This window comes from Streptomyces sp. NPDC000941 (assembly GCF_053599555.1).
Genome location: NZ_JBSFMM010000039.1, coordinates 1 through 56430 on the forward strand (window position 1 = coordinate 1; position 56430 = coordinate 56430).

Below are 56430 nucleotides of genomic sequence, written 5' to 3' on the forward strand. Positions count from 1 at the left end.
CGTGGTGCAGGCGTGCCGCCGTCCCGCGTTTCCGCAGGACAATGGGGGCTACCCGGGCTACTGGGCGCTCCCGGTGGGGCGCACCACGATCTCGTTCACGTCGACCTCGGCGGGCCGGCTGACCGCGAAGGCGATGGCATCCGCGACCGCCGACGCGGGGATGGCCACCGCGCGATATGCCTTCATCGCCTCGCGGGCCTCCGGGTCGGAGATCGAATCGGCGAGTTCGGACTCGGTGACGCCCGGGGACACCACGCTGACCCGGATGTCGGTGGCCGACTCCTGGCGCAGCCCCTCGGAGAGCGCGCGTACGGCGAACTTGGTCGCGCAGTACACGGCGGCGGTGGGCGACACCTCGTACGCGCCGACCGAGGCGACGTTCACGAAGTGCCCGCCGCGCTGTTGCCGCATCACCGGCAGGGCGGCCGCGATGCCGTACAGCACACCGCGGATGTTCACATCGATCATGCGATCCCACTCGTCGACCTTCAGCGCCCCGAGCGGCGAGAGCGGCATCACCCCGGCGTTGTTGACCATCACGTCCACCCGTCCCCAGCGCTCAACGGCGGTGGCGACGAAGTCCCGCATATCGGCGGCGTCCGTGACGTCCAGCGACCGGCAGGCGGCGCTGCCGCCCTCGGCGGTGATGTCCTGGACCAGCGCCTCCAGGCGGTCGACGCGCCGCGCGCCGAGGAGGACGTGGTGGCCGTCGGCGGCCAGGCGGCGGGCGGTGGCCTCCCCGATGCCGCTGCTCGCTCCGGTGACCAGGACGACCTTGTTGGCATTCCCAGCGGTGTCCGTCATGTGTTTTCTCCGTAAATCCTCAGGTGGAACACTTCCGTCACGCCGAGTCTGAGCAGGTCAGCGGCCGTCAACCAGGACAGGCGCTGCCTGGGTGCGGCACACCCGGGCAGCCCGCTGAGCCGCCGCCTAGGCTGGACACATGGCTGACAACCACCTGGGAGACTTTCTGCGTACGCGGCGCGCGGCCCTGCGGCCCGAGGACATCGGCATGGCAAGCCACGGGGTGCGCAGGGTCGCCGGGCTGCGCCGTGAGGAGGTCGCGGTCCTGGCCGGGATGAACGTCGACTACTACACGCGGCTGGAACAGGGCCGTGAGCGCCATCCCTCGTCCCAGGTGCTCGACGCCCTCGGCCGCGCCCTGCGCCTCGATCGGGACGCCCGGGCCCATCTGCACCGAGTGGCCGGGGTGGCGCCGGGCCTACGGCCCTCCGCCACCGCCGCCACCGTGTCCCCGGCGCTGCGCCAGCTGATGGACGGCTACCCGAACACCCCGGCGTTCGTGATCAACCGCACCATGGACATCCTCGCCGCCAACGCCCTGACCGACGCCCTGTACGCCCCGTTCGCAGCGGCGGACAATCTGGTCCGCATGGCCTTCCTGGACCCCGTGGCGCGTGGCTTCTACCCGGACTGGGACTGGACGGCCCAGGCCACCGTGGCCAATCTGCGCGAGGCGACCGGCTTTGACGCGGACGATCCGCGGCTGCGCGAGCTCGTCGCCACCCTCACCGAGCACAGCGCGGAGTTCACCCGCCTCTGGAACACGCACAGCGTGCGCGGCAAGACTCGGGAGCCCAAGCGTTTCCTGCAGCCGGACGTCGGCCCGATCACCCTCACCTACCAGGCCTTCGACGTACGTGACGCCCCCGGCCAGCAGCTCATCATCTACCACGCCGAACCGGGCAGCCCCAGCGCCGAGGCCCTGGGCCTCCTCGGCTCCGTCCACGCCACCCGGCGCCACCATGGTCGTTAGGGTTGCGGAGCATGACACTGACAGCAATAGCCCTGGTCGTTATGGTCATCGCGGTGTTGGGGTCGGCCGTCGAGCGCAAGATCGACAAGCTGAACCGCAGGACCGCGCAGTTGACCCGTAAGGTCGATCTGATACTCGAGCACCTGGGTCTCGAGGAACCCCAGCCGGAGCTGGCGCCGGTGCGGGCCCACCTCGTGGAGGGGAAGAAGCTCCACGCCATCAAGGCCTACCGGGAGATCACCGGGGCGGATCTGAAGGAGGCCAAGGAGGCGGTCGAACGCGTGGAGTGACGCGCCTCCGCGACCCGTCAGCCTGTCGACCCGTCAGCCCGTCAGCTCGTCAGCCGCGCTCGCGCTCGTGGTACGTACGCCGGGTGTGTTCGGTGTGGGCGCGCATGACGTCCGTGGCGCGGCGCTCGTCCTGGGCGGAGATGGCCGCGATCAGCTCGCGGTGTTCGATCCAGGACTGCTTGCCGCGCTGGCGGGCCACCGGGGTGTAGTACCAGCGGACCCGGCGGTCCACCTGGGCGGCCAGCTCGGCCAGGACCGCGTTTCCCGCGAGCTCCATCACCTTGGCGTGGAACTCCGCGTTGGCCGCGACCGCGCCGTCCACGTCGTCGGCGAGCACCGCGCGCTCGCCCTTGACGCACAGCTCCTCCAGCGCCTCGACCCCGGACGGCCCGGCGTGCGCGGCGGCCAGACGGGCGGCCTCGGCCTCCAGGAGGGTGCGGACCGTGAGGAGTTGGTCGGCCTCCTCCTCGGTGGGCTCGTGGACGAACGCGCCCTGGGCGGGGCGCAGATCAACCCAGCCCTCCGTGTTCAGCCGCTGCAGCGCCTCGCGCACCGGCTGGCGGGAGACTCCGAGGTGGCCGGCGAGCTCGCTCTCGACCAGGTGCTGGCCGGGGCGCAGGGCGCGGGTGGTGATCAGCTCGAGCAGCGCCTCGTAGACGCGCTCGCGGAGCGGCCCCGGTCGCTCCAGCTTCGGCACCGCGCCCTGCGGTAGTCCTCTGGACAGCATCGGGCCCCCTGTCGATTGGTTATTGTCTACAGTTTACCCATACTGTCCACGCACTGACCGCCTGACATCTGGTCAGGAGGTGGCCGAATTACTTAGAGTCGCGGCCATGCCCTCCACTCCCCGCCTCGCCTTCCTCGACCGCTCCCGCACCCTCGCACCGCCGGGCTGGAGCCGCTGGCTGGTTCCGCCCGCCGCGCTGTCCGTCCATCTCGCCATCGGCCAGGCGTACGCCTGGAGCGTGTTCAAGCCTCCGCTTGAGTCCTCGCTCGACCTGTCGGGAACGGCGAGCGCGCTCCCCTTCCAGCTGGGCATCGTGATGCTGGGCCTCTCCGCGGCCTTCGGCGGCACCCTGGTCGAGCGCAACGGCCCGCGCTGGGCGATGTTCGTATCGCTGGTCTGCTTCTCCTCCGGCTTCCTCGTCGCCGCGCTGGGCGCCGCCACCCGCCAGTACTGGCTGGTGGTGCTGGGCTACGGCTTCATCGGCGGCATCGGCCTCGGCATCGGGTACATCTCGCCGGTCTCGACGCTGATGAAGTGGTTCCCCGACCGACCAGGGATGGCCACCGGCATCGCCATCATGGGCTTCGGCGGCGGCGCGCTCATCGCCTCGCCCTGGTCGACCCGGCTGCTGGACGCGTTCGGCGAGGACAGCTCCGGCATCGCATCCACCTTCCTGGTGCACGGGCTCACGTACGGGGCGTTCATGGCGCTCGGCGTACTGCTGGTGCGGGTGCCGCCGGACGGCTGGCGGCCGACCGGCTGGGAGCCGTCGAGCACACCCGGCCGCCTGGTCAGCACCGCCCATGTCTCCGCCCGCAACGCCATCCGCACCCCGCAATTCTGGTGCCTGTGGGTCGTGCTGTGCATGAACGTCACGGCCGGCATCGGCATCCTGGAGAAGGCCGCGCCGATGATCACGGACTACTTCGCGGACACCTCGGCCTCCGTCACCACCTCAGCGGCCGCGGGCTTCGTGGCGCTGCTGTCGGCCGCGAACATGACGGGTCGGCTGCTGTGGTCGTCGACCTCCGACCTGCTCGGCCGCAAGAACATGTACCGGATCTACCTGGGCGTGGGCGCGCTGATGTATCTGGCGCTCGCGCAGCTCGGGGACTCCTCCAAGCCGCTGTTCGTGGTCTGCGCGCTGGTGATCCTGTCCTTCTACGGCGGCGGGTTCGCGACCGTACCGGCGTATCTGAAGGACCTGTTCGGCACCTACCAGGTGGGCGCGATCCACGGGCGGCTGCTGACGGCCTGGTCGCTGGCCGGGGTCCTCGGCCCGTTCATCGTCAACAAGGTCGCCGACCACCAGAAGGAGGCCGGACACTCCGGCCCCGGCCTCTACTCGCTCTCCATGTCCATCATGATCGGCCTGCTCGTCATCGGCTTCGTGGCCAACGAGCTGATCCGGCCGGTCGATCCGCGCTTCCACGAGCCCGCCGCAGAGCCGGCCGAGCAAGCCGCCGCGCAACCCGCCGAGAAGCCCGCCGAGAAGGGAACGGACCGATGAGGAACCGCACGGTGCTGACCGTGGCCGTCTGGGCCTGGGTGGTCCTCCCGTTCGGCTACGGGGTCTACGAGCTCGTACGCAAGGCCACCCAGCTCTTCACCGGCTGAGCCCGAATGGGCCGGGGCGGTACGTTCCGATGCGTCACTTGGGAAGGTCCCAGACACGCATCCGGCCGTCCCGGCCAGCCGTGAGCAGGACAGGTCGGTTGCGTACCTCCGTCATGCGAACGGCGAACACCTCTCCTTCCTGCTCGGTGACCGGGGCCCCGAGAAGGCGGCGTCCCTCCAGGTCCCACAGACACACCACGCCGTTCTTCGCGCCGGTCACCGCGATGGGCCGGCCGTTCAGGACGCCGACATCCATGCACTTGATGCCTTCCTCGTCCAGGTCGACCTCATCGTCCGAGAACTCAAGGCAGTCACTCCAGGTGCCGGTGCCGGCGTCACCCAGCAGCACCGATGTGCCACCTGCCGCCACCACGCGCATCCGGCCGTCGACGGGGATCAGACCGACCCCGCCGGCCGGGACGGGAGCATCGTCGAACTGGACGACGGGCGTCATGTCGTCGACATCCCACACCATCACACAAGCGTCTCCACCACTGGAGATCACCACTGGGCGGCCCTCAAGCGTTCCGGAAGCGAGCCCGCCGATGCTGTCGCGATGCCAGCACACGTCGATGGGCTCGGCCAGATAGTTGATCGTGAACCGGCCCTCGTCCTCATCCTCGTCCTTGGTGAGGGAGTCACGCTGGGACGGATCCCACAGCCGCACCGGAGAACCCACACTGCTGTCGCCGGCGATGAACAAGGGCCGGCCGTGCAGTTCCATGGTCGAGGTCCGCGCCACCCCTCCGTGTTCGTCGCGTGCGTAGGTCAGCACCGCACCCGTTCGCAGATCCCATTGGGCGAAGGGCTGCCGGTACCCGCCGCCGCCGACCGCGATCCGTCCGTCGAGGACCACGGCACCGATCGAGAGCAGGCAGTCCAGCTGCATATCGTCTTCGTTCGGCCCGCACGGGTTGTCCAGCGGGTGGGCGGTCCAACGGTCATCGACGGGATCCCAGGAGAACGCGTCCTGGCCGGAGAAGTCGGCGCAGACCACCAGGGGTTGTCCGTCGATGAGTACGACGTCGAAGTCCTGGATCGGCTTGTCGGAGATGATCCGGCTGGAGGTGAGGAGAGTGAGAGGCTGCACGCTCAGAACCTATCGATGACCCACACGGCTGTGTGACCCTTCCCTAACAACCTCGGCAGGCATACTGTATTCAATATCCTGTCGACATGCTCGCGTTGCCGACGATGTGTGAGCCGTCATGCCGTCATAAGGAGCCCGTCGTGGCCCGTAACCGCAACCGACAGCCCAGGCGCTACCCCCGCCTCAGCCACCCGCTCGTACGGGACCCCGCGAGCGGCGAACTGCGCCGCGCCACCTGGGCGGAGGCCCTCGACCGGGCCGCCGCCGGGTTCACCGCCGCCACCGGGGCGTACGGGCCCGACGCGTTCGGGATGTTCTCCTGCGCCCGCGCCACCAACGAAATGAACTACGTGGCCCAGAAGTTCGCGCGCGTGGTCATGGGCACCAACAACGTGGACTCGTGCAACCGCACCTGCCACGCGCCCAGCGTCGCGGGCCTGTCGGCGGTCTTCGGCTCCGGGGGCGGCACCTCCTCGTACGCCGAGGTCGAGGACACCGATCTGATCGTGATGTGGGGCTCCAACGCCCGCTTCGCGCACCCCATCTTCTTCCAGCACGTACTCAAGGGCATCCACAACGGCGCCCGGATGTACGCCGTCGATCCGCGCCGCACCTCCACCGCCGAATGGGCGGAGAGCTGGCTCGGGCTCAACGTCGGCACCGACATTCCGCTCGCCCACGCCGTCGGCCGCGAGATCATCCATTCCGGGCTCGCCAACCACGCCTTCATCGACCGCGCCACCAGCGGCTTCACGGAGTACGTGGCCGAGGTCGAGCCCTGGACCCTGTCCGTCGCCGAGAAGGTCACCGGGGTGCCGGCAGCCGCGATCCGCGACCTCGCGCGACGCTACGCCACCGCCGAACGCGCCCAGCTGTGCTGGACACTGGGCATCACCGAACACCACAACGGCACGGACAACGTCCGGGCGCTGATCAATCTGTCCCTGCTGACCGGCCACGTCGGCCGCCACGGCTCCGGGCTGCAGCCGCTGCGCGGGCAGAACAACGTGCAGGGCGGTGGCGACATGGGCGCCATCCCCAACCGGCTGCCCGGCTTCCAGGACATCCTGGACCCGGCGAGCCGGGGGAAGTTCGAGGCGGCGTGGGACGTGGTCATCCAGCCGCGCTACGGGCTCAATCTCACCGAGATGTTCGAGGCGATGGAGGAGGGCCGGCTGCGCGCGGTCTACTGCGTCGGCGAGAACCCGGCCCAGTCCGAGGCCGACAGCGAGCAGGCCATCCGGCGGCTCCGGGCCCTGGACCACCTGGTGGTCCAGGACATCTTCCTGACCAAGACCGCCGAACTGGCCGATGTCGTGCTGCCCGCCACCGCCGCCTGGTGCGAGACGGACGGCACGACCACCAACAGCGAGCGGCGGGTGCAGCGGGTGCGCAAGGCGGTCGAACCGCCGGGCGAGGCGCGCGAGGACATCGACATCATCTGCGAACTGGCCCGGCGGCTCGGCCGCGACTGGAAGTTCACGGATGCCGAGGAGGTGTGGAACGAGCTGCGCTCCGTCTCCCCCGACCACTTCGGGATGACGTACGAACGGCTCGAGGAACACCACGGCATCCAGTGGCCCTGCCCCAGCACCGAGCGGCTGGAGCCCAGCTATCTGCACGGGCGGCTGTGGGCGGCGGACCCGGCGCGGCGCGGTCCGCGTGCCCCCTTCGGACCGGTCAAGCACGACCCGCCGGTCGATCTGACCGACGAGCGCTACCCCATCCGGCTCACCACGGGGCGGCGCCTCGACTCGTACAACACCGGGGTGCAGAGCGGCAGTTTCGCCTCCCCGCTGCGGCGCGGCGAGTACATCGAGCTGTGCCCGGAGGACGCGGACCGCTACGGGGTGGTGGCCGAGGAGGAGGTGCGCGTGGCGTCGCGGCGCGGCGCGGTGGTGGCGCCGGTGTGGATCGACCCGGGGCTGCGGCCGGGGCTGGCGTTCATGACCATGCACTTCCCCGACGAGGTCGACACCAACGCGCTGACCATCGAGGCGAATTGCCCGATCGCCGGGACGGCCGAGTTCAAGGCGTCGGCCATCCGGATCGAAAAGCTTCCCGTGCCCGCCGATGTCGCCGATGTGAGGAGCTGAGCGTGGATCTGCACTTCGGTGACAGCAAGCCGACGGACGAGGAGCGGGCCGCCGTCGACGCGCTGCTCGGCCCGCCCGAGTCCGCCTGGGAGGGCGCCGACGACCGTACGGACACCGATCTGCGCTGGGCGCGCGGCGGGCGGGCGGCGCGCGAGCGGCGGGACCTGCTGCTGCCGGGGCTGCACGCGATCAACGACCGCGTGGGCTGGATCAGCGAGGGCGCGCTGAACTATCTGTGCCGCCGGCTGACCGTGCCGCCCGCCGAGGGCTATGGCGTGGCGACCTTCTACGCGATGTTCTCGGTCCGCCCCCGCCCGGCCACCGTCGTCCACGTCTGTACGGACCTGGCCTGCGCGGCCCGCGGGTCGGCGGAGGTGTGCGCGGGGCTGGAGCGCGACCTGGGGGCGGCGGGGTCGGCCCGGGCGGACGGTGTGGTCTGGCAGCCGAGCCCGTGTCTCGGCCTGTGCGAGCGCGCCCCGGCGGCGCTGGCCATCCGCGCGGGCGTACCCGCTGACTCCTCTGGGGCCACAGCAGCACCAACGACCGCCTCCGGGCCCGCCGCCACCGCCGTCATCGCCCCCGCCACCCCCGCCACCGTCGCCGAGGCCGCCCGCGCGGTGGCGGACGCACCGGCCGAGCCGCCCGCCGTGGCCGCCGTACCGCAGGCCGGGACCGGGGCCGGGGCCGGGACCGGGAGCGAGGCCCAGGGGCTGCGGCTGCTGCGCAGGGTCGGGGTCGTGGACCCGGCGAGTGTGGACGACTACCGCGCCCACGGCGGCTACGCCGCCCTGCGCCGGGCCTTCGCGCTCGGGCCCGCCGGGGTGATCCGCGAGGTGAGCGACGCGGGTCTGGTGGGGCGGGGCGGGGCCGCGTTCCCGACCGGGCGTAAGTGGGACGCCACCGCCCGGCAGCCCGACCACCCGCACTATCTGGTGTGCAACGCGGATGAAAGCGAGCCGGGGACGTTCAAGGACCGGGTGCTGATGGAGGGCGACCCGTACGCGCTCATCGAGGCCATGACCATCGCCGGCTACGCGATCGGCGCCCACCACGGCTATCTCTACCTCCGCGGTGAGTACCCGCGCGCCCTCGCCCGCCTCGAGCACGCCATCGGCCAGGCGCGCGCCCGCGGCCTCCTCGGCCCGGACGTGCTGGGCCAGGGCTTCGCGTTCGACATCGAGATCCGGCGCGGCGCGGGGGCGTACATCTGCGGCGAGGAGACCGCGATCTTCAATTCGATCGAGGGGCGGCGCGGCGAGCCGCGCAGCAAGCCGCCGTTCCCCGTCGAGAAGGGCCTGTTCGGCAAGCCGACCGCGGTCAACAACGTCGAGACGCTGGTCAACGTCCTGCCGATCCTGACCGAGGGCGCCGCGGCTTATGCGCGCGTCGGCACCGAAACCTCCACCGGCACCAAACTTTTCTGCGTCTCCGGCGCCGTGGACCGCCCAGGGGTCTACGAGCTGCCGTTCGGCGCCACGCTCCGCGAGCTGCTGGACCTCGCCGGGCCGCCGCCCGCCCTGCGCACGGTGCTGCTCGGCGGCGCGGCGGGCGGCTTCGTACGCCCCGATGAGCTGGACGTTCGGCTCACCTTCGAGGGCACCCGGGCCGCGGGCACCACGCTGGGCTCGGGGGTGGTGCTGGTCCTGGACGAGAGCGTGGAACTGCCGCGCATCCTGCTGCGCATCGCGGAGTTCTTCCGCGACGAGTCCTGCGGGCAGTGCGTGCCCTGCCGGGTGGGCACGGTGCGGCAGGAGGAGGCGCTGCACCGGATCAAGGACCGTACGGGGGCGGCCGCGGCCGGCGATATCGCGCTGCTGCGCGAGGTCGGGCAGGCGATGCGGGACGCCTCGATCTGCGGTCTGGGCCAGACCGCCTGGAACGCCGTCGAATCCGCCATCGACCGGCTCGGCGTCTTTGAGCCCCCTCGACCGTCCGCCGGGAAGGAAGCCTCCGTATGACCGCCGTCCCGCTTCAGCCGCCGCGCCGCCTGGTCGACTTCACACTCGACGGGGAGCCGGTGCGCGCCCCCGAGGGGTCCACGCTCCTGGACGCGTGCCGCGCCTCGGGCAAGGACGTCCCGACCCTGTGCCAGGGCGACACGCTCACCCCCAAGAACGCCTGCCGGGTGTGTGTGGTGGAGGTCGAGGGCGCGCGGACCCTCGCCCCGGCCTGCTCACGCCGTGTGGAGCCGGGCATGGAGGTGCGTACGGACACCGACCGGGCCCGGCACGGCCGCAAGGTGGTCCTGGAGCTGCTGGCGTCCTCCACAGACCTGTCGACGACGCCGCGCGCCGCCGAGTGGATCGAGGAGTACGGGGCCGAGCCGGGCCGCTTCGGGCCGGACGCCGCCCGGATGGACGAGCAGCCGAAGGTCGACAACGACCTCTATGTCCGCGACTACGACAAGTGCATCCTCTGCTACAAGTGCGTGGACGCGTGTGGTGAGCAGTGGCAGAACACCTTCGCCATCGCGGTCGCGGGCCGCGGTTTCGACGCCCGTATCTCCGCCGAGCACGACGCCCCGCTGACCGACTCGGCCTGTGTCTACTGCGGCAACTGCATCGAGGTGTGCCCGACCGGCGCGCTCAGCTTCAAATCGGAGTTCGACATGCGGGCGGCCGGGACCTGGGACGAGTCGGCGCAGACCGAGACCACGACCGTATGCGCCTACTGCGGCGTCGGCTGCAACCTCACACTCCATGTGCAGGACAATGAGATCGTGAAGGTCACCTCGCCACACGACAATCCGGTGACCCACGGCAATCTCTGCATCAAGGGTCGCTTCGGCTACCAGCACGTACAGAACCTGGACTGACGGGACTGATCGAAATGGGACGGGTCACCGAGCGCCGCCGCGTCATCCGCATCCGGGACGGCGCGGTGAGCACGCGCCCGGACACTCTCGTCGCCGAGGAGCCCCTGGAGATCCGGCTGAACGGAAAGCCGCTGGCGATCACCATGCGCACACCGGGCGACGACTTCGCGCTCGCCGCCGGTTTCCTGGTGAGCGAGGGGGTCCTGGGGCGGGCGGACGAGCTGGCGAACATCGTCTACTGCGCGGGGGCGACGGCGGACGGCTCCAATACGTACAACGTGGTGGACGTGAAGCTGGCGCCCGGCGTGCCCGTTCCGGACATCACCCTGGAGCGCAACGTCTACACGACCTCGTCGTGCGGGCTGTGTGGCAAGGCCAGCCTGGACGCGGTGCGCACCACGGCGCGCTGGCCGGTGGGCGACGACGGATGCGCCCCGGTACGGATCGAGCCGGAGACGCTGGCCTCCCTCCCCGACCGGCTCCGCGCCGCGCAGCGCGTCTTCGACCGGACCGGCGGGCTGCACGCGGCGGCGCTCTTCACCCCGGAGGGGGAGCTGCTGGACGTACGCGAGGACGTGGGCCGGCACAACGCGGTGGACAAGCTGGTCGGGCGGGCGCTGCAGCAGGGGCTGCTGCCGCTGTCCGGGGCCGTGCTGCTGGTCTCCGGCCGGGCCTCGTTCGAGCTCGCGCAGAAGGCGGTCATGGCGGGGATTCCGGTCCTCGCGGCCGTCTCGGCGCCCTCGTCGCTGGCCGTGGACCTGGCCGCCGAGACCGGGCTGACGCTGGTCGGCTTTCTGCGCGGCGCCTCCATGAACGTGTACGCGGGCGAGCACCGGCTTGCCCTGCGGACAGCGGCCGGCAGGACCTGACACCGGTCTGCCCGCTGCACGGGATGACGGACCGGCCGGTGAGGAGCGCCCCCTGCGCCGGCCGGCCCTTCTCCCGACGCCCAGCCCTCTGACTCCTGGCCCTCCGGTGGCCGAACCGGCCTTTTATTGACTGATCGTTCTTATTGAGTCTAGAGTCTGCACCGTGGCCAGGACCAAGGAATTCGACCCCGACGCGGCACTCCAGTCGGCGCTTGAGCTGTTCTGGCAGCGCGGCTACGAGGCGACCTCGATGGCCGACCTCGTCGAACATCTCGGCATCGGCCGCGCCAGCATCTACGCGACCTTCGGTAACAAGCACGAGCTGTATCTGAAGGCCCTGGACCGGTACGCCGAGACTCGCGACCCGCGCCTGGTGAGCGACCTGTCCCAGCCGGGCCCCGCACTGCCCGCGGTACGGGCGCTGGTGCGCGGCTTCGCCGCCGAGGCCGCCTCCCCTGAGCTGCGCCGCCGCGGCTGCTTCATCACCAACAGCGCGGCGGAACTGGCCCCGCACGACCCCGTGGTGGCCCGGCGGGTCGAGATCAGCTGGGAGCACATCGAGACCCCGCTGTACGCCGCGCTGGTCCGCGCCCAGGCCCAGGGCGAACTGCCCGAGGACCGCGATCCGCGGGCGCTGGCCCGCATGCTGTTCGTACTGATGCAGGGGCTGCGGGTGGTCGGCAAGGCCTCTCAGGACCCGGCCAAGGTCCGGGACGCGGCCGAGCAGGCGCTGGCCATGCTGGACTGAGCCACACCTCGTACGCACACCGGAGCCGTTCGGGCGGCTCCTGTACATGCCCTTATAACGAACCGTTCGGTCAAGAAATCTGGTCAGGAAATCGGGGGACCATGACCGCCGAAACCAGCAACGAGCCAAACGCCACGGCCGGCACTGTCCGGCGGGCCCAACAGGCCCGGCAGGCCAGGCAGGCCGGCCCGCGCGGCGCCTTCGTCCTGCTCGGCAGCGTCCAGGCCACGCTGATCTTCACGCTCGCCGCGATCTCCGTACCGCTTCCCCGCATCGGGCGGGAATTCGGCCTCCAGCGCTCGGACCTGATCCTGCTGAGCGCAGCCTATGGGCTCACCTTCGCCGGGCTGCTGCTCTTCGGCGGGCGGCTGGCCGACCGGTACGGCGGGCGGCGGGCGCTCACCGCCGGGCTCGCGCTCCTCGCCGCCGCCTCGGCCGCCGCCCCGCTCGCCCCCGGCTTCGAGGCCCTGCTCGCGGCGCGGTTCGCACAGGGCGCGGGGGCGGCGCTGAGCGCGCCCGCCGCCATGGCCGTGCTGCGCGCCGTCTTCCCCTCCCCCGCCGCGTACGGCAGGGCGATGGCGACCTGGGGCGGTCTTTCGGTGCTCGGCGCGACCGCGGGCAATCTGCTCTCCGGCGTCATCTCGACCCTGCTGTCCTGGCGCTGGAACTTCGCCGTACCGCTCCTGGTGGCCGGCGCGGCCCTCGCCCTCGCGCCGCGGCTGCTTCCGGACACCACGCCGAGCGGGGGAAGAGCGCTCGACCTCCCGGGTGCCTTCCTCGCCACCTGCGGCATCACCCTGGCCAGTTACGGGCTCGTGGTCACCGACGCCCACCCCTGGTCGTCGGCCGACGTACTGGTGCCGCTGCCTGCGGGGGCCGTGCTGCTCGCCGCGTTCTGGGGCGTCGAGCGCCGCGCCCGCGATCCGCTGCTGCCACCCCGCTTTCTGCTCGACCGGCGGCGGGCGCTCGCGCTCTCGGCGATCGCGCTGACCGCCTGCGGGACCGCGATGACCTTTGTGGTCCTCTCGCTCCACCTCCAGCAGGAGCGCGACTGGCCGGCGCTGCGCACCTCGGCCGCCTTCGTGCCGTTCGCCGTCGCGCTGCTCGTCTCGGGGCGGGCGGCGGGGCCGCTCATCCGGCGCTACGGGGCCCGGGCCGTGACCGCCGCCGGGCTCGGCGTGGGCGGCGCGGGGCTCGTGCTGCTCGCGCTCGGCGGGCTCGACGCGGGCATGCCGTACGCGTACGGGCTGCTGCCGGGCCTTGTGCTGCTGCCGCTCGGTACGGCGGCCTCCTTCGCGGGCGCCGCGGTGCTGGCCACCGACGGTGTGCCGTCGGGGCAGGCCGGGCTCGCGGGCGGCGTGATGAACACGGCGATGGAGTTCGGCCCGACCGTCCTGTTCGCCGTCCTGCTCACGCTCGGCGGCGACGCCTCGTCCCTGGCCGCGGCGGGGGCCGCGCTGGCTGCGTTCGCCGCCCTCACCGCGCTGAGCGGGCGCAGCGGACCACGGCCGTCCTGAGCCACCTGCCGCCTCCTCGACCGCCCATCACCTATCACCCGTCACCACCCACCCATCTCTCAAGGAGACACCCATGAACCGCTTCCCCGGCAAGACCGCTCTCGTCACCGGCGCGGGCTCCGGACTCGGCCGCGCGATCGCGCTCGCCTTCGCCGCCGAAGGCGTGTCCGTGGTCGCCGCGGGGCGCACCGCGGCCACGCTGGACGAGACCGTCGGGCTGATCGAGGCCGCCGGCGGGAAGGCCGCCGCGGCCGTGGCCGATGTCACCGACTCCGGGCAGCTCCACGCGCTCGTCCAGGAGACCGTCACCCGGTTCGGCGGGCTGGACATCGCGGTGAACAACGCCGGGATCCTGCGCGGCGTGGGGCCCGTAGGCGAGGTGAGCGAGGAGGACTGGGACGCGGTGCAGCGGACCAATGTCACCGGCGTCTGGCTGGCCATGAAGCACGAGATCGCGCACATGAAGGACCACGGCGGTGGCGCCATCGTCAACATCGCCTCCAACCTGGGCGCACACCTCCGGATCCCCAACCTCGCCGCGTACCTCACCTCGAAGGCGGCGGTGTCCGCGCTCACCCGCGCCGCCGCCCTCGACCACATCCACCAGGGCATCCGCATCAACGCGGTCAGCCCGGGGGCCGCCGCCACCTCGATGTCGCTGCGGCCCGGCGAGACGGAGGCCGGGCGGGCCGAGCGGATGAAGCGGGACACCCCGCTGGGCCGGCTCGCGGAGACCGAGGAGGTCGCGGCCGCGGTGCTCTACCTCGCCTCGCCCGCGGCCGGCGCGGTGGTCGGCACGGACCTGGTCATCGACAGCGGGTCTTCGGCCTGACGGTCCGTCGGGGTAGGGCTGGCCATACCCGAGGAGTAGGGCTGGCGTGACCTCGGGACTAGGGCTGGTGTGATGGTCCCGGCACCACCGCCTCCGGGAGGGTGGTGAGCATGAAGGAAACCGCCATGACACCCTCCGTCCCGACGTCCGCGCACAAACTCCGATGGGGCCAACTCCGCTCGAGGAAGCTCAGGTTGAGGGGCATGGCCGCGGCCGCGGCGCTCGCCGTGGTCGCGGCCGGCGGCGTCGCGGCGGTGCCGGCCGCGGCGTCCCCCTATGCACCGACCGCCGCCTCGCCCGGCCAGGACGAGTTGCGTGACGAAGTGGCCAGGACCCTCCGGGAGGCCGGGTACATCGGCATGTCCGTGGAGGTGCGCGACGGCAGCCGACGGATCCTGGCCCGCGCCGGCGAGGCCGAGCTGCACACCGGCCGCCCGGTTCCGTACGGTGCGAACTTCCGGGCCGCCAGCGTCACCAAGACCTTCGTGGCCACGGTCGTGCTGCAACTGGCCGCAGAGGGGCGTCTGTCGCTGGACGACAGCGTCGACAGCTGGCTGCCGGGCCTGGTGTCGGGCCATGGCAACGACGGCAGCCGCATCACCATCCGGAATCTGCTCCAGCACACCAGCGGCATCTACAACTACGGCCTGGAGGAAGACCTGGGGGACACGGCAGAGGACTTCGAGCGGACGAAGCTCTACCACGTCGATCCGGAGCAGAGCATCGCCGGAGCGATGCGGCACAGCCCCGACTTCCCGCCCGCCGACCCGGACGACCCGGCGCCGAAGTGGAACTACTCGAACCCCAACTACATGCTCGCCGGCCTGATCATCAAGAAGGCCACCGGGCGGCCCTGGGCCGATGAGGTGCGCGACCGCATCATCCGGCCGCTGGGGCTGAAGGACACCTACGAGCCCGGCGACGACCCGTATCTGAAGCAGCCGTACGCCCATAACTACCACCGCTTCCCCGGCTCCGACCGGTGGACCGACACCACGGTTCGGAATATCTCGTGGGCCGATGCCGCCGGGTCGCTGGTGACCAGCCAGCGGGACCTGGACCGGTTCTTCACGGCCCTGCTGGGCGGTCACCTCCTGCCCGCCGCGCAGCTCGCCGAGATGCGTCGCACGGTCCCCGTGGGCCCCGACTTCGAGATGGCGTTCCCCGGGCTGCGGTACGGGCTCGGGCTGATGCGGCAGCCGCTGAGCTGCGGCGGCTACCGCTGGGGCCATGGCGGCGACCTCGAAGGCGGCACGGTGCGGACGGCGTTCAGCGCGGACGGGCGGCGCTCGGTGGTGATCAGCGCCAGCGGGACCACCTCGGACGACGAGCGGTTGCTCAGGGCCGAGAGGGCCGTACAGGCGCTTCTGGACCGGGTGATGTGCGGTGAGGTGGTGCGCCGGTGAGCGCGGTGCGGCGGCGCGTGGCCGCGTCCCTGGCCGCCCTGGCGGCCGTCGCCGCTCTGGTGGCGGCAGCCCCCGCGCCGGGGAAGGGCAGCTCCCCGGGGTGGGGCAGCGCGGAGGTGTTACGGCGCGACACGGCGGCGGTCCACCAGGCGGGGGCGATCGGGGTGGCGGCCGTACTGGACACCCCGTCCGGCACCGCCACGGCCGGGGCGGGAGAGGCAGATCTGCGTACCGGCGCCCCCATGCGCTCCGACGCCCACTACCGCGCGGGCAGCACGGTGAAGACCTTGGTGGCCACCGTCGCGCTGCAGCTGGTCGGCGAGGGGCGGCTGGCGCTGGACGACACGGTGGACAGATGGCTGCCCGGCGTCGTCAGCGGCCACGGCAACGACGGCCGCCGCATCACGGTCCGGCAGCTGCTCCAGCACACCAGCGGGCTGCGCGGCTATACGAGCATCCCCGAAGTGTTCCCCGCGGGCTACTCCGCCCGGGGCTACTACGAGAACCGCTTCCGCCACTACACCGCCGGGGAGCTGGTGGCCGCCGCGGTGGGCCATCCCCCGAATTCCGAGCCCGGGGCGGCCTACCGCTACTCCAACACCAACTATGTCGTCATAGGAATGATCATCGAGAGGGTGACCGGACACCCCTGGCGCTCGGAGGTCCGCGACCGGGTCATCCGCCCGCTGGGGCTGACCGGGACGTCCCTGCCGGGCGACCAGCCGTATCTGCCCGCGCCGTACGCACACGGGTACCACACCTACGCGGAGGACGGGCGCCGCGTCGACACCACGGTCTTCAACTCCACGGCGGCCGACGCGTCCGGCGATCTGGTCACCACCCCGATGGACGTCAACCGCTTCTTCGGCGCGCTCCTCACCGGGCGGCTGCTGCGCCCCGCCGAACTCGCCGAGATGCGGCGGACCGTCCCGATACCCGACGAGCCGGGGCGCCGCGCCGGTCTCGGCCTGGAGACGACCCCGCTGAGCTGCGGCGGCTTCTACTGGCACCACGGCGGCAACGCCCTCGGCTACTCCAGCGAGAACGGCGTCACCACCGACGGGCGCCGCGCGGTGACCGTGTCGACCAACAGCTTCGACGAGTCCGATACGGGGCGGCAGGAACAGGCCGACCGGGCGGTGAAGGCGCTGATAGATCACGCGCTGTGCGGGCGCGACGGGTAAACTCTGACATCCATGAGAAGCCTGCTGGGCAATGTCCGGCGGCGGTGTGACGAGGGGACATGGCATGCGCATCGGTGAACTGGCCCGGCGCACTGGGGTGAACGAGCGGCTGCTGCGCTACTACGAGCAGCAGAGCCTGCTCCAGCCGGAGCGCCTGCCCAGCGGCTACCGCGTCTACGGCGAGGCCGATGTGGCCGTGGTGCACCGCATTCGCTCGCTGCTCGCCGCCGGGCTGTCGACCGCGACGATCTCGCAGATCCTGCCGTGTCTGCGGGACGACGGCGAGGACCTGGTGCCCACCTGCACCGAGCTGATCGCACAGCTGCAGGACGAACGGGCGCGGATGACGTCGGCCATCGAGGAGCTGGAGACCTCGCGTTCGCTGCTGGACATGGTGATCACGGCCGGTCTGGCAACGGCGGGCTAAGACTTATCCCGTATGTGTGTACGGGGGCGGCCGGTGTGCGGTCGTGTCGTTCCGGCGTGGGCCTTGGGCCGCTGAGGTGCGGGTCGGGTCTCATCCGGGGTTGCCACGGTGCAGGGTCCGGCGTTTCGCCGAGCAGAGGCCGTCCGTTGCCGGGGAAGGGTATTCCCATGGGGATCGGCTGCCGCGCGGGTCCGGCCCGAGGGCGCGGACTTCGGTGCGGTTGACTCGGTCAGGGCTTCTTGCAGCCCTTGGGCGAAGAGGATCTGGGCGGTGCGGGCGCGGGTGTGGTCCAGGCGGGCGGTGGTCGGGTCGTCGGGGTCGGTGAGGGTGGTGAAGGTGGCCAGGGCGGCGGAGACCAGGTCGCGGTCGCCCTTCAGCCCGCAGCCGCCTTCGGCCGGGTCGCAGTGATGGGTGCGCTGGCGCAGGGACTTGGGTACGCGTCGGCCGCACAGGCAGTGCTGGGACAGGGCGGTGGCGAAGGTCGAGGCGCGCAGGAGTCGTCCGCCGGTGGCGGTGCACTCGGCGGCGAGTCGGGTGATCAGCCGTCCTGGGGTGGTGACGGAGCAGGCGCGGCCCCACAGGCGGAACCAGGTACGAATGTCGCAGTCCTCGACAGTCAGGTTCGGGCCGTGAGCGGCGACCACAGCAGCGGCGATCTTCCTCGCGCGGTGGTGGGACGCCTCGGCCGCGCTCGCAGCCGCAGCACTGTGGCGGGCCCGCAGACTGCGGTAGCCGGTGCTCACCGTGTCGCGACGGTAGGCCTGTCGGGGTCTTCCGGTCGTGGTGGTGCGCCGGGGTCCGGCGGGGACGGTGACGGCCTTCGGGGGCAGACCTGCTGCCTGTCGGCGTTCGTCGCGGGCCTTCTGACGCCGGGAGCGCTGGTACTGCTGGGAGTTGGAGGCGCGCCGCGAACGGTCAAGAGCGCGCTGGCGCCCCCGGGCCTTCTTGCGCCCTGCGGCCAGGGCGTCTTGCTCCTGCTCGGTCAGGGTGATCCGGGAGGAGCACACGCCGCCGTCATCGGGGTTGAGCGTGGCGGGCAGGGAGACGACGGCGAGGTTGGAGACGTTGCCGTCCACCCCTCCGATGCGCTGTAAGGCGGCGGCCTGCCGGCGCCGGGTACGGGTGGCGGGGGAGGCGTAACCGGGGGCCAGGATCATCAGATGGGCCTCGTAAGCCCAGCCGCCTGGGGCGGCCGGATCCCGCCGCCGCACGAGGTCGATCTTGTGCCACCGGCTCGGGTCGTTCAGGTAGTACAGCAGATAGGGCCAGCGTCCCGCACCCTGCGCAAGCCGCACCGGCAAGAGGATCTCCCCACCTCCGGTGGGCCCTCCGGCGAAGACGACGGTCAGCGGCCCGGTGTGGTCGAACCAGGTCGCCGCCCTGTTGCGACCGCGTCCCCGGGCATCGGTCGTCCCCGTGGGGACGCGCCCGGTGGGCCGGGCGGGGACAGGCATGCGGCGCGGCTGGGCCAGCACCCGCATGCCCGGCATAAGCCCCGCGGCCTGAGCGGGGGTGGCGGCCGATGTGGGTAGCGCGGGGTGCCGGAAGGTGTCCAGGTGGCCGGCGAGGGTGCCGTGCAGGCGGAAGGTCTCCCACTTGCGGTCGGTGGTGTGCGAGCGGGCCCGGCCCGGGATGCGGGTGTACTCCCACCAGGTCCCGGCCTTGGGACGCCCGGCCCGCCGCCCTGACGCGTCCGGGTGCAGGTGCCGGGCCACGCCGGCCCATACCTCGTCGGCCTGGTGCATCACCAACGCCTTCGATACATGATCGCTCAACCAGCCTGAGCGCTCCAGATGCCGATACGCGCGCCGCTCCAGCCCGGTGCGGGACAGGCCCAGCTCGGCCCGCCACGCCTTCACGTCCCGCTCGCGCCGCACCTCACCGGCCCAGTAGGCATCCACCACATCCCGCGCATCACGCTGCAGCGCGCGTTTGACCTGCCACATCGCCGAAAACAACTGCTCCACCCTGCGGCGGACATCCACATCGCCGACCACCAGCGGCAGCCGGATCACCGACACCGGCGCATCCTTCGCCCGCCGCCACACCTCACCCCGGTTCGGCCCCCGAAACCGCCGCCCCTCCCCAGGAGCAGGAGCAGGAGCAGCCGGTGATCGACCCGCCACGCTCTCTCCCCTCCTCTCCCGGACCAGCGTCAGGCATAACGTCATGAAGTCTGTTCGGGTTACGGTCAATTGTATGGAACCCTGCCTTGCTGCCTGCCGTTCAGCCCAGTTGAAGGCGTGGGCGGGGCTGTCCGGGCCGCAGTTGCACACTCTGATCACCCGTTTGTGACGCCGCCCGGACAGCGTGGGCGGCCGGCCCTGGTCACTGGCCTTCGGCGACCGGGTGCTGCTGGTCGTCCTGGGCTACCGCACCAACCTCACCATGGAGCAACTGGCCGCGCTGTTCGCCACCACGGACTCCACCGTGCACCGGGTGCCGACCTCGCGCCGCACCTCGCCGCCCTGCTCGGCCCGCCGCCCACCGACCGGCAGGAGCTGTGGCTGGTGGACGGCACCCTTATTCGGGTGCACGACCAGCAGAAGACGAAGAAGTCGAAGAACTACCGGCGCAGCGTGAACGTGCAGATCGTCTGCCGGGCCCACGACCGCCGTATCGTCGCGGTCGGTGACGCCTGGCCGGGCAACCGCAACGATGTGGTGGTCTTCCGGGAGACCCTCGGCAAGCCCCTGCCCGATCATCCCCACCTGTCAGGCGACGGGGGTTATCAAGGGATCGGGCGGATCCGTTCGCCCCGGCGCGGGCCTGACCGGAAGATCATCAAGGACCGGGCCTACCGGCGGTTCCGCAAGCGCCGCGCCGTCGCCGAGCACACCATCGCACGCCTCAAGGACCACCGGATCCTCCGCCAGTGCCGCCGCAAGGAAGAAGGAATCAACCAGGCCGTCGCCAGCATCGCCGCTCTGCACAACCTGAAACTGGAGATCAACGGCTGACCACAAACCGGCACCTGCCCACAGACAAACAGGCCTGACCTGGCATTACGGGATACCTCTTAGGCGGCCCAACCCGCTTGGCTCGCACACGATCTGACGCAGGGTCCTTGTCCGGCGCGGGGGCGAGACGGGACACTGCTCCGGCAGCACTCGATCAGACGTGGGATGTCTTGATGTCGTGATGTCCAGATGCCGCTGAAAGGGCAGGTCGGTGACGATGGCGTCAGATCTTCGCGCTACACATGAGCGGTCCAGACCATGGCGGCGCCGCGTGTCGGCTCTCCTCGCCGCCGCGGCGCTGGCCCTGATCCCGATTCCGGTACGGGCCGCGGAAGCGGAGTCGTCCGCCTCCGCGCCCCGTGCCGACTTCGAGCAGCAGGTCCTCTTCAAGTCTTCCCAGGACAGCGGATACTCGTGCTTCCGGATCCCGGCCATTGTGAAGTCCAAGGACGGCACGCTGCTGGCCTTCGCCGAGGGGCGGAAGGACAACTGCGGCGACGCCGGCGATATCGACCTGGTCCTCAAACGCTCCACGGACGGCGGCCGCACCTGGGGACCGCTCCAGGTGATCAACGAGGGCGCGGGCGACACCCACGGCAACCCGGCGCCCATCGTGGACCAGCGCACCGGCCGCATCGTGCTCGCCAGTACGTACAACACCGGGCGTGACGACGCGGGGAGCTGTGAGGTGCCCTGTGACCGGACCCCGCACCTCCAGTACAGTGACGACGACGGCGCGACCTGGTCCGCCCCGCGCGATCTGAGCGATTCGCTGCTGCCCGCCTCGTGGAACTCCTGGTACGCCACCGGGCCCGTGCACGGCATCCAGCTGCAGCATGGCCGGCACCGGGGGCGGCTGCTCTTCACCGTCAACACCGAGAGCCACGACGGCACCCGGATCACGGCCAACCACGCGGCGCTGGCCTACAGCGACGACGGCGGCGGCACCTGGCGCATCGGCGCGGTGGACAGCTGGCCGGTCGCGGCGGACGGCACCTTCCGCCAGAAGCCCTCCGAGATGACGCTGGTGGAGCGCGAGGACGGCTCGGTCTACGTCAACGGGCGCGAACAGGACGGCACGGACCTCGGCCACCGCGACTTCGCCGTCAGCAAGGACGGCGGCGAGAGCTTCACCAAGCCGTTCCGCACCATCCCCGATCTGTACACACCGCAGGTGCAGGGCTCGATCCTCCGGCTGCGGAGCGAGGACCGGGACGACTACAGCCGACTGCTGTTCGCCGCGCCCGCCGACCCCGACCGGCGCCGCACCATGATGATCCGCTCCTCCTGGAACGAGGGTCGCAGCTGGGACGGCGTCGACCGCGGCAAGGTCGTGACCACCGACTGGTCCGGCTACTCGGACATGGTCGCCATCTCGCATGACGAAGTGGGTCTTATGTACGAGGGCGGCGCCGTCGACGCCCGTGACGAGATCCGCTTCGCCCGCTTCACCGAGGACTGGCTCGGCCCGCGCCGCGGCCCCGATCCGACCACCTCCGACCGGGCGCCCGACGCCCGCCCGGCCACTGTGCTCGGCGGCCCGGCCCGGGCCGAGGGGCGGTTCGGACGGGGGCTGTCGTTCGACGGTACGGACGACGCGGTGCACATCCCCTTCCGGCCCTCGCTGCCGCTGGGCACCCGCGACTTCACGGTGAGTCTGTGGTTCCGCTACACCGCCACCTCGGGCCAGCAGCCGTTCCTGTGGATGGGCGGCATCGGCAACAAACAGCCGCAGGTGTGGCTGCGCGGTGAGCCGTCCAGCGGCCGGGTACGGGCGCTGATCACCACGGTCAACGGCCCCGCCACCTTCACCAGCGCCTCGGTGAGCACCGACTCCGCATACAACGACGGGCAGTGGCACCATGCCGCGCTGACCCGCGCCGGGGGCCGGCTGACCCTGACCGTGGACGGGGGCACGGCGTTCTCCACCGCCGATGTGCCCGGGCCGGTCACCCGCACCTCGCCGTTCGGCATCCATGTCGGCGAGGCCGTCGACAGCCGCTCGCATCTGACGGGCGATCTGGACGAGCTACGGGTGTGGGCGCGTGCGCTGTCGGACACCGAGCTGCGGCAGGTCCGTGAATTCAACGCCACGCCGGCCGACGGGCACGGCAAGGATCCCGCCGCGCTCGTACGGCTTCCTTTGGACCGCGTCCGCCCCGCCGACGACTAGTCCCTGAGGCTCAGGCGCCGACCGGCGCCTGAGCCTCTTGCGGCTGGGCCTCCTGCAGCTTCGCCGTCGCGGAGGTCGGCTCCGGGGCCATCGGCTCCGGAGCCGACCTGGCGAAGCGCCGGGCCAGCACCGCGCAGACCATCAGCTGCATCTGGTGGAAGAGCATCAGCGGCAGCACCGCCAGGCTCGCCTGCGCCCCGAACAGCACGCTCGCCATGGGCAGCCCGGACGCCAGGCTCTTCTTCGACCCGGCGAAGACGATCGCGATCCGGTCCTCGCGGTCGAAGCCCAGCCGCCGGGAGCCGTGCCAGGTGAGCGTGAGCATCACCGCGAGCAGCACCGCCTCGACCGCCAGCAGCGCGCCCAGCCGCCCCAGCGTGACCTGGTGCCAGATGCCGCGGACCATGCCCTCGCTGAACGCGGCGTAGACGACCAGGAGGATCGAGCCGCGGTCGGCGTAGCCGAGGACCTTGCGGTGGCGGGCGACGAAGCCGCCGACCCAGGGGCGCAGCAGCTGCCCGGCGAGGAACGGCGCCAGCAGCTGCAGGGCGATCTTCAGCATCGAGTCCGCCGAGAATCCGCCGCCCCCGTTGCCCAGCAGCAGCGCGGCCAGCAGCGGGGTGATGACGATGCCGATCAGGCTGGAGAAGGAGCCCGCGCAGATGGCGGCCGGGACATTGCCCCGGGCGATCGAGGTGAAGGCGATCGAGGACTGGATGGTGGAGGGCACCAGGCACAGAAAGAGCAGCCCGGTGTAGAGCGGATGCGTCAGCACATACGGCACCAGGCCGCGGGCGGCCGTGCCCAGCACCGGGAAGATGACGAAGGTGCAGGCCAGCACGGTCAGATGGAGCCGCCAGTGGCGCATTCCGTCCAGCGCCTCGCGGGTGGAGAGGCGCGCGCCGTACAGGAAGAAGAGAAAGGCGATCGCGACGGTGGTCGTCCCGTCGGTGACGGTCGCGGCGCCGCCGTCGGCGGGCAGCAGCGCGGCGAGACCGACGGTGCCGATCAGGGCGAGGATGAACCAATCCAGAGGGAGCCAGGACGGGAGGGTGGTCGTACGGCGGTGCATGCGGCTCTCTTTCTGGACGGATGGCCTCCCCAGCATGCTCTTGATCACGGCTATCGGGAATCCCACTGACTGCTCTGACTGTCATCGCGAACCGCGATGGCCCCCGCCTACACTTGCGGTGTGTACGACCCGTCCCAGCTGCGCACGTTCCTCATGGTCGCCCAGACGCTGAGCTTCACCCAGGCCGGCCACCGCCTCGGGCTGCGCCAGTCCACCGTCAGCCAGCATGTGCGCAAGCTCGAGGACGAGGTCGGCCGGCCGCTGTTCACCCGCGACACCCACGGGGTGGAGCTGACCGAGGACGGCGAGGCGATGCTGGGCTTCGCCCGGACGATCCTGGAGGCGAACGAGCGGGCGGCGAGCTGGTTCCAGGGCACCCGGCTGCGCGGGCGGCTGCGCTTCGGCGCGTCGGAGGACTTCGTACTGTCCCGGCTCCCGGAGATCCTGGAGGGGTTCCGCCGCGACCACCCCGAGGTGGACCTGGAGCTGACCGTGGAGCTGTCGGGCACGCTGCATGAGCGGCTGGCGGCGGGAAAGCTGGATCTGGTGCTGGCCAAGCGGTCCGAGGAGCGGCCGGGGGGCCGCCTGGTATGGCGGGACAAGCTGGTGTGGATCGGCTCCGAGCGGCTGCGTCTTGACCCCGACCGCCCCCTGCCGCTGATCGTCTTCCCGCCGCCGGGCCTCACCCGGGCCCGCGCCCTGGAGGTGCTGGAGCGGCACGGCAGGCCCTGGCGGATCGTATGCACGAGCGGCAGCCTCAACGGGCTGGTCGCCGCGGCGCGCGCGGGCCTGGGCGTCATGGCGCATACCCGCGGCCTGATCCCGCCCGGCCTGACGCGCATCCCGGACCGGGCCGGGCTGCCCGAGCTCGGCCCGGTGGAGTTCGTACTGCTGCACGGGAGGCGGCAGCGGGACTCCGCGGCCCGGGCCGCGGCCGACCGGCTGGCCGCCGCGATCCTGGCCGGGCCCGTGCCCTGACCAGCGCACCAACCCGTGCGTGAGGCATTGACCCGGCGCCCCGATCTGTGCCCTGATGGGAGAGATTCGGTGGAGAAAGCCGTCACACATGAGCCGCACAACGGGCTCATAGCCCCAGATCAGATACGGTCACGGCGCTGTGCGGAGCGCTTCAAGGAGCTAGTCATTGCGCGAGTTCACCGTCCCCCCGTTGACGAGCCCGCCGCAGACCGGAGGCCTGGCGGATCCCGTGTTCGACCATGCGGACGCGGATCCGGACCGGGTGGCGCTGAGCCGCAAAACAGCGGACGGCGAGTGGCTCGATGTGTCCTCGGGCGAGTTCCGTGACCAGGTGATGGGGCTCGCCAAGGGGCTGCTGGCCCAGGGCGTGCGCTTCGGCGACCGCGTCGCCATCATGTCGCGTACCCGCTATGAGTGGACGCTGTTCGACTTCGCGCTGTGGTCCATCGGGGCGCAGAGCGTGCCGATGTATCCCACCTCCTCCGCCGAGCAGGTCTTCTGGATGCTGCATGACGCGGATGTCTCCGCCTGTGTCGTGGAGCACGAGGACCACGCCATGACGATCGGCTCGGTGATCGGGCGGCTGCCGATGCTGACCCGGCTGTGGCAGCTGGACGCGGGCGCGGTGGACGAGCTGACCGCGGCCGGGGCATCGTTGGACGACGACGTGGTGCACCGCCACCGCAAAGCGCTGCAGCCCGAGAACCCCGCGACCATCGTCTACACCTCGGGCACCACCGGCCGCCCCAAGGGCTGTGTCATCACCCACGCCAATCTGATGGCCGAGTGCGAGACCGTGGTCGCCCTGTACGAGGAGGTCTTCCACTCCAAGCGGGGCGACGAGGCCGCGACGCTGCTGTTTCTGCCGCTCGCGCATGTCTTCGGCCGGATGGTGGAGGTCGCCGCGATCCGCGGCCGGGTGAAACTGGCCCACCAGCCGAACCTGACCGCGGCCGCGCTGCTGCCCGATCTGCAGTCGTTCCGGCCGACGTTCTTCCTGGCCGTGCCGTACATCTTCGAGAAGGTCTTCGCGGCGGCCCGCAGAAAGGCCGAGGCGGAGGGCCGGCTGGGCCCGTTCGACAAGGCCGTGGACGTCGCGGTGCGGTACGCGGAGGCGCAGGAGGCCAAGGCCTTTGGCATCGGGCCCGGGCCCGGCGCCTCGCTGCGCATGCAGCACCAGTTCTTCGACAAGGTCGTCTACAGCAAGGTGCGGGCGGCGATGGGCGGCCGGGTCCGGCACGCCTTCTCGGGCGGTTCGGCCATGGAGCGCCGGCTCGGGCTGTTCTTCGCGGGCGCGGGCGTCACGATCTTCGAGGGGTACGGGCTCACCGAGACCACCGCGGCGGCCGTCGCCAACCCGCCCGACCGGACCCGCTTCGGCACGGTGGGCGTTCCGCTGCCGGGCACCGCCGTGTACATCGAGGACGACGGCGAGGTCCTGCTGTCGGGCGATCAGGTCTTCGAGGGCTATCTCAGCGATCCCAAGGCGACCGACGCGGTGCTGCGGGACGGCTGGCTGGCCACCGGCGACCTGGGCACCCTGGACGACGACGGCTATCTGACGATCACCGGGCGGAAGAAGGAGATCCTGGTGACCTCCAGCGGCAAGAGCGTGTCGCCGGTGGTCCTGGAGGAGCGGATCAGGGCGCATCCGCTGGTCGCCCAGTGCATTGTGGTCGGCAACGACCGGCCGTATGTGGCGGCGCTGATCACGCTGGACGCCGACGCCGTCGCGCACTGGCTGGCGATGCGCCGCCGGCCGGAACTGCCCGCGCAGGAGCTGGTCCGCGAGCCGGAGCTGGAGCTGGAGATCCGGCGGGCGGTGGTCGCGGCCAACACGCTGGTCTCCCAAGCCGAGTCGATTCGTACGTTCCGAATACTTGCAGCTCAGTTCTCGGAGGAGCATGGTCTCCTGACGCCTTCGCTGAAATTGAAGCGGAAGGCGATCGAGCAGGCGTATGCCGTCGAAATCGAGGCGCTCTACCAATCCTGAGCCGCAAAGGGGGCACGGAAATGATCGACATCATTCTCCCCGAACTTCCCGAGCGCGAGCTGGCACTGGTATCCGAGGAAATCTGCGGGCCTTCGGGCCATGTCCCACGGCGGCCCGCCGCGGCCGCCGCCCTGGCCGGGCGGGTCACGCTGGGCGGGCCGCTGTCCGTGCCGGTGACGACGGAACTCGTGGGCCGGGTTCCGGAGCTCAAGGCATTTGTGGAATCGGAGGCCAACAAGGCCGATGAGGCACACAGTGCGGCGTACCACTTGGTGCATCTTTCGGTCAGCTGCGCACAAGAAGCAGCCAGTCCTCAACTGCAAACGGTCAATCTCGATCTGACCCTCTCGGCCGAACCGGCCGGAAATCGCCGCGCCGCCTTCCAGCCGGTGGCCTGGTCCATGCTCCCGCTGCAGCTCAGCGGGGAGGCCCGGGCCACCGGTCCGGCCCACCTCGGCCCGCGGCTGGGGTTCGTCGGGCAGGACCGAGCCGCGCGGGGCGCACGGGTCTGTCTGGAGGCACGGCGCGAGCTCAGGTCCGACCCGGGCTGGGAGATCCGCCGCACCCCCACGGCCGGCATCGGCGGCACCTACCGGCTGGCCATGGTGGTGCGGGCGCCGCGCGCCACGGTCAGCCATGCCGCCGTCGAGGTGGGCGCGACGGTGCGCGAAGGGCATATGCGGCGGCGATTCCGGGCGGAGCTCCCCGAACCGCTGCTGCTCGCCGCGGGGTGAGGACCGCGCGTTCCGGTCCACGGCGGCCAAAGCGGTCGCCGTGAGCCGGACCGCCGACGGCCCGGGGGTGTGGTGCGGGGGCGTGCCGGGAAGCAACGTACGGAGCGGCCCGAACGGGAATACGACACTCCCCTTAACCGTTCTCTCTGACGTTGTACGTACCCGCATTCGACGTAAGGATCGACCGCTCGTGAGCAAGGTCCCCTTCATATCCCTCAGCAACGGCGTCCAGATGCCCCAGCTCGGCTTCGGCGTCTGGCAGGTCCCGGACGACGAGGCGGCTGTCGCGGTCCGTACGGCGCTCGACGCCGGCTACCGCAGCATCGACACCGCCGCGATCTACGGCAACGAGGAGGGCACGGGAAGGGCCATCGCCGCGTCGGGCATCCCGCGCGACGAGCTGTTCGTGACCACCAAGCTCTGGAACGCCGAGCAGGGCTATGACTCCGCCCTGCGCGCCTTCGACACCTCGCTGTCCAAGCTCGGCCTCGATTACGTGGACCTGTATCTGATCCACTGGCCGGTGCCGGGGGTCGACAAGTACGTGGACACGTGGAAGGCGTTCGAGAAGATCGCCGCCGAGGGCCGCGCCAAGGCCATCGGCCTCTCGAACTTCCACCCCGCCCATATCCAGCGACTGCTCTCGGAGACCGAGATCGCCCCGGTCATCGACCAGGTCGAGCTGCACCCGCAGTTCCAGCAGTCGGAGCTGCGCGCCTTCAACGCCCGGCACAACATCGTGACCGAGGCCTGGTCCCCGCTCGGCCAGGGCAAGGGCCTGCTGGAGGACGACCGGCTGGGGGCCATCGCCGAGAAGCACGGCAAGTCCCCCGCCCAGGTGGTGCTGCGCTGGCACCTGGACCTGGGCAATGTGGTGATCCCCAAGTCGGTCACGCCGTCCCGCATCGCGGAGAACATCGACGTGTTCGACTTCGAGCTGGACGCCCAGGACCTCGCGACGATCAACGCGATGGACGCCGGCAACCGCCTCGGCCCGGACCCGGACACCTTCAACCTGGTGTGATGCCGAGCCCTGCCCGGCCCTTCGAGTGCCCCCGCCCTGCCCGCAGAGCGGGGGCACTCGCGTAACCGCTGGATCGCGCAACCGCTGGATCGGCGGCGGCTGTTCGGGTGGCGTCCTCGCGCCCCGGCCGTCAACAACTGGGCGCCGGGCCGCCTCCGGCGACGGGCTTGGGAGCGGGCCCACGGGCGGTCGTGCCGGGTGTTGCCGCCGGCCGCAACCGGGGAGAGCGGGCAGGTGGGCGGCGTGTGTCGGGGCGGCTTACGTTGGCGCAAGCCCCCACGACACGAGGAGACACCCGATGCTCCGCAGACACACACCTGCCCTCACCGCTGGTTGTGCCATCGCCATCGCCGCTCTCTCCCTGACCGCCATACCCGCCCTGGCGACATCCGCCGCGGCGGCGCCCGGCCCCACCGCCGGGGCCCCCGCCGAGCTCCCCGCCGAGATGCTGGACGCGATGCGGCGCGACCTCGGCCTCACGGCCGACGAGGCGAGGGCCCGGATCAGCAACGAGTACCGGGCCGGTACGGCCACCCCCGCCCTCCGCAGGAGTCTGGGGACCGCGTTCGGCGGAGCGTGGGTGACCGGCAAGACCGCCGAGCTCACCGTCGCCACGACCGACCAGGGCCGGCACGGCATGATCACCGCCGCCGGCGCCAAGCCCGTGACGGTCAACCACAGCCTCGACGACCTCACCGCCGCGAAGGGCACCCTGGACCGCGCCGCCGAGCACGGCGCGCCGTCGGCCGCGGCCGCCGCCGTCTGGTACGTGGATGTGAAGAGCAACAGCGTGGTGGTGCAGTCGGCCGACCCCGACCAGGCCTCGGCCTTCGTCACCGCCAGCGGCGTGGACCGCGGCATGGTCCGGATCGTGGAGTCCGCCGAGCAGCCGAAGCCGCTGGACGATGTACGCGGCGGCGAGGCGTACTACATCAACGGCACCGCGCGCTGCTCGATCGGGTTCTCGGTGGCGAAGGGCTCCCAGGGCGGCTTTGTCACCGCGGGCCACTGCGGCGAGGCGGGCGCCACCACCACCGGCGTCAACAAGGCCGCCCAGGGCACCTTCCAGGCGTCGCGCTTCCCCGGCAACGACTACGCCTGGGTGGCGGTCAACAGCACCTGGACGCCCAAGCCCGTGGTGCTCGGCCCCGGCGGCTCCGTCGTCACGGTCGCCGGCTCCCAGGAGGCGCCGGTGGGCTCCTCGGTCTGCCGCTCCGGCTCGACGACCGGCTGGCACTGCGGCACGGTCGAACAGCTCGACACCAGTGTGCGGTACTCCGAGGGCATGGTCAGCGGGCTGTCCCGGACGACCGTATGCGCCGAGCCCGGCGACTCCGGCGGCTCGTACATCTCCGGCAGCCAGGCCCAGGGCGTCACCTCGGGCGGCTCCGGCGACTGCACGGCCGGCGGCACCACGTACTTCCAGCCGGTGAACCCGATCCTCGAGGCGTACGGCCTCACCCTCACCACCGGCTGAGGGACCTGACGCGCCGTGGGCAGGCCCCGGCCACCGGGGCCTGCCCACGGCCGGCTCACCGGGCCCTTGTCACCGAGCCCACGTCACCGGGCCCTTGTCACCGAGCCCACGTCACCGGGTCCTTGTCACCGAGCCCACGTCACCGGGTCCTTGTCACCGGGACCTGATCACCGCGGCTTGACCGCCGCGTGGACGGTCTGCGCGCTCAGCCAGAACACATCCGGCCGGCGCAGCACGCCCGCCTCGTCGTCCGGGTCGAGCAGCCGGCCGATCGTGGCGCGGTCCGTTGCGTCGAGGCGGTCGGTCAGATGGTCGGACAAACGGGTCAGGTCGGCGTGCAGCAGACGGCGGGCCGGGGCGTCGAGCGGTGCGGGCAGGTCGGTCAGGAAGCTGCGGCTGCGGGCCCCGGTCAGCCCGGCCGCCGCGAGCATGGCCGGCCAGTCCTCGGTCGTCTCCTTGGCGTCGGGCAGCCCGGTCCGCATCTCGGCGAACCCCTCCTCCTGCAGCGCGTCGAGCCGGGTCAGCAGGCCGGGGCGGCCGATGCCGATGTCGCGGGGCAGCGCGCGCAGCGACAGCCCGCCCTCGGCCACGGCCAGCACCCCGCCGGGGCGCAGCGCGGCGGCGAGCCGGTCGAGGGCGCCCTGCTGGTCCCCCAGGTGGTGCACCGCCTTGCTGGACCAGATCAGCTCCGCCTCCCCCACCTCAGCCAGCCCCTCGGGCAGTTCGGCCAGGTGGGTCCGTACGCGGTCGGCGACCCCGAGCCGCGCGGCGCGGTCGCGGGCCCGCGCCAGCAGCTCCGGGCTGCCGTCCACGGCCACCACCTCGGCCTCGGGGAAGGCGCGGGCGAACACGCACGCGGCGCCGCCGGGCCCGCTGCCGATGTCGAGCGCGCGCTGTACGTGTCCCCCTTCGAGCCCGAGGAGCCCGCGCAGCCACTCGGCGGTCTGCTCGACGGCGGGGGTGTGAACATCCGCGCTCAGTTCGAGGAGTTCCCCGAAGGCGGCCCAGTCCGGGTGCGCGTCATCGGCATGGGCGGGGCCGCCGTGGGTGTGGGAATGGGTAGGTGAATGGGTGTGGTCGGTGTGGGTGTGCTGGTGTCCGCTCATGCCGCAGAGCCTGCTCCCGCCCCGCCGGATCGACAAACATTGTTGCCGATTCGGCAAGGCGGGCCGCCACCTGCCCCGGGGCGGAATCAGCCCCCCGTGACTCCGGTGGGGGTGAAGGTGATGGGCAGCGACTCCAGATAGCGGTACCAGACGGAGTCCATCCACCTCAGCTCCTCGGGGGCCACCGCGAGCTCCAGGTCCGGAACGCGGTCCAGCAACACCTCGATCGTCGTCTCCGCGATGATCCTGGCCATCTCGGGGCCGCCCACCGGGCATCCGTAGTCGCCGGCGCTGAAGGCGACATGGGAGTGGTTCCCGGCGTGGCCGACGTGGCCGTCGGGCCACAGCAGCGGGTCGGCGTTGGCGGCGGCCAGGCCGAGGACGACGAGGTCGCCGGTGCGGATGCGCTGACCGCCGAGGACCGTGTCACGGGTGGCGTACCGCCCGATCAGGTTCTGGAGCGGGGCGTCCACCCACAGCACCTCGTTCATGGCCTCGCCGATGCTGCGGCGGTTGCCCGTGAGGGTCGTGGCGAAGCGCTCGTCGGTGAGCAGCAGCCGGAGGGTGTTGCCGATCCAGTACGAGGTGAGCGGCAGCGCCGCGCCCATCAGCATCATCACGTCCGCGATGTGCTGCTCCTCGGTGAGGTTCGGGGTGCTCTGGATGAACCGCGAGGTGAGGTCGGGGCCCGGCGCCTCGCGCTTGGCCTTGACCAGCCCCGCCACATACGCGGCGGCCCGCTGCTGAGCGGCCATGGCGTCCTCGCCGGAGACGAACGAGGAGGTCAGCCCCTCCGCCAGGACCGCCAGTCCGTCCTCGTCCTCGGCCAGGCCGAACACCTCGCCCATGACGAGGGTGGGCACCGAGTAGATGTAGTCGTACACCAGATCCGCCCGGCCGGTCACGGCGAACTTGTCGATCAGCTGATCGGCGAAGCGCTCGCAGTGCCCGCGCAGCACGAACGGGTCGAGGGCGGACAGGACCTCGCTGACGGCCGATGCGCGCCGCAGATGCTCCTCCCCCTCCGTGAAGGGCATCATCGGGGTGTACCGCACCCATGGCATGAGGGACCAGTCCGGCGGCACGCTGTCCCAGCCGTTCCAGCGGCGCGGGTCGCGGCCGTAGGTCTCGACGTCGTTCAGCACTTGGCGGGTCTCGCGGTAGCCGACGACGAACCAGACGGGGACGTCGCCTTCGAGCAGGACGCGGGTGACCTGCCCCTCGCGTCGTATCCGCCGGTACGTCTCGGCCGGCTCCCGCCGGAAGTCCGGCCCGTACAGCCGTGCGGCGTGGGCGGGGCAGCCCGGGGGCGGGGTATCCGGTGCGCTGCGCGGGGGTTGAGGGGCCTGAGTGTCCTGCGGGGCCTGCGGGTCCTGGGGGTTCGTCACTGCGTCGTCTTCCTCGGAGCGGCGTATCTGGGGGGCTGCCGGGAGGCTAACGAAGTGATCAGAGCAGGCCAACATCCTTATCAAAAAGCGGGGTTCTAGGACACACCCTGTCCTCGGGCGATGTCCTCGATGCGGTGGGCGAGCCGGAAGTCGAGCTCGGTCACCTTGCCGCCGACACTGTGCGTGTTCACCGAGACGCCGACCTTGTTGTAGCCGAGCGTGAGGTCGGAGTGGTGCCCCAGCTCCTCCTGCGCCTCGGCGACCTCGGCCACCAGACGGGCCGCGGCCGGATGTCCGGGGAAGGAGTATCCGCGCACCAGCCGGTCGTCCCGCAGCGACCAGCCGGGAAGGTCCTCCAGACCCCGCTCGATCTCCTCGTTCGACAGCGGCTGGACTGCCATGGGGCGCCCCTTTCGTCGCGACTGCCCCCACCTTCCCACGCACCGTGCGGGCCACACGCGAGGCGCAGACGCGTGTTCGGTTACCGTCGGGGCATGACGAGTGCCGTGATTGCCCCGGGGGTGGGCGCACTGCTGCGCGAATGGCGGGACCGGCGGCGGATCAGCCAGCTCGAGCTCGCACTGCGCGCCGACTCCTCCGCCCGCCACATCAGCTTCATCGAGACCGGACGGGCCAGGCCCAGCCAGGAGATGGTGCTGCGCCTCGCGGAACACCTCGACGTACCCGTACGGGAGCGCAACGCCCTGCTGATCGCGGCCGGTTACGCTCCGCACTACCCGGAGACCTCTGTGGACGACCCGTCGATGGGCCCGCTGCGCGAGGGGCTGGAGCGGCTGCTGACGGGCTACGACCCGTACCCGGCCATCGTCGTCGACGGCATGTACCAGGTGGTGGCCGCGAACCAGGGGATGGCGATGCTGCTCGAGGGGGTCGCGGACCACCTCCTGCGGCCGCCGATGAACGCGATGCGCATCACCTTGCACCCGGACGGCCTGGCCCCGCGCATCCTCAATCTGCGCGAGTGGCGGGGCCATCTGCTGGAGCAGATGGAGCGGCATCTGGCGCTGATGCGGTCCTCGCCGCTGCGCAAGCTGTACGACGAGGTCAGCGCCTATCCGCTGGGCTCGGGGGGCCAGGAGCGGGCGGCCACGGGCGGCGACCACGCGCCGTTCGCGCTGCCGATGGTGATCGAGCACGCCGGACATGTGCTGTCCTTCGTGTCCACGATCGCGACCTTCAACACCCCCATGGACGTCACCGTCTCCGAGCTGGCGATCGAGACCCTTCTCCCGGCCGACCCGGAGACGGCGCAGACCCTGCGGCGGCTGATGCCGTAGGCGCTCAGGCCGTAGGCGCTCATGCCGTAGGCGCCGCCGGGATACGGTCCAGGAAGCCGAGGACGGAGCGGATCCGGCCGTCCTCGGCCAGGGTGATCACATCGAACCCGGCGACCGGCGCCGAGCCGTCGGCCGTCGAGACCAGCTCCCAGGTGAAGCGGGCGGTGTCGTGGTGGCCGTCGACGGTCCCGGTGTGCTGGAAGACAAAGCCGGGGAACTGCTCCTGGGCCCCGGCGACGACCGCCGCCAGCTGGTCGTGGCCGCTGACGGCGGCGAGCGGGTCGGTGTAGCTGCCGTCCTCGGTCCAGGCGGCGGCGACGGCCTTGGAGCGGGCCTCGGCGTCGGTCGCGTTCCACGCCTCGAAGTAGCGGGCGATGGCGGTCTCGTACTGGGTCTGCGCGGTCATGGCAGGGCTCTCCTCATGATGAAAAGTGCTGGTGAGGCCGGGTTCCGAGCCGGAGTGCGCCGGCCCGGAACCCGATGCCCCAACCATGCCGCCGACGGCTCGCCCGGTCGATTACCCGCCAGGTAATGGCGATGGCCTGGCGCTGAGCGGCCCAGCTCAGGACAGCTTCGACCAGGCCTTCTCGACCAGGGCCGCGACCTTCTCGGGCTGGTTGGCCATACCGCTGCCGACCGGGCGGATCTGGACGGTGAGCCCGTCGCCGGTGCGCTGGCAGTAGGTGACGTGCACGGACTCCTTCCTGGGCTCGGAACCGGCCGCGGTGGGCTCGTTGTAGAGCACGCAGGACACGTCGCCGATCGTCTTGAGCTCGTCCTGTGGCTTTTCCAGACCGAGTCGTTTCGGGTCCTGGTCGGGGACGTACGGCTTCGGGGACCGGCTGCGGACCGCGACAAGCGTGGCGGTCGTCAGGACGCCGTCGTCGGCGTACCGCTTCACCACGGCGGCGGCACCGCCGTACGCCTCGGACAGCCGCTCGCCGCTCCTGCGGTCCTCCTCGGCGATGCCGTCCGCCATCTCCTTGGCCTTGGGGACGCCTGCCGCGCGCTGGAGGTCGGCGAAGGATCTGAGCCCGTCGAGCTTCGCCGGAGCGCTGAGCTCGGCCCCGCCGCCCCCGCCGCCGAAGCCCCCGCCGCCGTCGCCGTCGTCGTCGTCCGAGAGCATGACGGGTATGCCGACCGCGGCGAGGCCGACCACGAGGCCGATCGCGCCGGTGACCAACGGGTGGCGCAGCGAGATCCGGCCCTGCCGCGGGGGCGCGGCCGGATGCGCGGCGGGGTGCTGTCCGGGCTGAGGTGGGATGCCAGCGGGCTGGGGCGGGACGCCCGCGGGCTGAGGGGGCGTCGGAGGGTGCTGCTCGGTCATGTCGGCCTCACGTCGTTACATGTCGTCACAGAAGCGTTGGCGCATCATTCTCGCCCAACAGGCCCCTGAATGGCCCGAGTAGACACTGTCTACCTCACCTGGTAGACAGTGTCTATGAACGAGCACGACACGGGGCTGCGGTCCCGTTTGATCGAGGTCGGCGTGGATCTGGTGACCAGGGAGGGGATGCAGTCCCTGTCCCTGCGGGAGATCGCCCGCCGGGCCGGGGTCTCCCACGGAGCCCCGCGCCGCTACTTCCCCACCCACCTGGCGCTGCTGTCCGCGATCGCGCGCCAGGGCTTCGCCGAGCTGGCCGCCGGGGTCGCCGAGGCGGTCGGGGACGGACGGGTGGAGCCGCGCGCCCAACTGATGGCGCTGGGGCGGGTCTACCTCGACTTCGCCCTGACCAACCGCGGCATGTTCGAGCTGATGTTCCGCCATGACCTGCTGGAGAGCGACCACCTCGGGCTGCGCGAGACCAGCCTGCCGCTCTTCGAGGTGCTGGTCGATCTGGTCGCCCGGGCACGGCCCGCGGTCGATGCCCCGCCCCAGATCGTCGCGGGCGCGCTGTGGGCCAATCTGCACGGCATCGCCCAGCTGTGGGGGTGGGGCAGCCTCCAGCTCGCGACGGGCACCGACGACGTCGAACCGCTGCTGCGCGCCGCGCTGGAGGCGCATCTCGGACCGGAGCGGCGATGAAGCCCTCGTACCAGCGGATGCTCACGCTTGTCGCAAGCGTCGGCGGGGCCGCGATCGTCGCCCTGGACGGCACCGTGCTGACCATCGCGCAGCCCGATATGCGGCGGGATCTGCACGCCTCGTTCGCCGCGGTGCAGTGGACCAGCACCGGCTATCTCATCGCGGTGGCGGGCCTGTTGGTGTTCGCCGGCCGCCTGGGTGACCGCTACGGCCATCAGCGGCTGTTCGCCCTCGGCACCCTGGGCTTCGCCGCCGCGTCGGCGGGCATCGGGCTGGCGCCCGGGGTGGGTTGGGTGATCGGTCTGCGCGTCGTCCAAGGGGTGTTCGGCGCGCTGCTGCAACCGGCCACGCTCGGGATGCTGCGGGCCGCGTACCCGCCGGACCGGATCGGTATGCCCATCGCGCTGCGCACCAGCGCCATCGGGCTGGCGGCCGCGACCGGTCCGCTGATCGGCGGGGCGCTGACGGACCAGCTGGGCTGGCGCTCCGTCTTCTTCCTCACCGTGGCGCCCGCGCTGCTGATCGGTGTCCTGGCGCTCCTCGTCCGGATCCCGGAGCCCAAGCGGACCGCCGACCTCCCGCTCGATCTGCCCGGCGCCCTCCTCCTCGCGCTGACCCTGGCATCCGTGGTGTACACGCTCGTCGCGCTGCCGGACAGGGGCTGGACTGCGGCGACCGCGCTCGGAGTCCTCGCCGCGGCAGCGGCGGGCGGTGCGTTCGCCCGGCATACGCGGCGCACCGCGCACCCCCTGCTGCCGCCGGGCCTGCTGCGCTCGGCGGCCGTCGCCCCGGCGCTCGGCGTCCTGGTGGCGGCGTCGGCCGCGGTGTTCGGGGCACTGTTCCTCGGCACGTACTTCCTCCAGGACGTGCTCGCGCTCGACCCGCTGCAGAGCGGGCTGAGGGCGCTGCCGCTGCCCGCGATGATGGTGCTGGGCGCGCCCGTCTGCGCCGTACTGCTGCGCCGGTACGGACCCCGGCGGACGGCCGTGGCGGGGACGGCGCTGCTCGCCCTCGGCGTGCTGCTGTTCTCCCGGCTCGACGAGGAGTCCACGGCCGTGGCGATCGGCGGCTGCTTCCTTGCGATCGGCGCCGGGTTCGGCGCGGTGATGGTCACCGCGACGGCCGTGATCGTGCGCCATGCGCAGGTGGACCACGCCGGGGTGGCCGGCGGGCTTCAGCAGACCGCCCTGAACGTCGGCCCGGCGCTTGGCGTCGCCGCGGCGACCATGCTGATGGCCCTCACCACGGCGGCCACCACGCTGGTGGTCCTGGCGGCCGTCGCCGCGGCCGGGGTGCCGCTGGCCGCCGCGCTTCCCGGGCCAGGCGACGGGTCAGTCGGCGGGTCGGGCGACGGGTCACGCGGCCGGGCGCGCGCCGTCCGCGGGAACCGTCTCCGCAGCGGTGCCGGCCCGGGTGGCGGCGCGGCGGGCGGCCATCAGGATGTAGACCAGCACACCGGCGAAGAGGAAGAGCGTGCCCTGGTACACGGCGGCGTATCCGGCGCCCGCGACCAGCCAGAAGGAGAAGCCGAAGCCGAGCAGCGCGAGGACCAGGTCCCGGACGAAGCGGCCGGCGCGCACCTCGTCCCGGCGCCCCGACAGCAGGAAGTGGACCTGGGCGCCGGCGGCCAGCAGATACGGGACGGTCGCCGAGAAGGTGGTGATCAGGACCAGGGACTCGAAGACCCCGCCCGAGCCTGAGGTGTAGTTCAGAACGGTGAGCAGCGAGGCGAGGACGGTGCCGACGAGCACGCCGAAGGTCGGCACACCGCGCCGCTTGGCGGCGAACGCGGCGGGGAAGAGCCCGTCGCGGGCGGCCGCGTACGGTGCCTGGGCGCTCATCAGGATCCAGCCGTTGAGCGCGCCGACGATGGACACCACGGCGGCCAGCGCGATGAGGGTGCCGCCCCAGGAGCCGCCGAACATGGCGTTCACGGCGTCGGAGAAGGGCGCCGTGGAGTTCACCAGGTCCCGGTGGGCGACGGTGCCGAAGACCGACAGGGTGCCGACGAGATAGACCACGGCGGCGCCAACAGTGCCCAGCACACTGGCCCGCCCGACGTTGCGCTCCGGGTCGCGCACCTCGCCCGCGCTCATCGACGCCGATTCGACGCCCACATAGCTGTAGAGCAGGATCGCGGCCGCCGCCGACAGGCCGCCGACCGCGCTGCCGCCGCCGGAGTGGAACGGGCCGAGGTTGTCCGGGTCGAAGAAGAAGAGCCCGGCGACGGCGACGAAGAGCAGCGGCACGAACTTGAGCACCGTGGAGACGATCTGCACCGCGCCGACCCATCGCGTGCCCGCAAGGTTCGCGAGCGCGGGCAGCCACAGCGCGAGCAGCGCCACGGCCAGGTCGACACCCTTGGACTCATGGCCGGGGGCGAGCACATGGACATAGCCGACGGCCGCCACGGCAAGCGCCGCGTTGCTGACCCAGGTCATGGTCCAGTACGACCAGGCGGACAGGAATCCCGCGAAGTCGCCGAACGCCGCGCGCGCGTAGACGTACGGCCCACCGGTGCGCGGATCGCGCTCCGCCAGCCGCCCGAAGACCAGCGCGAGCGCGACCGCGCCGACGGTCAGGACGACGAAGGCGAGCAGACTGACGGTGCCGTACGGGGCGACGGAGGCGGGCAGCAGAAAGATGCCGCCACCGATGATGTTGCCCATGACGAGCGCGGTCGCCGTGGGCAGGCCGAAGCGGCGGGCGTGGTGCGGGTCATGCATTCCGCCATGGTCGGGGAATCATGCATGGCGCACCAAATCACCGCGTTTTGTCCGGCACGGGCGGCGGGGCCGCCGGAGATGCTGCGGTGACATCGCCGAGCAGCCGTGATTCCTCACTCTCCGGGACCTTCGGGGCCGATGGGGTCTCCGGGACCTGCGGTCCGTCCGCCTCCCGCAGCCAGCGCCGCAGCACCGCGTGCACCCGCTCGGCCCCCACCAGCTGCTCCCCCGGCCGGATGGGCGGGCTGAGCTCGATGGGCCACAGCAGAAAGGGGTGGCTCTGCGCCCCGCCGAGCCCGCCGTGCGAGCCGATCTGCCCCTCGAAGGCGTGCACCTCGCCGGTGGCCGGGTCGTAGGCGGAGTTGACCATGATGTCGGGGGCGTTCGCGAAGCGCGCGGTGCGCCGTACGGCGGCCACGGCGCCGTCGCCGAAGGCCTTGAGCGGGCTGCGCCCCACGACCCGGCCGGTGTCGAGGTGGTGCTCGGCGCCGTCCGCGCCCAGCACCACCGCGCCGTGCCGCTCGGACCGTACGAGCAGGAAGCCCACACCGGGGTGGTCGGCGAGGGTGCGCAGCAGCGCGGGGTGGCGGCGGTCGATCTCCTCGCGGCTCATCCGGCCCGGCACATCGGGGAAGGAGACAAGACCCAGGTTGCCGGAGGCGAGCACCACCGGGTCGGACGGACCGTGTCCGTCGCCGTCCCGCTCGGGCCTGCGCAGCGCGGCGCGCGCCGCCTCGCGCGCCTCGGCGCCGCTCGGCGTACGCCCGGCCTGCCGGGGCACGGGCAGTGCGCAGCCGGCCCGCACCAGGTCCTCCAGGGTGAGGCCGTAGGCGTCGGCGAAGGTGGCGCCGGGGCTCTGCCCGTGGTCGGAGAGGAGCACGATGCGGTAGTCGCGCGGTGCGTGCTCGACGACCTTGGCGATCAGCGCGACGCTGCGGTCGAGGCGGCGCAGCACTTGGTGGGTGTCGCGGCTGCGCGGCCCGGAGTGGTGGGCGACCTCGTCGTACGCCACCAGGTCGGCGTAGATCGCGGTGCGCCCGGACAGGATGTCCCCCATCACCGCGGCGACCACGACATCGCGCTCCACGACGGTGGCGAAGGCGCGGATGAACGGGTACAGCCCGCCCCGCGCCACCCGCGGCGTCTCGCGGCGCAGTCCGGCGCGCGCCGACTGGGCGAGCTCGCGGAAGATCTCGGCGAGGAAGGAGCCCGCGGTGCGGGTGGCGTTCGCGGGGTCCCTGAAGTACGCGAAGTAGCCGCTGCGGGAGCGGTTGTGGCGGCCACGCCGGGCGGCCACCGAGAGCACCAGGGCCAGTTCCTCGGCGCCGCCGGTGAACAGGTTGCCGCGGCTGGCCCCGTCGACGGTGAGCAGTCCCCCGTCCCCGGTGCGGGCCGCGGCGCGGCGCTGCAGTTCGGCCGCGCTGGTCGGCCGGTTGCTGACGATGACCTGCCGGGCCTCCTTCTCGTACCAGCGGAAGGCGGGCACGTCCTCGGTGGAGCCGTGCAGGATGCCGAGCTGGCTGGCACCGGTCTGGCTGGACCAGTCGGTGCGCCAGGGGGTGAGCGTATGGGTGGTGTCCACCCAGCCGGCGACCGTCTCCATGATCGGCGGCCGGTTGCCACGGGGCCGCACCGCGTCCCGCAGCACATCGTGTCCCACACCGTCGATCTGCAGAAACACCGTCCCGGGCGGCTGCGGCGGCCCGCCCGTCCCGCCCTGTCTGCGCCGACTGCCCTGTCTGCGGTCTGCGAGCCGCGCCAGCCGCCGGCGGTAGGCGCCGTCGTCCCGTACGGCCAGGAAGGTGCTGGTCGCCGAGGACGCGGCGGACATCACGGCCGCGACCACCACGGCGGTCTCCGGCTCGGCGGCGCCGCGCCCGTCCGGGATCAGATTCAACGCGACCAGCAGCAGCGAGCCGTTGAGCACGAACACCAGCAGCCCGAGCACGAACGCGGGCACCAGCAGCAGGGCCCGCACCAGCAGTGGCCACACCAGCGCGCTGAGCAGACCGAAGGCCCCGGCGCCGCTCGCCGCGGTGATCGCGATCCGGGTGGTGCTGTCCCCGTCGGCGGACTGCAGCCGGAAGTCGGGCAGGATGCCCGCGAGGGCCAGCATGGTGAGCGTGGACACGGCCCACACCGCGAGCACCCGCAGCAGGGCCGCGCCCACGGACTTCCAACGGGGCATCTGCACGCCGTCACTCACCTCGCGTTTCCACGCCCGCTCGGCACTCGCGGACCGGCCCCCAGCCTGTCACAGCGGATCTCGGGGCCCGGCCGTGGCGTTTCTCTATAAGAATCTCGTTCATTGATATGGACACGCCATGCGCACCGGCCTACCGTGACTCTTGGTCTAGACCATGATCAATCGACTCGAAATCGACCAGAGATCGACTGGAGGTGACGATCACATGCCCGCGTTACGCACCAGAGTGGCCATCGCCGTCGCCGCGCTCATGGGAGCGCTGACCGGCGTGGCATCGGCAACACCGGCGACAGCGACCGCGACCGCGCCGACGGACGGCTGGCAGCAGAAGTCCTTCACCTACGCCATGCACAAGCCCTGGAACCTCGACCTCAGCGAGCGCTACCGCTACGACTCGGGCACCAAGACACACACCATGTGGGTGTACTCCACGGACGAGCCCCTGGAAGAGGGCAGCTCGACCGATCCGCGCACCGAGATGCGCTGGAATCAGGAGTACACCTCGGGCAAGCACATGTGGGACGCCGATGTGTACATCCCGTCCGGCACCAACGGCGCGGACTTCATGCAGATCCTGCGGGTCAAGCACCCCTCCGGCACCCCCGCGACCGACATCATGCTGCGGGTGTCGAGCGAGAACGGCGGCACCGTCAAGCGCTACACGGACCAGGTCATCAAGTCCGGTGTCTACAACAAGTGGTGGAACCTGAAGGTCGCGCACGACGCGGACGCCGGAAAGATCCAGGTCTACGCCGACGACCAGCTGGTCCTGACCGTCGCCGACCGGGGATCCGCGACCCGCCACTTCAAGAACGGTGTGTACCACCACGGCAGTGGCCGGGCCGAGGCCCGCTTCCGCAACATCCACTATTGGGTCAAGTAGAGGAGCGCGAGACATGTCCGTGAAACACCGCGCCATCGCCTCGATCTCGGCCGCCTGCGGACTGCTGCTGACGGCTCCGACCGCCGCCCACGCCGAGGTCGAGCCCGGCGGCTGGACCTCGGAATCCCCCGGATTCAAGGTGCAGGAGCGGGGCTGCGGCCAGGTCGACGATCTGACCTTCAAGCTCACCTGCTCGACGGCGAGCGGGGACCAGCGCGCCGAGCGGCGGTATGACACCTACACCGGTGGCACCCACCAGTTCGAGGGGTACTTCAAGGTCACCAGCATGGGCGGCACCCGGATCAGCCTGAAGCAGACGTTCAACGACACGGACGGCAGCGCGGGCCCGTACTTCATGCTGGCCGTCGAGCGTGGCGGGCGGCTGTACGCCGTGCACGGCGGGGACACCCTCTCGAACGCCGGGACCGTCGGCGCGACGGTGCGGGTGAACACCGTGCACCAGGTGGGCAAGGAACACCGCACCTACATCAACGGATCGCTGAAACACACCGTCGACAGCCCCGGCGGCAGCTTCTACGACAAGTTCGGCGCCTACCGCACCAGCAGTGGCAACGGCCCGGCCACGGTGGTGTGGAGCAACGTCAAGTTCTGGCGCAAGTGAGCGGCGCGCGCAGAGCCCTGGCGGCGGCGGCCCTCGTCGCCGCCGCCCTGGCCGGCTGCTCGTCGCCGCAGCCGACCGCCCGCTCCGCCGAACCGGCCCCTACCTCCGCCACCGCCACCCCCGGCACCAGGCTCACCGCCACCCTGACCTCGCCGGTGGACGCCACCCTGAGGTGGACGGGCACGGAGCCGGGGGCCGCCGGGCGGATCGTGGAGTTCGCGACCGCGCCCGAGGGGCCGTACACGATCCTGGAGTACGTCCCGCTCGGCCAGACCTCGTACCGGCACCCCGATCTGATGCCGCAGACGCCCTTCTACTACCGCGTCCGCCCCTACTACGGGCCCGCCTCGCGGCCGGTCGAGGTGCGGCTGCCCAAGGGCGACTTCACGGCGAAGGAGCAGAAGAGCGACCACGAGTGGGCGCCGCCCCGGACGCTGCGCCAAACGGCCGTGCACACCGGCTCCGTCAAAGACGCCGCCACGGCGCGGACGGCCGCCCCCACCGGGCTGAAGGCGACCGTCATGCACGCCAACGGCATCCGGTTCACCTGGACCGACCACGCCTCCGACGAGCAGGGCTATCTGCTGGAGGACCGGCCACAGGGCGGCGACCGCTTCCGGCCGGTGGCCGTCCTGGACCGGGACATCAACTCCTTCGGCCTGATCACCCTCCCGAACGAGAAGCGGGCCACATACCGGGTGCGGGCCTTCTCCTACGGCAAGGCGTCCAACGTCGTACACCTGAAGACGGGATCCGCACCGGAGCAGTGACAAACGAGCAGGTACGGGCTTACGCGGGGCGGCCGAGCTCCTTGCGGAACAGCTCCAGGACGTTTCCGCCGAGGATCTTGAGGATGTCGCCCTCGGGCAGGCCCCTGCGGACCAGCGCCTCCGTCACCAGCGGCAGCCCGCGGGGGCCTTCGAGGCCCGGCACCACCAGCTCGGCGTACTCCAGGTCCTCGCAGCACGGCGGGCTGGTGTCCGCGCTGACCTCCTTGATGAAGTCGGGCCCAAGGCCCACCCGGTCCACGCCCGCGACCTCGACGATATGCAGGATGTGATCGGCCAGCCGGTCCACCGTGCGCTCGGCCGGGTCGGTGGCCACGAACTCGCCGAGGAAGTTCACACACACCATGCCACCGGTCGCGACAAGGCCGCGGATCTGCTCGTCGGTGAGATTGCGGTGGTGGTCGAGCAGGGCGCGGGCGGAGGAGTGCGTGGCCAGCACGGGCCGGGTGGCCAGCTCCAGCACATGGGCGACGCCCGAGGCGCCCAGATGGGACACGTCGAAGAGGATCCCCAGGCGCTCCATCTCCGCCAGCGCCGCCACCCCCGCCTCGGTGAGCCGGCTGCCGGTGGCGTCCTCGCCACTGCCGTCGGCCAGGGCGGTACGGCCCCAGTGCGCGATGGACGCCATGCGCACCCCGAGCCGGTGCAGGGTCGGGATCAGCTCCACGTTCGCATCCAGCCCTGGGGCGCTCTCCAGCGCCAGGACCAGCGCGATCTTGCCCTCGTCCAGGGCGCGGTCGACGTCGTCCCCGTCCAGGCACAGCCGTACCTCGTCCGCGTTGCCCTCGGCCAGGGTGTGCGCACACTCGATCATCCGCAGCGTCTCGCGCAGCGCGCCCTCGGGGCGGAACTGGTCCTCGATGAAGACCGGCAGCACCTGAAGATCCACCCCGCCCTCGCGCAGTTGGGGCAGCCACTGGTCACGGAAGAAGGAGGCCCAGCGGTGCGGCGGGCGGGCGGTGACCGCGATCAGCAGGTCGTTATGGGCGTCGGCGACCACCGCGCGGCGGTGCAGTTCCAGATGCGGGTCCAGGGTCACGTGCAGGCTTTCCTTCAGGTCAGGTCAGGTCAGTTCAGGTCAGGTCAGTTCAGGTCAGGGCCGGGGCGAGGCAGGAAACGGGGCCATGGTGCCGTACGGGTGGGGCGCCGGGCCACGGAATATTCGAACATCCGACGGGGAGGAATCCGGTCCCGCGCGACCCCGCGCCGTCCGCCGTCTCCCAGGACGGTGAGAGGATCGGACGAAGGCGCACACGCCCCCGCCCGATGTGGGGACGTACGTCCGCCGGTCCGGACGGCACAGTCCGGGCGGCACGGTCCGGGCGGCGCCATGAGGGAGGGTCCGAGTGTCGGTGGAGATCACCTGGTGGGGGCATGCCACCACCACCGTGCGGGACTCCGGCGTGCGCGTGCTGACCGACCCGCTGTTCGTACGGCGGCTGGCGCATCTGCGCCGCCGCCGGGGGCCCGTGCCGCCGCCCGCGGCCGAGGTCGCCGAGGTCGCGCTGGTCTCCCATCTGCACGCCGACCACCTCCACCTCCCCTCGCTGATGCGGCTGCGCCCCGGCACCCGGCTGGTGGTGCCGCGCGGCGCCGGGCGGGCCGTGCCGGGGCTGCGGCGGGTGGCCCGGGCGCGGGAGCTGCGGGTCACGGAGATGCGGCCGGGCGAGGAGATCGCGGTGGGCGAGGTGCGGATCCGGGCCGTACCGGCCGCGCACGACGGCAGACGGCTGCCGTACGGGCCGAGCCGGGTGCCCGCGCTCGGCTACGTCCTGCGGGGCGAGTCCACGACGTACTTCGCGGGCGACACCGGTCTTTTCGACGGCATGGCGCGGGCGGTCGGCGACTGCGACGTGGCGCTGCTGCCGGTCGGCGGCTGGGGCCCCTACCTCGGCCACGGCCACCTCGACGCCCACCGGGCCGCCCAGGCGCTCGCCCGGCTGGGCGCGCGCAGCGCGGTGCCCGTGCACTACGGCACGTACTGGCCGATCGGCCTCGACGGGATCCGGCCGCACGAATTCCACTCCCCCGGCGACGACTTCGTCCGGCACGCCGGACGGCTGGCCCCCGACGCGGTGGTGCATGCGCTGCGGCACGGCGAATGCGTACACCTGGAGACCACCGGATGACCGGCCAAGTACTCGACGGCATCGGCGAGCTCGCGCGCGGCGTGCCGCCCGAGTCGACCCAGCAGGCGGTCGGCTATCCCTCGCTGTTCCTGCTGGTGGTGCTGGGGTCACTGGTGCCGGTGGTGCCGACGGGCGCGGTGGTCAGTTCGGCGGCGGTGGTGGCGATCCACCAGAGCGTGCCGCCCCTGTCGCTGCTGGTCGTCTTCGGTGTGGCATCCTTCGCGGCCTTCCTCGGCGACATCACCCTGTACTGGCTCGGCCGCCGCGGCCTCAGCTCGAAGAACGGCTCCCGCTGGCTCGCCCAGCTCCAGGGCCGCGCCGCCCCCGAACGCCTGGCGCAGGCCCGCACCCGCCTCGACGAGCACGGGGTCGCGGTGCTGGTGCTCTCCCGTCTCCTCCCCGCCGGGCGCATCCCGGTGATGCTGGCCTGCCTCCTCTCCCGTATGCCGATGCGCCGCTTCGCCCGCGGCGACGCCCCGGCGGTCCTGGCCTGGTCCGGTGCCTACGCCCTCATCGGCATCCTGGGCGGCTCGCTCTTCGCCAGGCCCTGGGAGGGCGTTGCCGCCGCGATCGCCCTGACCGTCCTCCTCAGCACCGCCCCCACCCTCTGGCGCCGCACCCGCGCCCGCCGCGAGGCACACGGCGAGGCGACGAGCTGACCGCTCGCGTACACCCCGGCTAGTCTCCCCCCATGGGGGAATGGCACTGGGCGTCAGTAGCACCGGACACAGCCGCAACGCACGGCTTCAAGGTCGCCTTCCACGCCCAGACCTTCGGCACCGAACAGGAAGCCCGGAACCACCTCCAGAGCTACCTCGACGCCCGCTCCGACAAGGACACCGACTGCGCGCTCGCGGCCGAACGGCTCCGGGGCCTGTCCGGCTACGCCCACCGGGTCAGTGTCCATATCCCCGGGAGGGCCTGGCACGTCCTGGGCGGCGAGGCAGAGCTGAAAAGGTTCGTCGCCGGCCTCCAGGGTGTGGTCAGGCCGGTGATCTTCCGGCGGTCCTTTCCGTCCGCGGCGGCAGCGCCCGGCCGGCCGAGGCGCCTCCGCGATCGTGCCCGTGCTCACCGACGGGGCCTTCACGAGTCCGTCGGTTCCCGGTCACAGCACAGGCACGCCCAAGCGGCCGTTCCGGGCTCCCGTAACCGTTCCGCGCCAGCCACTGGCCGACGGCCGCCGCGTTCCGCAGGCAGCCCGCCACCACCGTCGAACCGCCCGCCGCCGCGGAGATGGCGGATCCGTTGGGCGAGGGCAGCACGAGCCGGGGAGTGAACGGGGCTCGCCGGAGCGCCGCCGGGGACAGTGACCACGGCGCGGCCGCGGAGGCGGCACCCGGCTGCGCGAGGCGCCGCACAGATCGTCGACCGTATGCCCGAAGTAGTCGGCGGTCGCGGCCATGATCGCGGTGGCCGCCACGTGGCGTTCGAGCGTGCAGGCTCGGTGCGCTACGCCACCGCCAGAACCCTCGCAACGCACTATGCGGCGATATGCGTGGGCATGCATTCTGAGCGCATGTCAATGCAGGCCACGCACCATGCTGTCCCCGTACAACGCGCCGATGTCGACAAGAAGGATGTCGCGGCGACGTGCGGCGGCGGCGATGACATCCTGTTGGAAACCGTGCAGAGAGAAGAGGGCCAAGGCCGCATCGTCGATGCGATGCCCCTGTGCGGCCAGAAGGGTTCGGATATGTTCCAGGCGCTCGAGGTCCTTGAGTCCGCGGGGCTGGATGGTGGCCTTGGCCTCGCCGATCAGGGTGACGGCCGTTCTGGGGCTCTGGGGGCGCTCGCCGAGGGCCAACGCGAGCACGTCGATCTCGTGCTTGGTCCGGGCTGTCGGGTCAGAGATCTCCGCCGTGCCAACTGTACCGAAGGACAGACCCGTTTCGTCCATCGCGAAGGAGCGGACCCATTCGCGTGCGGTTTCCTCGAAGTGCGGGCCAAGGATCTTTGAGTGGTAAGTCGGCCGGGATGACTGCCACACCTGGCCTCCGCGCCGCCGTTCCACCAGGTCCACCATGGGCAACGTGATCAGCTGGTTGAACCGGATCACCGGGTCCGCCACGCTGATGACCGGGTGACGTGCCTTGAGGAGGTCCTGCTCCTTACGGATGTACCCGGTGGATTCGAGCACCTCCAGAGGGGCGACCATGGCGGATCGGGATCGCTCCAGCATCGACCCGACCTTCGCAGGGGTCGAGGCTCCCCGGGCCACCGTGGTCAGCACGTCGTAATACAGCGTGCGATGGGTGATCCGCGGGTCCTCACGGAGGAGGAACTCGGCCTCCACCCGCGTGTACAGCGCCCGGCCCGGGTTCAACAGGGTGCGCTCCACCCATGGGCCGAATTCCGCCTCGCTCTGCGGAGTCGGCCCGGCGGCCAGCGGCCGGTAACCGGGGGCACCGCCCAACACCGCATCAACCTGTAGTGCCACGCCCGGGTCCGCCACTCCCCAGTGTGTACGGGCAGTGCGGTAGTCGAAGGCCGGCACGCGCAGGTCCAGCACAGCCCGGCCGCGCAGCGGCTTGGTGCCGGACAGCAGCTCGGACATCACGCTCATGGCAGAGCCGCACAACACGATCCGCCCGCCGGGCGCCCTGCCGGACTGCGACTGATCGTAGAGCAGTTGCAGAAAGCCAGGAATCTCCGGTGAGTGTTGCATGAGATACGGGAGCTCATCGATCACGATCAGTGGTGCCCCCGCCGTTCGGTTCACCACCTCCAGCGCAGCGGTGAGTACGTCCCGCCAGTCATCCAACCGCATCGCTCCAGGTCGCACGCCGGCGTGCGCGGCGATCGCCTCAGTGAACCTGCGCAGTGCCGGCACCCGGCCCTCCTCCTGCACTGCGGTCAGATAAAGCCCGCCCACTGCCTCCGTGAGCGCCTCCAACAGGAACGACTTCCCGCTCCGCCGCCGCCCCGCGACGATGGCCAGCCGCAACTCGGGGGTGGGATCGGCGAGGAAGTCGTTCAGCAGCGTCCACTCGTGATCACGGTCCAGCAGGCGACCCGGCTTGTCGATCTTTTCCATCAGCCCACCCCTCCGCAGATTGTTCAGGTCGAACCTATCAAATAACGTTTAGGCAGACCCTAACGTCGTTCGGGAGATCTCGGCTAGCGTCCTGGAGCCGCCCCGCCCTGTGGCGCCACACCCGCGCCCGCGCCCGCCGCCGAGCGCACCGCGAGGCGACGGGCCGACCGGCGCTTGCCCCTGTGCAACCCGCTCACGGGAGACATTGATGCGCAACCGAAAAATTCGGAGGGTTACGACTTGATCGCCTCTGGGTAATTAGGTTCCGGCGCAGCCGCCAGCCCGCGATCCATCAGACTGCACCAAGAATCTCAGCGAATACTGCGAGGGAACAATGGAATTAGCCAGGGTAGCATTTTCGGTAGCCGCCGCATTATCCGTCCCAGCAGGGCTGTCCTGGTTCAAGAAACCCTGGTATTCCGTCTCCTTCACATCAGCCTACACCTCTATTGCAATAATCCCCCTCGGCCACGGCCCCAAGATTTGGCTAATTCTAGGGGCAACAGTCTTATGCAGCCTCTCAATCGCGCTCATGTGCAAGCCATGGGAGCCGCTTCCTGGACTCCCGAACCGGATAGCCATCCCATCGGTCACCGCAACCAGATATGCTGCGGGCGCACTGCTCCTCGTTGCGGGAGTAACCTACACATACGTCGGGGCGAACGCCGGCCTCGTTCGCATTCGCGAGCTAGCGGATAGCGATCGCGTATTCATCGTGACCTCCGGCGGCTTGATTGCCGTAGTCGGCTGCGGATCCACCATCGCAAGAATCGTCAAACCGCTGATCGACGAAATCGAGTCCCATGTCGCCACAGGAGCACTCGGTTCGAACATCAGAGAGTTTGTCGCATCAGCCGCCCATATTGGATGGATTGAAAGAATCCTTTTATTCGGATTCTTGGCTTCAGGGAAGCCTGAGGCCGCAGCCTTAGTTATTGCCGCCAAATCATTCACCCGGTCCCCGGGAATCAGTCAAGGCGGAAAGCTGGTCGCCGACTACTATCTGGTCGGCACATTGGCCAGTGTGACGGCAGCACTGCTGGCATCCTGTGCCACCAGACTCGCTATTGGGCTGCCGCCCATTTAGGAGTTGGTATGGACCTAAGCGAACAACCTCTCTTCAAAAAGCTGATCTCCCTGGACCTCCCAGCTAACGACTTCCTCGTTGCCGGAAGCGGCCCTATGCTGGCCCACGGAATTCGATCGAATGTCGGTGACCTCGACATTGTGGCACGGGGACCCGCCTGGAAGAAAGCCTTACGCCTCGGCACCCCCTTACCAGCCCCCCTCGGCTACGCAGAGCACATTGTTCTCGCCTCCGGCGACATTGAGGTACTCAACGGCTGGTTCGACTACGACATCAATAAATTGATCGACGAAGGGGAGACTTTTAACGGGGTCCGGTTTGCACCTTTGCCCAGGGTAATGGAATGGAAGTCGCGCCTCAACAGAGAAAAAGATCGCGACGATATTGAAGTAATCAGTCGATATTTAGGCTACCCGCATCACCCTCACCTGGGCTAAAAAATCCGAGCACAAGCCTGTTGTCCTCAGACGAGGATATTCGCTAATCAGTTCCCTGGCCCGAGGTGCCAAAGCGGTGAGACGTATTGGTCAGGATGTATCTTGATCAGGAGATCGCGCAGCTCGGTGCGGTGAGCCCCGCCGAGGCCGAGGGCTTCAGTGAGGCGGCGGAACGTCGTGTGGGTGATCCCGCGAGTGCGGGCTTCGGTTTGGAAGCGCTCGAGCCGCTGGAGTGCGGTGTCAGGATCGAAGCTGGCCTTGGATGCCTCATCGAGACGTGTGGCCTTGTCCCGCTCGTAGTCGATTTCGGAGTATCCGCAGATATCACGACTGTGTTGCTCGGCTTCCCTAAGGCCGGTCGTTGCGGCGACGGCACATGCGAGCCGGTTGCGGTGGAAGGCAGCGTCAAGGTCCGCTTCATGAACGGTGGGTCCGTCGTCGGTGAGGGGGACCGGAAGTCCGGCGTCGCGAATTTCACAGAGGCCACGTGCACCTCGGGCGGTGGCCGTGAGCATTGCGGTGGCTTCTGACGGGTGCCACTCCATGACCGCGCTGATGCGGGTGGCTTCTTCGGCGGTCAGGGTGTGGATCACGCGGCCCAGCCGCTCACGCAGGATATCCGCGGGAATCTCACCGTCGAGCCCGGGACCAGCGACCAGGAGCCGAATGGGCGCGTCGATCCGGGCACACGCGGCGAGCGAGAGCGCGTCGGCGAGGGGACTGCGCAGGGTAGGTTCATCACCTCGAGCGAGGATGTCACCGCCCACGTCCAGCAGGTCGACTGACGTCGGGGCTAGGTGGTCGATGAGTTCTTCGATCTGCCGGACCATGCCTCGAACCCCGCCGTAGGGGTTTGTCAGGGCGAAGGTGTGCGGGAGTTCCTCGGCAAGACGCGGGAGGGTCGACCCGGCCGGCGGCACCGGGGTCGCCCCAGCGGGGACGGCGTAGACGCTGGGCGTCAACGGCTGAAGGCGGGTGAAGTCGGCCGGTCCGCGCGGCCCCGGTACGGGGTCGACGAGCAGTCGGTCCCAGGCGTAAGTGAGGATCACCGCCCGGTCCTCCGTGCCGTACAGAGCAGCCTCGAGCATCGCGGCGGCGACGGCGTCACCCCCGCCTCCCCCAGCCACGATCAGGTGCGTCACCCGATCAGCGTACGTGCTGCACGGCTGCCCGCTCACCCTATAGTGGCCAGAGGTATTAGCCACTTACGAAGGAACCGCATGCCACAGATCGAAGAGGCTCAGCCGAAGTACCTGCAGATCGCGCATTACATCCGCGATCAGATCTTGCGGGGCGACTTGCGGCCGGGTGACGAGGTCCCGTCGGAACGTCAGTTGGCGGCCGACTGGAACGTTTCGCGTCCGACAGCGGCCCGCTCCCTGCAGGCACTGAGCCATCAGGGCCTGGTGGAAAAACGTCAGGGCTCCGGCACCTATGTCCGGAGCCTCGAGGTGAACCGCCGGGCGCGGGAGTTGTACGGACGGGCCAGGCAGACTGGCAAGATTTACTCCCCCGGCGAATACGCGGTCATCACCTCAGCCGGGTGGCTTGACGCGCCGGATCACGTGGCAGAGGCACTCAACCTGGCCAAGGATCGCCGCGCGGTACACCGCAGGCGGGTCACGAATGACCAAAGTGGACCGATCACCTTGTCCACCTCCTGGTTCCCACCGGAGGTGGGTCAGCGCGCGCCCAAGCTCCTGGACCCGGAACGCATCCAGGAGGGGACTTTGATGCACGTCGAGAAGGTGACGGGCCGCCAAGGCAGTTACGCGGAGGACCGAATGTGCGCTCGGGCGGCGACCGAGGAGGAGGCTGCCGATCTGCGGCTGACACCCGCCTCGCCGGTGCTGATTGTGCATCACGTCGTCTTCGACCTGCAGGACCGTCCACTGGAGTTCGCCGAAGCCACCTATCCGCCCGGCCGCTGGGCCTTCGAACAGGGATACCCGTTGGGGTGACATCGCCGCCGCTGACACTCAACCGCTTGCCTGAGCGAAGTGGCTAATGCCACCATCCAGTGAGTGGCTAATGCCACTTGGATGGTGCAGCGACGGCACGGCGTGAGGAGTGGTGCGAAGATGAACGTTGGCACTGACGGCCCGGGTACGAGTACACCAGACGAGGCGCCACTCGGTGCGATGACCCTGCGCCCTTGGCCGGAGTCGGTGCCGCGCGCCCGACGCTGGTTCCGCAAGTTCGCCACCGCCTACAACCTGGCCTCCCCGATCGACGATTGCCTTTTGATGATCACTGAGGTGGTCACCAACGCGATTGTCTTCGGGCACGCCGAAGATGAGTGGCTGGTGCGCGTCGAGTGGCACCGCGAAGGACGCGCGCTGCGTGTCGACGTACACAATCCGGGTTTCCCTGCGAATGTGCGGATGCGTGAGGCAGCAGCATACGAAGCCCACGGGCGTGGTCTGTTCCTGGTCAACGCGCTGGCCGACTCGTGGCACGCCGGGCCGAGCCGCTTCGGCGGTACCGTCGTGTCCTTCACGCTCGATCACGCGTGGCCCCCTGGGCCCGTTGTCTACCGGCCTCGATCTCCGCATGGTGAGTGAGTCCCGTTGGCGGCTTCGTTTGGCCTGCACTTCGTCGGTGCAACACTCGCTACACGTCCCCGCTTCGAAATCAAATCCCTTGAAGTCACGGCCGGCGCCGACATCGCCTTCGCCCATGCACTGCTGCGCTGCGGAACCTCCGGCCCCGACGTAGGCCCGTAAGCACCGGTCCAAACCCGTGACGGGTGACGGGCGAGCGGGCCCGGCCAGCGCGAAGTCGTCGCGCGGGTCGGCCGGGCCCGCCCGGATGGGTCCGGGGGCAGCGGCGGGTCAGCGGCAGAGGACGGACTGGAGGACTCCGGCCAGGACTCGCTCCGGTTCCCGTTCGGCGCCCTCGGCGCGCCAGGCGATGAAGCCGTCGGGGCGGACGAGGACCGCGCCCTGGGGGGTGGTGCCGTGGAGTTCGGTCCAGTCGGTGCCGGGGTCGGGGGTCAGGTCGTGGGTGGGGTCGAGGCCGAGGCGGTAGGCGGCGAGGGGGATGTCGAGGCGGTCGGCGACGCGTAGCGCGGCGCCGTGCCAGGCGGCGCCTTCGGGGCCGGTGAGCAGGACGCAGGTGCGCTCGTAGAGGTCGAGGGTGGACAGCCGGAAGCCGTCGCGGTCGACCCACAGATGGGGGGCTCGGCTGCCGGGTTCGCCGCCCGCGGTGAAGCGGTCGGGGACGGCGGGGGTGGCGGGGTCGGCGCCGAGGACGGCGTCGGAGGCGTAGCGGTAGCCCATGGCCACCGCGAGCACATCGCGCTGCGGGCCGCCGGTGGACGGTGGCGGGGTGTAGCCGGGGTGGTTGTGTTCGGCGGAGCGCGCGGCGGCGCGGGCGCTGGTGGCCACGGCGACCGGCTGGCGTTCGACGCCGTAGGTGTCCAGCAGCCCGGGGCCGGCCCAGCCGCCGAGGACGGCGGCGAGTTTCCAGGCGAGGTTGTGTGCGTCCTGGATGCCGGTGTTGGAGCCGAATGCGCCGGTGGGGGACATTTCATGGGCGGAGTCGCCGGCGAGGAAGATCCGGCCGTCGCGGTAGCGCTCGGCCACCCGTTCGGCCGCGTGCCAGGGAGCCTTGCCGGTGATTTCGACCTCCATGTCGAGGACACCCGTGGCCTTGCGGATGTGTTCGGCACACCGCTCGTCGGTGAAGTCCTCCAGGGTCTCGCCGGTTTCGGGGTGCCAGGGGGCGTGGAAGACCCACTGTTCTGCGTTGTCCACCGGGAGCAGCGCCCCGTCGGCGGCCGGGTTGGTCAGATAGCAGGCGATGAAGCGGCGGTCGCCCACGACATCGGCGAGCCGCTTGGCGCGGAAGGTGATGCTGACGTTGTGGAACAGCTCGCCGCGGCCGGTCTGGCCGATGCCCAGGCGTCTGCGTACGGAGCTGCGGGGGCCGTCGGCGGCGATGAGGTAGTCGGCGCGCACCACGGACGTACGCCCGGACTCCCGGTGCTGGACGACGGCGGTCACCCCGTCGGCGTCCTGCTCGAAGGAGATCAGTTCGGTGGAGAAGCGCAGTTCGCCGCCCAGCTCCTGGGCGGTCCGCAGCAGGACCGGTTCAAGGTCGTTCTGGCTGCACAGACACCATCCGGAGGGGCTGAGCCCGCGCATGGCGCCGCCCGGGTCGATCTCCCGGAAGAGCCAGTGGTGGTCCACTCCGGTGAGGGATTCGGCTTGCAGGATGCCATGGTTGCCGGCCAGGACGGACGCGGCTTCGTGGATCGCGGACTCCACTCCCGCGGTCCGGAACAACTCCATGGTGCGGAGGTTGTTTCCGCGCCCGCGCGGGTGCGTGGAGGTGCTCGCGTGTTTCTCCACGAGCAGGTGTCCGACGCCCAGACGGCCCAGGAAAAGTGAGGCGGACAGTCCCACCAGGGATCCGCCCACGACGAGTACTGGCACACGCTCATCGACATGGGGATTCATCTCGCTGCTATTCCCGGGGTTTTGTCCCTGGTCAGGCGTCTGGTGAGCCCCTTCGCCCGGATGGCTCACATATCTCGCGGCATCCGTGGGAGCGCTCCACGATCGACTAACGGGCGCCGCGTCGGCGAAGGACGCCCCCGGAGGAGGAGTGGAACATATGAGCACCCTGCCCAAGACTTCGCGGCCCGCGAAGTCCTCGACGACCGAGTCCCCGCCTCGGCCTTCCACGCTCACCGACGCCCGGCTGCGTGTGGTGTTGCTGGTGTCGGTCCATGTGGGCGCCGAAGAGCGTTTCTTGCATGCCTACGAGCAGTTGTCCCAGCAGGTGGCCGCGGTCCCGGGCCACATCAGCGACCAGTTGTGCCAGTCGATCGAGAACCCCTCGCAGTGGCTGATCACCAGCGAGTGGGAGAGCGCTCCGCCGTTTCTGAGCTGGGTGGAGAGCCCCGAGCACCGCGAGATGGTCAAGCCCCTCCACGGATGTGTGGAGGACACCCGGTCGCTGCGGTTCAGCGTGTTGCGGGAGACCTTCTCGGCCAGGGAGGCGGCCGGCCGCCGCGCCGCGCCCCCCGTACAGCTGGCCCCGCGGGTCGGCGACGGCCTGGTGCGGCACGCCCTGACCTTCACCGTCAAGCCCGGCAGCGAGCAGAGCGTAGCCAAGATCCTGGCCGACTACGCCGCGCCCGAGGCCCGCGTGGACGAGAACACCCGGCTGTGCCGCACCTCGCTGTTCATGAGCGGCAACCGTGTCGTACGGGCGGTCGAGGTCAAGGGCGATCTGGTGGCGGCGCTGCGCCATGTGGCCAGGCAGCCGGAGGTGCGTGCGGTCGAGGAGGCCATCAACCCGCATCTGGAGGAGGACCGCGACCTGGACGACCCGGAGGCCGCGCGGGACTTCTTCATGCGGGCGGCGCTGCCCGTGGTGCACCATCTGACGGCGGACCCCAGCCGCCCGCCGAATCTCCGGCGCCACATGCTGCTCTACCCGGTCAAGGAGGGCTGCGGCCCGGCGGTGGCCAGTCTGCTGGCCCGTCAGGACGACCTGGCGGTGACCAAGCCGAAGGCGGCGATGGCGTCCGACGGCGGCGAGGGGCAGCACACGATCGTGAGCAGCACGGTCTTCCAGCGCGACGACATCGTCGTACGCATGGTGGACATGGACGCACCGCTCGACCGTGATCTCGCGGTGGCGGCCGGGGTCAGCGGGCCGCGCGCGGCCGCGGTGCTGGGCCGGCTCCTCGACGCCCGGCTGCTCGACGCGGGGGCGGGCGGCAAGACGAAGATCGATCTGTCGAGCGAGGCCGGGCTGCGGCGCTTCCTCACCGACTGCGACATGGAACCGGTCACCGACCGCCGCGCGGCGGATTACTGACACTCCCCCTCCCGAGCCCGTACCCGCCAACCCCCACCCACTCTCCGTCGTGCGCGGCGGCCGCGCCGCCTTCTGGAGGCCACTATGACCACGCAGTCCCACCTCATCGTCGACCTGTCCGCGGTCGCCCCCAACCGCCGCCGCGGCGGCGATGTGCGCGCCATGCTCACCCCCACCACGGTGGGCGCCACGAGCGGCTTCATGGGCATGGCCGTCGTGCAGCCCGGCGAGCGCGTCACCGAGCACTACCACCCGTACTCCGAGGAGTTCGTGTACGTGGTGTGCGGTGAGCTGGAAGTGGACCTGGACGATACGGCGCATCCGCTCCGTGCCGACCAGGGGCTTCTGATCCCCATCAACATGCGCCACCGGTTCCGCAACGTGGGCGACACCGAGGCCCGGATGGTCTTCCACCTCGGCCCGCTGGCCCCGCGCCCGGAGCTGGGCCATGTGGACACCGAGACCGCCGAACCCGCCGAGGCGGCGTCGTGACCCGACGGGTGGTGGTCACCGGGCTCGGTGTCGTCGCTCCCGGGGGTCTGGGCGTCCCGGCCTTCTGGGACATGCTCACCGCGGGCCGCACGGCGACCCGCGGCATCACGCTGTTCGACGCCGCGAGGTTCCGTTCGCGGATCGCCGCCGAATGCGACTTCGACCCCGTGGCCTGCGGGCTGACGGCCGAGCAGATCGAACGCTCGGACCGCTATGTGCAGTTCGCGCTGGTGGCCGCCACCGAGGCGATGCGGGACGCGGGGATCGAGCCCGGGGGGTCCGGAGGGTCCGGTGCCGAGGACCCGTGGCGGATAGGCGTGTCGATGGGTTCGGCGGTGGCCGCCTCCACCCGGCTGGAGCAGGACTACGTCAAGGTCAGCGAGTCCGGCGCGCGCTGGGACGTGGACCATCGGCGGGCCGGCCCGTATCTGCACCACGCCTTCTCGCCGAGCGCGCTGGCCTCCGGCGTGGCGGAGCTGGCAGGCGCCCACGGGCCGGTGCAGACCGTGTCGACGGGCTGTACGTCGGGTCTTGACGCGATCGGGTACGCCTTCCAGACGATCGAGG

The 56430-nt window shown here is 70.9% G+C and carries 52 protein-coding genes and 1 pseudogene (1 of these 53 only partly in view); 37 read left to right on the forward strand and 16 right to left on the reverse strand.

The genetic code is table 11. The features are described from left to right. Window positions 1–57: 57 nt before the first annotated feature. Window positions 58–804: an SDR family oxidoreductase gene (locus ACWDSL_RS15155; protein WP_450485406.1), complete on the reverse strand. Its 747-nt coding sequence runs from the start codon at window positions 802–804 to the stop codon at window positions 58–60. A gap of 139 nt (window positions 805–943) precedes the next feature. Between ACWDSL_RS15155 and ACWDSL_RS15160 the strand changes: the two genes are divergently transcribed. Both ACWDSL_RS15160 and ACWDSL_RS15165 read left to right on the forward strand, forming a co-directional pair. After that, window positions 944–1777, forward strand: coding sequence for a helix-turn-helix transcriptional regulator (locus ACWDSL_RS15160; protein WP_450485408.1), 834 nt, complete (start codon window positions 944–946; stop codon window positions 1775–1777). Window positions 1778–1788: 11 nt separating this feature from the next. Beyond that, the gene (locus ACWDSL_RS15165; RefSeq protein ID WP_450485410.1) at window positions 1789–2067 is read left to right on the forward strand and encodes a ribosomal protein L7/L12; all 279 of its coding nucleotides are present in this window, start codon (window positions 1789–1791) and stop codon (window positions 2065–2067) included. A gap of 49 nt (window positions 2068–2116) precedes the next feature. Here ACWDSL_RS15165 and ACWDSL_RS15170 read toward each other — a convergent pair whose 3' ends face one another. After that, the gene (locus ACWDSL_RS15170) at window positions 2117–2794 is read right to left on the reverse strand and encodes a GntR family transcriptional regulator (RefSeq protein WP_385618409.1); all 678 of its coding nucleotides are present in this window, start codon (window positions 2792–2794) and stop codon (window positions 2117–2119) included. A 106-nt stretch (window positions 2795–2900) separates the two neighbouring features. Here ACWDSL_RS15170 and ACWDSL_RS15175 point away from each other — a divergent pair, with 106 nt between their 5' ends. Continuing rightward, window positions 2901–4304 carry an L-lactate MFS transporter gene (locus ACWDSL_RS15175; RefSeq protein WP_450485413.1) on the forward strand — a complete coding sequence of 468 codons (1404 nt, stop codon included), beginning with the start codon at window positions 2901–2903 and terminating at the stop codon, window positions 4302–4304. Continuing rightward, window positions 4301–4411, forward strand: a complete 111-nt coding sequence (locus ACWDSL_RS15180) for an MFS transporter small subunit (RefSeq protein ID WP_450485415.1) — start codon at window positions 4301–4303, stop codon at window positions 4409–4411. Before ACWDSL_RS15175 ends, ACWDSL_RS15180 begins: the two co-directional genes overlap by 4 nt. Before the next feature lie 34 nt (window positions 4412–4445). Here ACWDSL_RS15180 and ACWDSL_RS15185 read toward each other — a convergent pair whose 3' ends face one another. Continuing rightward, window positions 4446–5501 (reverse strand): WD40 repeat domain-containing protein, encoded by a 1056-nt coding sequence (locus ACWDSL_RS15185; protein WP_450485416.1) that lies wholly within the window; start codon window positions 5499–5501, stop codon window positions 4446–4448. Window positions 5502–5605: 104 nt separating this feature from the next. Here ACWDSL_RS15185 and ACWDSL_RS15190 point away from each other — a divergent pair, with 104 nt between their 5' ends. The 10 genes from ACWDSL_RS15190 (at window position 5606) to ACWDSL_RS15235 (ending at window position 17395) form a co-directional block, all read left to right on the forward strand. Then, on the forward strand, window positions 5606–7597 hold the full coding sequence (locus tag ACWDSL_RS15190; protein WP_450485503.1) for a molybdopterin oxidoreductase family protein: 1992 nt from the start codon (window positions 5606–5608) through the stop codon (window positions 7595–7597). Window positions 7598–7599: 2 nt separating this feature from the next. Further along, complete coding sequence (locus tag ACWDSL_RS15195) at window positions 7600–9555, forward strand: NAD(P)H-dependent oxidoreductase subunit E (protein WP_450485418.1); 1956 nt, start codon at window positions 7600–7602, stop codon at window positions 9553–9555. Then, entirely contained in the window at window positions 9552–10412 is an 861-nt protein-coding gene (locus ACWDSL_RS15200; protein ID WP_450485420.1) for a 2Fe-2S iron-sulfur cluster-binding protein, read from the forward strand. The genes ACWDSL_RS15195 and ACWDSL_RS15200 overlap by 4 nt, the downstream gene beginning before the upstream one ends. Window positions 10413–10426: 14 nt before the next feature. Beyond that, entirely contained in the window at window positions 10427–11281 is an 855-nt protein-coding gene (gene fdhD / locus ACWDSL_RS15205; protein ID WP_450485422.1) for a formate dehydrogenase accessory sulfurtransferase FdhD, read from the forward strand. A gap of 163 nt (window positions 11282–11444) precedes the next feature. Then, window positions 11445–12029 (forward strand): TetR/AcrR family transcriptional regulator, encoded by a 585-nt coding sequence (locus tag ACWDSL_RS15210; protein WP_450485424.1) that lies wholly within the window; start codon window positions 11445–11447, stop codon window positions 12027–12029. Window positions 12030–12130: 101 nt separating this feature from the next. Next, window positions 12131–13546, forward strand: a complete 1416-nt coding sequence (locus ACWDSL_RS15215; protein WP_450485426.1) for an MFS transporter — start codon at window positions 12131–12133, stop codon at window positions 13544–13546. 73 nt (window positions 13547–13619) lie between these two features. Further along, a complete protein-coding gene (locus tag ACWDSL_RS15220; RefSeq protein WP_450485428.1) occupies window positions 13620–14378 on the forward strand; it encodes an SDR family NAD(P)-dependent oxidoreductase in 759 nt (252 codons plus the stop codon). Window positions 14379–14581: 203 nt separating this feature from the next. Then, on the forward strand, window positions 14582–15784 hold the full coding sequence (locus ACWDSL_RS15225; protein ID WP_450485430.1) for a serine hydrolase domain-containing protein: 1203 nt from the start codon (window positions 14582–14584) through the stop codon (window positions 15782–15784). Then, window positions 15781–16968, forward strand: coding sequence for a serine hydrolase domain-containing protein (locus ACWDSL_RS15230; protein WP_450485432.1), 1188 nt, complete (start codon window positions 15781–15783; stop codon window positions 16966–16968). Before ACWDSL_RS15225 ends, ACWDSL_RS15230 begins: the two co-directional genes overlap by 4 nt. Window positions 16969–17032: 64 nt before the next feature. Beyond that, complete coding sequence (locus tag ACWDSL_RS15235; RefSeq protein WP_450485434.1) at window positions 17033–17395, forward strand: MerR family transcriptional regulator; 363 nt, start codon at window positions 17033–17035, stop codon at window positions 17393–17395. On the opposite strand, the gene ACWDSL_RS15240 is transcribed toward ACWDSL_RS15235, so the two are convergent. Then, window positions 17392–19416 carry a transposase gene (locus ACWDSL_RS15240; RefSeq protein WP_450485436.1) on the reverse strand — a complete coding sequence of 675 codons (2025 nt, stop codon included), beginning with the start codon at window positions 19414–19416 and terminating at the stop codon, window positions 17392–17394. The two genes, ACWDSL_RS15235 and ACWDSL_RS15240, sit on opposite strands and share 4 nt — an antisense overlap. A gap of 328 nt (window positions 19417–19744) precedes the next feature. Between ACWDSL_RS15240 and ACWDSL_RS15245 the strand changes: the two genes are divergently transcribed. From ACWDSL_RS15245 to ACWDSL_RS15255, 3 genes are all read left to right on the forward strand, one after another. Beyond that, complete coding sequence (locus ACWDSL_RS15245; RefSeq protein WP_450485505.1) at window positions 19745–19978, forward strand: hypothetical protein; 234 nt, start codon at window positions 19745–19747, stop codon at window positions 19976–19978. Then, window positions 19927–20355, forward strand: coding sequence for a transposase (locus ACWDSL_RS15250; RefSeq protein ID WP_450485438.1), 429 nt, complete (start codon window positions 19927–19929; stop codon window positions 20353–20355). Before ACWDSL_RS15245 ends, ACWDSL_RS15250 begins: the two co-directional genes overlap by 52 nt. A gap of 217 nt (window positions 20356–20572) precedes the next feature. Beyond that, a complete protein-coding gene (locus ACWDSL_RS15255; RefSeq protein ID WP_450485439.1) occupies window positions 20573–22528 on the forward strand; it encodes an exo-alpha-sialidase in 1956 nt (651 codons plus the stop codon). A 10-nt stretch (window positions 22529–22538) separates the two neighbouring features. Here the strand turns inward: ACWDSL_RS15255 and ACWDSL_RS15260 are convergent, their stop codons facing one another. Beyond that, window positions 22539–23600 (reverse strand): bile acid:sodium symporter family protein, encoded by a 1062-nt coding sequence (locus ACWDSL_RS15260; RefSeq protein WP_450485441.1) that lies wholly within the window; start codon window positions 23598–23600, stop codon window positions 22539–22541. Between the two features lie 120 nt (window positions 23601–23720). Here ACWDSL_RS15260 and ACWDSL_RS15265 point away from each other — a divergent pair, with 120 nt between their 5' ends. The 5 genes from ACWDSL_RS15265 to ACWDSL_RS15285 all read left to right on the forward strand — a co-directional run bounded on the left by ACWDSL_RS15265 (window position 23721) and on the right by ACWDSL_RS15285 (window position 29806). After that, entirely contained in the window at window positions 23721–24578 is an 858-nt protein-coding gene (locus tag ACWDSL_RS15265) for a LysR family transcriptional regulator (protein ID WP_450485443.1), read from the forward strand. Between the two features lie 166 nt (window positions 24579–24744). Continuing rightward, window positions 24745–26571: an AMP-dependent synthetase/ligase gene (locus ACWDSL_RS15270; RefSeq protein ID WP_450485445.1), complete on the forward strand. Its 1827-nt coding sequence runs from the start codon at window positions 24745–24747 to the stop codon at window positions 26569–26571. A 20-nt stretch (window positions 26572–26591) separates the two neighbouring features. After that, entirely contained in the window at window positions 26592–27305 is a 714-nt protein-coding gene (locus ACWDSL_RS15275) for a hypothetical protein (RefSeq protein WP_450485447.1), read from the forward strand. 190 nt (window positions 27306–27495) lie between these two features. After that, entirely contained in the window at window positions 27496–28329 is an 834-nt protein-coding gene (locus tag ACWDSL_RS15280; RefSeq protein WP_450485449.1) for an aldo/keto reductase, read from the forward strand. 298 nt (window positions 28330–28627) lie between these two features. After that, a complete protein-coding gene (locus tag ACWDSL_RS15285; RefSeq protein WP_450485451.1) occupies window positions 28628–29806 on the forward strand; it encodes a S1 family peptidase in 1179 nt (392 codons plus the stop codon). Window positions 29807–29973: 167 nt separating this feature from the next. Here ACWDSL_RS15285 and ACWDSL_RS15290 read toward each other — a convergent pair whose 3' ends face one another. The 3 genes from ACWDSL_RS15290 to ACWDSL_RS15300 all read right to left on the reverse strand — a co-directional run bounded on the left by ACWDSL_RS15290 (window position 29974) and on the right by ACWDSL_RS15300 (window position 32701). After that, a complete protein-coding gene (locus tag ACWDSL_RS15290; RefSeq protein WP_450485453.1) occupies window positions 29974–30912 on the reverse strand; it encodes a class I SAM-dependent methyltransferase in 939 nt (312 codons plus the stop codon). 86 nt (window positions 30913–30998) lie between these two features. After that, a complete protein-coding gene (locus ACWDSL_RS15295) occupies window positions 30999–32300 on the reverse strand; it encodes a cytochrome P450 (RefSeq protein ID WP_450485455.1) in 1302 nt (433 codons plus the stop codon). A gap of 95 nt (window positions 32301–32395) precedes the next feature. Further along, a complete protein-coding gene (locus ACWDSL_RS15300; RefSeq protein ID WP_450485457.1) occupies window positions 32396–32701 on the reverse strand; it encodes a 4a-hydroxytetrahydrobiopterin dehydratase in 306 nt (101 codons plus the stop codon). Between the two features lie 93 nt (window positions 32702–32794). Between ACWDSL_RS15300 and ACWDSL_RS15305 the strand changes: the two genes are divergently transcribed. Continuing rightward, complete coding sequence (locus ACWDSL_RS15305) at window positions 32795–33598, forward strand: helix-turn-helix domain-containing protein (protein WP_450485459.1); 804 nt, start codon at window positions 32795–32797, stop codon at window positions 33596–33598. A gap of 19 nt (window positions 33599–33617) precedes the next feature. On the opposite strand, the gene ACWDSL_RS15310 is transcribed toward ACWDSL_RS15305, so the two are convergent. Both ACWDSL_RS15310 and ACWDSL_RS15315 read right to left on the reverse strand, forming a co-directional pair. Further along, a complete protein-coding gene (locus tag ACWDSL_RS15310) occupies window positions 33618–34004 on the reverse strand; it encodes a nuclear transport factor 2 family protein (protein ID WP_450485461.1) in 387 nt (128 codons plus the stop codon). Between the two features lie 156 nt (window positions 34005–34160). Further along, window positions 34161–34925, reverse strand: coding sequence for a hypothetical protein (locus tag ACWDSL_RS15315; protein ID WP_450485463.1), 765 nt, complete (start codon window positions 34923–34925; stop codon window positions 34161–34163). A gap of 114 nt (window positions 34926–35039) precedes the next feature. On the opposite strand from ACWDSL_RS15315, the gene ACWDSL_RS15320 reads away from it, so the two are divergent. Continuing rightward, window positions 35040–35624 carry a TetR/AcrR family transcriptional regulator gene (locus tag ACWDSL_RS15320; RefSeq protein WP_450485465.1) on the forward strand — a complete coding sequence of 195 codons (585 nt, stop codon included), beginning with the start codon at window positions 35040–35042 and terminating at the stop codon, window positions 35622–35624. After that, window positions 35621–36946, forward strand: a pseudogene (locus ACWDSL_RS15325) (MFS transporter); the annotation flags it as partial. The gene ACWDSL_RS15320 and the pseudogene ACWDSL_RS15325, both read left to right, overlap by 4 nt. 33 nt (window positions 36947–36979) lie before the next feature. On the opposite strand, the gene ACWDSL_RS15330 reads toward ACWDSL_RS15325, so the two are convergent. After that, window positions 36980–38350: an amino acid permease gene (locus tag ACWDSL_RS15330; RefSeq protein ID WP_450485467.1), complete on the reverse strand. Its 1371-nt coding sequence runs from the start codon at window positions 38348–38350 to the stop codon at window positions 36980–36982. A 37-nt stretch (window positions 38351–38387) separates the two neighbouring features. After that, a complete protein-coding gene (locus ACWDSL_RS15335; protein WP_450485507.1) occupies window positions 38388–40538 on the reverse strand; it encodes a phage holin family protein in 2151 nt (716 codons plus the stop codon). A 223-nt stretch (window positions 40539–40761) separates the two neighbouring features. Between ACWDSL_RS15335 and ACWDSL_RS15340 the strand changes: the two genes are divergently transcribed. Genes ACWDSL_RS15340 through ACWDSL_RS15350 form a run of 3 tightly spaced genes read left to right on the forward strand, consistent with a single transcriptional unit; the run spans window position 40762 to window position 42831 of the window. Then, window positions 40762–41439 (forward strand): cinnamyl alcohol dehydrogenase, encoded by a 678-nt coding sequence (locus ACWDSL_RS15340; RefSeq protein ID WP_450485468.1) that lies wholly within the window; start codon window positions 40762–40764, stop codon window positions 41437–41439. Between the two features lie 13 nt (window positions 41440–41452). Beyond that, window positions 41453–42061: a hypothetical protein gene (locus ACWDSL_RS15345; RefSeq protein WP_450485470.1), complete on the forward strand. Its 609-nt coding sequence runs from the start codon at window positions 41453–41455 to the stop codon at window positions 42059–42061. Further along, window positions 42058–42831: a fibronectin type III domain-containing protein gene (locus ACWDSL_RS15350; protein ID WP_450485472.1), complete on the forward strand. Its 774-nt coding sequence runs from the start codon at window positions 42058–42060 to the stop codon at window positions 42829–42831. The genes ACWDSL_RS15345 and ACWDSL_RS15350 overlap by 4 nt, the downstream gene beginning before the upstream one ends. A 19-nt stretch (window positions 42832–42850) precedes the next feature. Here ACWDSL_RS15350 and ACWDSL_RS15355 read toward each other — a convergent pair whose 3' ends face one another. Further along, window positions 42851–43888, reverse strand: coding sequence for a dipeptidase (locus tag ACWDSL_RS15355; protein WP_450485473.1), 1038 nt, complete (start codon window positions 43886–43888; stop codon window positions 42851–42853). Window positions 43889–44195: 307 nt separating this feature from the next. Between ACWDSL_RS15355 and ACWDSL_RS15360 the strand changes: the two genes are divergently transcribed. Together ACWDSL_RS15360 and ACWDSL_RS15365 are read left to right on the forward strand one after the other, a co-directional pair. After that, window positions 44196–44978 (forward strand): MBL fold metallo-hydrolase, encoded by a 783-nt coding sequence (locus tag ACWDSL_RS15360; RefSeq protein ID WP_450485475.1) that lies wholly within the window; start codon window positions 44196–44198, stop codon window positions 44976–44978. Continuing rightward, complete coding sequence (locus ACWDSL_RS15365) at window positions 44975–45637, forward strand: DedA family protein (protein WP_450485477.1); 663 nt, start codon at window positions 44975–44977, stop codon at window positions 45635–45637. The genes ACWDSL_RS15360 and ACWDSL_RS15365 overlap by 4 nt, the downstream gene beginning before the upstream one ends. 860 nt (window positions 45638–46497) lie before the next feature. Here the strand turns inward: ACWDSL_RS15365 and ACWDSL_RS15370 are convergent. Then, window positions 46498–48012: an AAA family ATPase gene (locus tag ACWDSL_RS15370; protein ID WP_450485479.1), complete on the reverse strand. Its 1515-nt coding sequence runs from the start codon at window positions 48010–48012 to the stop codon at window positions 46498–46500. Window positions 48013–48727: 715 nt separating this feature from the next. Between ACWDSL_RS15370 and ACWDSL_RS15375 the strand changes: the two genes are divergently transcribed. Together ACWDSL_RS15375 and ACWDSL_RS15380 are read left to right on the forward strand one after the other, a co-directional pair. After that, window positions 48728–49099 (forward strand): hypothetical protein, encoded by a 372-nt coding sequence (locus ACWDSL_RS15375; protein ID WP_450485481.1) that lies wholly within the window; start codon window positions 48728–48730, stop codon window positions 49097–49099. Between the two features lie 8 nt (window positions 49100–49107). Beyond that, window positions 49108–49536, forward strand: coding sequence for a hypothetical protein (locus tag ACWDSL_RS15380; protein WP_450485483.1), 429 nt, complete (start codon window positions 49108–49110; stop codon window positions 49534–49536). 47 nt (window positions 49537–49583) lie between these two features. Here ACWDSL_RS15380 and ACWDSL_RS15385 read toward each other — a convergent pair whose 3' ends face one another. After that, window positions 49584–50678 (reverse strand): DUF1152 domain-containing protein, encoded by a 1095-nt coding sequence (locus ACWDSL_RS15385; RefSeq protein WP_450485485.1) that lies wholly within the window; start codon window positions 50676–50678, stop codon window positions 49584–49586. 78 nt (window positions 50679–50756) lie between these two features. On the opposite strand from ACWDSL_RS15385, the gene ACWDSL_RS15390 reads away from it, so the two are divergent. Then, window positions 50757–51497 carry a GntR family transcriptional regulator gene (locus ACWDSL_RS15390; RefSeq protein WP_450485487.1) on the forward strand — a complete coding sequence of 247 codons (741 nt, stop codon included), beginning with the start codon at window positions 50757–50759 and terminating at the stop codon, window positions 51495–51497. A 180-nt stretch (window positions 51498–51677) separates the two neighbouring features. After that, complete coding sequence (locus tag ACWDSL_RS15395) at window positions 51678–52100, forward strand: ATP-binding protein (RefSeq protein ID WP_450485489.1); 423 nt, start codon at window positions 51678–51680, stop codon at window positions 52098–52100. A 270-nt stretch (window positions 52101–52370) separates the two neighbouring features. Here ACWDSL_RS15395 and ACWDSL_RS15400 read toward each other — a convergent pair whose 3' ends face one another. Continuing rightward, complete coding sequence (locus tag ACWDSL_RS15400) at window positions 52371–53999, reverse strand: FAD-dependent oxidoreductase (protein WP_450485491.1); 1629 nt, start codon at window positions 53997–53999, stop codon at window positions 52371–52373. Window positions 54000–54156: 157 nt separating this feature from the next. Between ACWDSL_RS15400 and ACWDSL_RS15405 the strand changes: the two genes are divergently transcribed. The 3 genes from ACWDSL_RS15405 to ACWDSL_RS15415 form a co-directional block, all read left to right on the forward strand. Continuing rightward, window positions 54157–55371: a SchA/CurD-like domain-containing protein gene (locus tag ACWDSL_RS15405; protein WP_450485493.1), complete on the forward strand. Its 1215-nt coding sequence runs from the start codon at window positions 54157–54159 to the stop codon at window positions 55369–55371. Between the two features lie 84 nt (window positions 55372–55455). Beyond that, window positions 55456–55863 (forward strand): cupin domain-containing protein, encoded by a 408-nt coding sequence (locus ACWDSL_RS15410; RefSeq protein ID WP_385618499.1) that lies wholly within the window; start codon window positions 55456–55458, stop codon window positions 55861–55863. After that, on the forward strand, window positions 55860–56430 hold the 5' portion of the coding sequence (locus ACWDSL_RS15415) for a beta-ketoacyl-[acyl-carrier-protein] synthase family protein (protein ID WP_450485495.1). It continues 710 nt past the right edge of the window; the window shows 571 of its 1281 coding nt (coding positions 1–571); its start codon is at window positions 55860–55862; its stop codon lies beyond the right edge, outside the window. The genes ACWDSL_RS15410 and ACWDSL_RS15415 overlap by 4 nt, the downstream gene beginning before the upstream one ends.

What these genes read in the sequence shown, in the direction of transcription:
- ACWDSL_RS15160 (WP_450485408.1), top strand. Translation starts at nt 944, where the DNA reads ATGGCTGACAACCACCTGGGAGACTTTCTGCGTACGCGGCGCGCGGCC.
- ACWDSL_RS15315 (WP_450485463.1), bottom strand. Translation starts at nt 34,925, where the DNA reads ATGACCGAGCAGCACCCTCCGACGCCCCCTCAGCCCGCGGGCGTCCCG.
- ACWDSL_RS15395 (WP_450485489.1), top strand. Translation starts at nt 51,678, where the DNA reads ATGACCCTGCGCCCTTGGCCGGAGTCGGTGCCGCGCGCCCGACGCTGG.
- ACWDSL_RS15255 (WP_450485439.1), top strand. Translation starts at nt 20,573, where the DNA reads ATGGCGTCAGATCTTCGCGCTACACATGAGCGGTCCAGACCATGGCGG.
- ACWDSL_RS15190 (WP_450485503.1), top strand. Translation starts at nt 5,606, where the DNA reads ATGTGTGAGCCGTCATGCCGTCATAAGGAGCCCGTCGTGGCCCGTAAC.
- ACWDSL_RS15235 (WP_450485434.1), top strand. Translation starts at nt 17,033, where the DNA reads ATGCGCATCGGTGAACTGGCCCGGCGCACTGGGGTGAACGAGCGGCTG.
- ACWDSL_RS15260 (WP_450485441.1), bottom strand. Translation starts at nt 23,600, where the DNA reads ATGCACCGCCGTACGACCACCCTCCCGTCCTGGCTCCCTCTGGATTGG.
- ACWDSL_RS15215 (WP_450485426.1), top strand. Translation starts at nt 12,131, where the DNA reads ATGACCGCCGAAACCAGCAACGAGCCAAACGCCACGGCCGGCACTGTC.
- ACWDSL_RS15165 (WP_450485410.1), top strand. Translation starts at nt 1,789, where the DNA reads ATGACACTGACAGCAATAGCCCTGGTCGTTATGGTCATCGCGGTGTTG.
- ACWDSL_RS15225 (WP_450485430.1), top strand. Translation starts at nt 14,582, where the DNA reads ATGGCCGCGGCCGCGGCGCTCGCCGTGGTCGCGGCCGGCGGCGTCGCG.
- ACWDSL_RS15300 (WP_450485457.1), bottom strand. Translation starts at nt 32,701, where the DNA reads ATGGCAGTCCAGCCGCTGTCGAACGAGGAGATCGAGCGGGGTCTGGAG.
- ACWDSL_RS15340 (WP_450485468.1), top strand. Translation starts at nt 40,762, where the DNA reads ATGCCCGCGTTACGCACCAGAGTGGCCATCGCCGTCGCCGCGCTCATG.
- ACWDSL_RS15180 (WP_450485415.1), top strand. Translation starts at nt 4,301, where the DNA reads ATGAGGAACCGCACGGTGCTGACCGTGGCCGTCTGGGCCTGGGTGGTC.
- ACWDSL_RS15410 (WP_385618499.1), top strand. Translation starts at nt 55,456, where the DNA reads ATGACCACGCAGTCCCACCTCATCGTCGACCTGTCCGCGGTCGCCCCC.
- ACWDSL_RS15335 (WP_450485507.1), bottom strand. Translation starts at nt 40,538, where the DNA reads ATGCCCCGTTGGAAGTCCGTGGGCGCGGCCCTGCTGCGGGTGCTCGCG.
- ACWDSL_RS15380 (WP_450485483.1), top strand. Translation starts at nt 49,108, where the DNA reads ATGGACCTAAGCGAACAACCTCTCTTCAAAAAGCTGATCTCCCTGGAC.
- ACWDSL_RS15370 (WP_450485479.1), bottom strand. Translation starts at nt 48,012, where the DNA reads ATGGAAAAGATCGACAAGCCGGGTCGCCTGCTGGACCGTGATCACGAG.
- ACWDSL_RS15330 (WP_450485467.1), bottom strand. Translation starts at nt 38,350, where the DNA reads ATGCATGACCCGCACCACGCCCGCCGCTTCGGCCTGCCCACGGCGACC.
- ACWDSL_RS15155 (WP_450485406.1), bottom strand. Translation starts at nt 804, where the DNA reads ATGACGGACACCGCTGGGAATGCCAACAAGGTCGTCCTGGTCACCGGA.
- fdhD (WP_450485422.1), top strand. Translation starts at nt 10,427, where the DNA reads ATGGGACGGGTCACCGAGCGCCGCCGCGTCATCCGCATCCGGGACGGC.
- ACWDSL_RS15200 (WP_450485420.1), top strand. Translation starts at nt 9,552, where the DNA reads ATGACCGCCGTCCCGCTTCAGCCGCCGCGCCGCCTGGTCGACTTCACA.
- ACWDSL_RS15405 (WP_450485493.1), top strand. Translation starts at nt 54,157, where the DNA reads ATGAGCACCCTGCCCAAGACTTCGCGGCCCGCGAAGTCCTCGACGACC.
- ACWDSL_RS15345 (WP_450485470.1), top strand. Translation starts at nt 41,453, where the DNA reads ATGTCCGTGAAACACCGCGCCATCGCCTCGATCTCGGCCGCCTGCGGA.
- ACWDSL_RS15170 (WP_385618409.1), bottom strand. Translation starts at nt 2,794, where the DNA reads ATGCTGTCCAGAGGACTACCGCAGGGCGCGGTGCCGAAGCTGGAGCGA.
- ACWDSL_RS15220 (WP_450485428.1), top strand. Translation starts at nt 13,620, where the DNA reads ATGAACCGCTTCCCCGGCAAGACCGCTCTCGTCACCGGCGCGGGCTCC.
- ACWDSL_RS15175 (WP_450485413.1), top strand. Translation starts at nt 2,901, where the DNA reads ATGCCCTCCACTCCCCGCCTCGCCTTCCTCGACCGCTCCCGCACCCTC.
- ACWDSL_RS15305 (WP_450485459.1), top strand. Translation starts at nt 32,795, where the DNA reads ATGACGAGTGCCGTGATTGCCCCGGGGGTGGGCGCACTGCTGCGCGAA.
- ACWDSL_RS15310 (WP_450485461.1), bottom strand. Translation starts at nt 34,004, where the DNA reads ATGACCGCGCAGACCCAGTACGAGACCGCCATCGCCCGCTACTTCGAG.
- ACWDSL_RS15290 (WP_450485453.1), bottom strand. Translation starts at nt 30,912, where the DNA reads ATGAGCGGACACCAGCACACCCACACCGACCACACCCATTCACCTACC.
- ACWDSL_RS15285 (WP_450485451.1), top strand. Translation starts at nt 28,628, where the DNA reads ATGCTCCGCAGACACACACCTGCCCTCACCGCTGGTTGTGCCATCGCC.
- ACWDSL_RS15390 (WP_450485487.1), top strand. Translation starts at nt 50,757, where the DNA reads ATGCCACAGATCGAAGAGGCTCAGCCGAAGTACCTGCAGATCGCGCAT.
- ACWDSL_RS15275 (WP_450485447.1), top strand. Translation starts at nt 26,592, where the DNA reads ATGATCGACATCATTCTCCCCGAACTTCCCGAGCGCGAGCTGGCACTG.
- ACWDSL_RS15400 (WP_450485491.1), bottom strand. Translation starts at nt 53,999, where the DNA reads ATGAATCCCCATGTCGATGAGCGTGTGCCAGTACTCGTCGTGGGCGGA.
- ACWDSL_RS15320 (WP_450485465.1), top strand. Translation starts at nt 35,040, where the DNA reads ATGAACGAGCACGACACGGGGCTGCGGTCCCGTTTGATCGAGGTCGGC.
- ACWDSL_RS15365 (WP_450485477.1), top strand. Translation starts at nt 44,975, where the DNA reads ATGACCGGCCAAGTACTCGACGGCATCGGCGAGCTCGCGCGCGGCGTG.